Consider the following 57,671-nt stretch of genomic DNA (forward strand, 5'->3'; position numbering starts at 1 on the left):
AGTGGGCGCGGCTGGGGCCACGGGCGTGGTGGCGGAGTCCGGCGGCGATGTTGTCGTGGCCCGCGTGCCGGAGTGCGCGGATGGCAAGGTTGCGCGCACATCCCGGGCAAGGGCGTCTTTCTCAGCCCCGTGCACACCCCCGCGACGTTCGAGATCCGACCGGACTGCCGGCACTTCGCCGGCGGGATGCCCTGCCGCCACTGGCGGCCGTGCCTCGGCTGCCCGCACCACGATCCGGTCGACCACCGGGTCCTGATCGTGATGCTCGGCCTGCTGGGAGACATGCTCATCGCCTCTCCGCTGCCGAAGCGGATCCGCGACGACCACCCCAGCGCCCACGTCACCTGGCTGGTCGACGAGCCGAACGCGCCGATCCTGCGGATGAACCCCTTCGTCGACGAGGTCCTCGTCCACGACTGGCAGGCCGCCGCCCAGCTGCCGTCCCGCCGCTTCGACGCCGTCTACTCCTTCGAGCGAACCCCGTCGGCGGCGGCGCTGGTCGACCGGATCGACGCCAGGCACAAGGCGGGGCTCGCCTTCGGCGGCCCCCACCACGCCCTGTATCCGATGGGCGAGGCCGCAGTGCAGTTCTTCCGGCAGAACACCTGGAACGACTATCGCACCCTCACGAACACGCAGACGTGGACCGAGCTGTACTTCGCCGTCGCGGGATACGAGTACGCCGGTGAGCCCTACGTCCTTCAGGTGCCCGAGACAGCGCGGCGGCGGGCGGCCGGGCTGCTCGGGCATCGGACCGGGCCGCGGGTGTGCCTGAATCTCGGCGGTTCGCTGACCACGAAGCTGTGGCCGGCCCGGCACTGGGCCGAACTTACCGACGCCCTGCTCGACCACGGAGCGCAGCTGGCCGTCCTCGGCGGACAGACTGACCGGGAGGCGTGCGAGGCCTTGGTGCACCACCTGCGGATGCGCGACGCCGACGAATCCCGGGTCGCGTACGCGCCGCTCAGCCTGGAGGAGGCCGCCGCGCTGCCGGGCCTCGTCGACGCGGTGGTGACCGGCGACTCCTACGGATTCCACCTCGCCCTCGCGCACGCCAAGCCGACCGTGCTGCTACTCGGACCAAGCAACGGGGCCGAGGTCATCCCCAAGCACGTCACGAACGTGACCGCGCTGCGCTCAACCCTGGGGTGCTCGCCGTGTGCCCACCAGGTCGCCTGCGGCGGCGTCGGCGGCTGCATGGACACCATCGACCCGCCGACCGTCCTCAAGGCCACCCTCGACCACCTGGCCACTACCTGAACCAGCCCCGCACCACCCAGTGTGAGCGAGAGCGAAAGGAGCACCACGTTGGGAATCGTGTTGGGGCTGGGCGGCCCGTACTACCACGACGCCTCTGCCTGCCTGGTCGTCGACGGCCTGATCGTCGCCTTCGCCGAGGAGGAGCGGTTCTCCCGCCGCAAGCACCACAAGGACTCCCGATCCTGCGCGGTGGCCGCCGCCTTCTGCCTGTCCGAGGCTGGCATCACCCTCGATCAGGTAGATGAGATCGCCATCGCGTTCAACCCCACCTGGCCCGAGCCGACCGAGACCTGTACGGACGCCGAGTTGATCGCCGAGCTCTTGGCCCCGGCCTTGTTCGGCCGCTACCGGCCGCGTCGGGTCACCGTGATCGAGCACCATCTCGCGCACGCGGCCTCCGCGTTCCACCCATCGGGGTTCGAGGAGGCCGCGGTGCTGGTGGTCGATGGTTCCGGTGACGGTATCTCCGCAACGCTCGCTCACGGCACCGCCGGCGGGCTGAAGGTCCTGCGCCAGTTCCCCTTCTCCCAGTCGCTGGGTTGGTTCTACGAGACCGTGGCCGAGCACCTTGGGCTCGGCGACTGGACCAGCTCCGGCAAGCTCATGGGCCTGGCCGGCTACGGCCGTGCGGACCGCTACGCCCTGGACTTCCTCACCCCCAGGCCCGGGGGCTACCACCTGGATCTGTCCCGCTACGGGATCCGCCCCGACGAGTCGGTCGACGATCAGTACACCGACCTGCGGTACTACCGGCGTTTGAAGAAGGCGTACGCCGCCGCCTACACCGACCTCGGCATTCCGCCCCACCGCCGAGCCCGCACCTACATCGGCGGTCGCGTCGTGCCCGACACCGGCTACCGGCCCGAACACGCCGACCTCGCCGCCTCAGCTCAGGATCTGCTGGAGCGGTGCCTGACCGAGCTGGCCCGCGAAGCCCTCACTCTCACCGGCACGTCCCGGCTGTGCGTGGCGGGCGGGGTGGGGCTGAACTGCTCCGCCAACGGCCGCCTCGCCCAACTCCGCGGTGTGGAGGAGCTGTTTGTCCAGCCGGCCGCCGGGGACGCCGGCTGCGCCGTCGGCGCGGCGCTCGAGGTCGCGCTGCGCCGCGGCGATCTCACCCTGCCGGGGCCGGCGATGACCACTGCCGCCCTCGGCCCCGCCTTCGACCCGGGCACCATCCGCACTGTCCTGGACGGCTACGGGCTGGCCTACTGCGACCACGGCGACAACCTCCCAACTGTCGTCGCCGGGCACCTGGCGCTCGGGCGCAGCGTCGGCTGGTTCCAGGGCCGCATGGAGGCCGGGCCTCGCGCGCTGGGACGACGGAGCATCCTCGCTGACGCCCACAACCCCCTGGCCCGCGACCACATCAACGACCACGTCAAGCACCGGGAGCCCTGGCGGCCCCTCGCCCCGGTCCTCCTCCAGGAGGCCGCGCCCGACCTGATCGGCACCAGCACGCCGCATCCGTTCATGATCGTGGCCCGGCAGGCCACCGACGCCGCACGGGAGCTGATCCCTGCCGCCGTGCACACCGATGGCACGCTGCGCCCACAGACCGTAGCCCGCGACGACGCCGATCCGTACGCGCGGTTGCTGGCCTCGTTCGCTGAGCAGACCGGTCGGCCACCCGCGCTGCTGAACACCAGCTTCAATCACGAGGCCGAGCCGATCGTATGCACGCCCCGCGACGCGGTCGCCACCTTCGCCGCCGGCCCCCTGGACATGCTCGCGATCGGCCCCTTCTCGTCGACAAGGAGCGCAGCAACTAACTGTCCGACACTACCCGCTCACAGCCGGTACGTTGAAGCCCGGCCCCTGGCTCTCATCCGCAGCAAGCGAAGGATCGATTCGCGATGACCAGCACAACCTCACCCGACCTGACCGTCGCCGAACGGCTGCGCGCCGAGCACGGCCCAGCGCTCACGATCGGCGCCGACTGCGACCTGCCCGACGACCTCGTCATCGAGATTGACACCGGCGCGCAGCTGACGATCGGCGAGCGGGTCTCGATCCGCCGCGGCTCCACCATCCAGGTCCACCGTGGCGCCACCGTCGCCATCGGCGATGACGTTGCCATAGGAGAGCACACCTTCATCTCGGCCATGGCCGGTATCCGCCTCGGCGACGGCTGCGCCCTGTCGAACATGGTCGACCTGCACGACCACAACCACCGAGAGCGCTCCGCCACGAACGTGCCCACCGGGCAGCTCGTGCCGTGGGCGTCCGGCTTCGAGGCCGCGCCGATCATCATCGAGCCCGGCGTGATCCTCTCCAACAAGGTCACCGTCACCGCCGGGGTCCGCATCGGAGCCAACTCCCTGATCGGGGCGAACGCGGTTGTCTCCCACAGCACCGCCCCCGACACGGTCGCCGCGGGCGTCCCCGCCAGCGTTCGCCGACACTTCAGCGGCGCCCCTGTGCTGCGGGAGGACCGGCGCGTCCTGACCGTCAAGTTCTTCGGCACGTCGATCATGGAGCATCTGGAGGCCTTCAACGCGCAGATGACCGTGCAGGCGAACCTGCCCGAGGTCGGCGCCAAGGTCACCGTCGAGGGCTGGCACCAGCGCGGTTGGGTCCACCGTCTCGCGCTGTCGCTGCGCGCCGCCCATGGCCACGTCGGCTTCGACGTCCGCAACCTGGGCGAAGGCGGCGCCACCAGCCGCGACATCGCCGCCATTGTGGAAACCGACCGGGCCACCACTGGCACCGACTACGACCTGGCATTCCTCGGCTGCGGCATCAACGACGTCTGGCGCCGCTTCCAGGGCCGGCTGTCCGAGGCGGTTGACCTCGAGGAGTACACCCGGCACATCAACACGATGCTGGAACAGCTGACCGGATACTCCCGTCAGGTCGTCGTCGTCGGCGAGACCCCGTTCGGGCCCATCGAGGCCCCCGAGACCGTGACGGAGATGAACACCGATCTCGCCCGCTACAACGAGGCCGCCCGCACGGCGGCCGCCGCGCACGGCGCACTCTTCCTGGACGTGTGGACCCCGTTCACCGCGGTTGCCCGCCACCTGCCGACCGACGACGCCACGGGCGGGGTATGGAGCGACGGTGTCCACCTCACCGAACTCGGTGACACCGTGCTGCTCCAGCGGACCGAGCGGCTCCTCGCCGAGCACCGCGTCATCAACAAGCTCCTGGACTACCCGCTCTTGGAGCGCGATCAGGCCCTGACGGCGTACGGCCCGCTGTTCGCCCGCCACCGGCCGACCACCTCCTCCTGAACCGGCGGGGGGGGGGGGGGGGGGGCCCCCCCCCCCCCCCCCCCCCCCCCCCCGGCCACCATCCTGCCCTTCCCACCCCCTGTCCTTCGGAGGAGTTGACCGTTACCCCGCCGGGCCGCGCACACATACAGGCGCTCGCCGCCGCGTTACCCCTGCTCGATGTCGGCCGCCTCCAGGAATGGGGCCGAATCCTCGCCGACCGGCTACCCACAGGCCGGCGGCTGCTGGTCGCGGGCAACGGCGGCAGCGCGGCCGAGGCCCAGCACCTGACCTCCGAGCTGGTGGGCCGCTTCCGCGCCGAGCGGGCTCCGTTGTCCGCCATCGCGCTGCATGCTGACTCCTCATCGGTGACCGCCATCGCCAACGACTACGGCCAGAACGAGGTTTTCGCCCGGCAAGTTCGCGCACACGGCCGACCCGGCGACGTCCTACTCCTGCTCTCCACCTCTGGCACCAGCCCCAACCTCCTCGCCGCCGCGAAGGCGGCCCGGGAACTCGGGCTCACCGTCTGGGCGTTGACCGGCCCGGCACCGAACCCGCTCGCCGCCTCGGCTGACCGATCCGTGTGCGTAGACACCGTCGAGGTCGCCACTGTTCAGGAATGCCATCTGGTCGCCGTGCACACCCTGTGCGCCACCGTCGATGCCCACCTCACCGCACCAGCCGTCTCCGGGGACGAGGAGCAGGATGGCGTACGGCGCTTGGTGGTGGTCGGCGATGTCCTGTTGGACCGCGACATCACCGGCACGGCCGACCGGCTCTCCCCGGAAGCCCCGGTCCCGGTCGTCGCCGACAGCCGCTCAACCGACCGGCCGGGCGGCGCCGGGCTGGCCGCTGTCCTGGCGACCCGGGAGCCGGGCTGGCGCGTCACCCTCGTGTGCGGCCTCGGACAGGACGCGCCTGGCGCGCGGGTCCGCGCACTTCTGCACGTGGCGGGCGTCGAGGTCATCGACCTCGCCACCAGCGGCACCACCCCCGTCAAAACCCGCGTCCGGGCCGCTAACCGCACCCTGCTCCGCTTCGACACCCGGGCCGACCCGCTGCCGCTCGGCCAGCTCCCCGGCACTGTCCGCGACCGGCTGGCGGAGGCCGCGGCTGTGGTGGTCTGCGACTACGGGCGCGGCATCACCTCGCACGACGAACTCCGCCGGGCCCTCACCAACGCCGCCAGCGGCCGCCCCCTGGTGTGGGACCCGCACCCCAAAGGCGCCGCACCGGTGCCGGGGACGGCCCTGGCCGTCCCGAACACGGACGAAGCCCTCCTCCTGACAGGCGGCGACGGACCCCAGGGTCTCGGCGGCGACACCGCGCGGGCCGTACGGCTACTGGCCGCCTGGCCGGTCAAGCAGGTCGCCGTCACTCGGGGCCACGACGGCGCGGTTCTGGTCGCCGACCCCGATGCCCACCCCCTCGTCGTCCCGGCCCGCTGGGCCGCAGGGGACACCTGCGGGGCCGGCGACCAACTGGCGGTCACCGCAGCCGTGATGCTCGGTGCCGGACGGCTGCCCTCCCACGCCGTGACCGCAGCCGTCGACGCCGCAACGGCCTACGTCCGAGCCGGCGGACCCGCCGGACTGACCACCCCGCCGTCTTACAGCCAGCCCGATCCGCTGGAGTTGGCCACGCGCGCACGGGCACGAGGCGGGAAAGTCGTGGGCGCCGGCGGCTGCTTCGACCTCCTGCACGCCGGACACCTCTCCCTCCTGGCCCAGGCCCGCCGCCTGGGCGACGTCCTGATCGTGTGCATCAACAGCGACACCTCCGTCCGACAGCTCAAGGGCGAGGACCGGCCAGTCGTCGCCGAGCAGGAGCGCGCCGCGCTGCTGAGAGCCCTGGACTGCGTGGACGGCGTGCTCGTCTTCGACGAGAACACCCCCGAGAAGCTACTGACCGAACTCCGCCCCGACATCTGGGTCAAGGGCGGCGACTACTCGGGCCAGCGGATCGCCGAAGCCGACCTCGTTGAGAGCTGGGGCGGCGAAGTCGTCACCGTCCCCTACCTGGATGGCCACTCCACCACCACCCGGATCAACCAGCTCACCCAGCAGGCAGGCGCCCGGTGATCCAAGAGAACAACGTGCTGGTCACCGGGGCAGCCGGGTTCATCGGTCGGCACACCGTGGCCGCCTTCCACCGCGCCGGGCACCAAGTCACCGCCATCGACCTGCGCCCCGCCCCCGACCACCTCACCGGCGCGGCCCGATGGCAGCGCGGCGACTTCGCCGACCCGGCTCTCCTCTCCGAAATCGCCGCCGGCCGGTACGGCACAGTCGTGCACCAGGCCGGCATCAGCGACGCCCGGGCCCCGACCGGCCCTGTACTGGCGGAAACCAACATCGCGGGTCCCCTCCGGCTCGCCGACGCCTGCCGCGCCGGCGGCACCCGCCTGATCTACGCCTCCTCACACTCCGTCTACGGCACTCTCCACCACCGCACCCCGATCACCGAAGACACGGACACCGACACCGACCGCTGCTCCGGCCCGCTCAACCCGTACGCGGCATCCAAGCTCGCCCTCGACCAGCAGATGCGCACCCGGCACACCACCGGCCTGGACTGGGTGGGACTGCGCTACACCAACGTGGTGGGCCCCGACGAGGCCGACAAAGGTCCGATGGCCTCGATCCTGTCCCAACTCCTGTGCCAGGCCGCCCACACCGGGCAGATACGCATCTTCGACGACTCCCTGACCGCCGCCCGCGACTACATCCCCGTCGAGACCGTCACCGCCACCATCGTCCAGCTCGCCACCGCACGCCCGCCGGTGCCAGCAGCTGTCTACAACCTCGGCGCTGGCTTCGCCGTATCCTTCGCGGAGGTCGCGCAGTGGTGCGCCCGCCTGTACCGCGAGACGACCGGCCGACCGCTACTCGCCGAGCTGGTACCGAACCCTGTCACGGCCGCCTACCAGTACTTCACCTGCGCGGACATGACCACACTCGACAAGGCTCTGCCCAACCGGCCGGCGCTCTCCCCGCGGGACACCGAGGCGCGGGCGGCCGAGCTGTTCCGGCTCTTCCGGTAGAAAGGCACGCGCGTGAAACGAGAGACCGGCGGGCCGCCCAAGCGTCGCCGTGCAGTGTTCCTCGACCGGGACGGCACTCTCACCGAACCCCGCCAATACCCCTCCCACCCCGACGACCTCGTTCTCTTGTCCAGCATCGGACCACCGCTGCGCGCTCTTCAGGACGGAGGCGTTGCCCTGGTCGTCATTACCAACCAGAGCGGCCTCGCACGTGGGCTGTTCGACGAGGGCGACCTGGCCGCGATGCACGAACACCTCAGTGAACTCTTGGCCCGTGAGGGCGTCCGACTGGACGGGGTCTACGTGTGCCCGCACTACCCGGAGGGCTCAGTCGCCCGTTTCCGTACGATCTGCGCATGCCGGAAGCCCTCCCCGGGGATGATCTATCAAGCCGCCCACGACCTTGGCATCGAGCTGGCCCAGTCCTGGATGGTCGGCGACTCTGTCTGTGACATCGAGGCTGGCCGCCGAGCCGGAACCCGCACTGCGCTCGTAGCCGAGGTGCCGCAAGCCGGTATCACAGCACACGTGCACGGGGCGACGACAGCAGTCGTGCTTGAGCAGGTCTGGCGCGCGATCAACCGCTGACGCCCTCCAAAGGAAAGGTCGTGATCGTGAGCATGCTGTCGCTCGGCTGGGTGAAAGGGATCGCGGAGAAGGAACTGGCAGCGAGCTTGCCGCGGCGGTGGGCGCACTCCCAGGGGGTAGCCCAGCAGGCCGAGCGGCTCGCCCCGGTTCTCGGACCGGACGCCGCGCTGCTGGCGGCCGCCGCGGTGCTCCACGATGTCGGCTATGCGCCTCGGCTCGTCGTCACCGGTTTCCATCCGCTGGACGGCGCGCGGTTCCTGCGCGACTCCCACCACGCGGACGAACGCCTGACCCGCCTGGTCGCCAACCACTCCTTCGCCTTGCTGGAGGCCGAGGAGCGCGGACTGCGGCCTCTCCTGGAACTGGAGTTCCCGCTGCTCGAGAACCAGGCGTTGGTTGACGCGCTGGTCTACTGCGACATGACCACGACGCCCGACGGCGCGCCGACCAGCTCGAAGCAGCGGGTCGCGGAGATCGTCGGCCGCTACGGCGGCGACAGCGTCGTGGGGCGATTCATCCAGCGAGCCGAGCCACTGATTCACGCCGCCGTGGCCCACACCGAGGAGCGCATGGCCGCCTTGGGGATTCAGCCGAGGTAGGGGTATTTGCCGCTCAGGTAGTGCCCGATCTGCTGGCGCATGCTCGGGTGGATGTCGTAGTCGTCAAGGTCGCCCGGCCGTACCCAGAGCACGCCGTCGGCCTCGTCGTTGATGGTCGGTGTGCCACCGACCGGACGGCCGATGTAGACGACTTCGAACTGCTGACGGGCTTCTCCGTTGCTGCTGTAGACGACGATGTGCGCCGGGTTGGAGTAGACACCGAGGAAGCCGGTGATCTCCGCCTTGATGCCGGTCTCCTCCTCGCACTCCCGCACGGCGCAGTCGGCGGCGGACTCGCCGATGTCCTGCTTGCCACCGGGCAACGCCCACTGCCCGGTGTCACGCCGGCGCTGCAGCAGGATCGCGCCGTCCTCGTTCTGTACGAGTAGGTTGCTCGCGGGCACCAGCGAATTGGCCGCCGGTGCCACCGGATCGCCGTAGTACTCAGTCCTGCCGGCCATGCGACTTGGCCCCCTGTGCGTCGTCGGTCCACGGCCGGGCGGAGTCCCAGACCGCGTCGAAGCTTCGAGCGTAGCCGTCGAACCAGCCCAGTTCGCCATCCTTCTGAAGGTGCAGCAGGGGGTTGGCGGATGCCGGCTGACCCCAGACATGCGGGTTGACCAGCAGGTCGTCGTCGTAGCGGAACAGCGAGTTGTACAGGGTGGTGTCGTGCAGGCGGATCTCGCAGCCGGGCGTGCCCAGAAGCGGCCGGTAGTAGGTGAGCGAGGCACGCACCTTAGCGGCCAAGGTGTCTCCGATGCCCTCCTCCCGCCCGCGGATCGCCACGGCGCGCCCCTGCGGGTCGCCGAAGCACAACCGGACTTTCACCCCGGTCGCCGCGCGCTGGGCCAGCATCGTGGCGATCCGCGGGTTCGACTGGGCGAAGAACGTCCCCGAGAACACCAGCACGTCGATCTGCGTCACGCTCTCCAGCAGCAGGGAGAGCCACATCTCCCGCGGGACGCTGGCACGGTCGGGGTAGGTGGCCACGAGGCCGACTCCGGGCCCGGATGCCTGTCCGGTTGTGGGCCGGGTCTGCGGCCAGAGGAAGGACTCGTCCATCTTCAGGTGGTGCGCGACGTTCCACCGGTGCCGCGCCTGCGGTACGCGACCGCCTAACCAGCGGGTTACAGTCTTCGGGTCCACCTCGCAGACCGCCGCGAGTGCCTCAGGTGGGACACCGCGCTGGGCGAGTGCGGAGCGCAATCGCTCATTCACAGTGGATATCCAATCGAACTCCTTCGGGACCCGCAAGGACGTCCTGGGACGTACGGCGGCCGACGCGCGCTCGATGTGCCGCTTACGCTGGCCGGATGGCGCTCATCGTCCTGTGGGACATCGACCACACACTCATCGACAACGCGGGAGTGAGCAAGGAGATCTACGGCGAGGCCTTCGAGGCCGTGGCCCGGCGCCGGCCGTCGGGCCCTGCTGTGACTGAAGGCCGGACCGATCTCCTGATCATGCGGGAGATGTTCGAGCGACAGGGGCTAGCGCTGCCTGAATGGGACGCTGTGCAGGCAGCTCTCGAAGCAGCGGGGCGCGAGCGGTTCGAGGAACTGCGACGGCGTGGCCGGGCGCTGCCTGGTGTCCGGGATGCCCTGACCGCGGTCACCCAGGAGCCCGGGATCATCTCGTCCGTGCTGACCGGCAATATCGCGGCGAATGCCCGACTGAAGCTCGCCGCCTTCGCGCTCGATGAATTGGTGGACCTGGAGGTTGGCGCGTACGGTGCCGACCACCTTGAGCGAGCGGCACTCGTCGCTATAGCCCGAGACCGCATCCATGCCGCTTATGCCGTCCCCGCCGGGACACCCGTAGTGCTGGCCGGCGACACCCCCCGCGACGTCGAGGCCGCGCTGACGAACGGGGTTCAGATCGTCGCCGTCGCCACAGGGGTCAACTCCGCCGCAGAACTTCGCGGAGCCGGTGCCGACGTAGTGCTGCCAGATCTTACCGACACCACCGCTCTGATGATGCACTTCAAGCGCTTGGCGGCGGATCGGGACTGACACGCAGTCCGCTTACTCCGAGCCGACGCGGCGTAACGCCTCATCTCAGGACCGCGGAGCCGTCGAGCGGGGCACTTGGTTCTCGGGGTGGGTATCTCCTACCCCCAGCCGAGTTCCTGGCAGGGAAGATCAACTTCTCCGCGCTCCATGCCCCGTCTTCAGCCACCAGAGTAGTTCACGCTGCGTCACCGGCCAAGTCCCCACCGGAGCCAGCCCCGGCCGACGCGCCTGTCGCTACCTGAGCCGCCGTTCACCCAGGAGCGCAACGCTAACCTCCCTACTCAGTTGCCTGTGTGGCCGACGGACCACGCTGAGCGCGCCGCCCTCGCCCGAATCAGCATCGTGACTGAATGCTCGCCACACCGCCACACTGCCACACCACCGTTGATCACCGGCGATCTTCAGCTTGCTTCGCGCCGGGCGGTGAGATTCGCTCGGGCAAGACTCCCTCCGTCTCGTGCAGCTCCCACTCAACGGTCTCCGTGAGGTTCGGGACGCCGCACTCGCCGTTGCCGGTCTCCACGCTCCAGAAGGCACTCTCGCTGCTCACCTCCCGCTTGGCTGTAGGTAACATACAAATCCGCCATACGGCACCAGCCGCTCTCATTCGCTTGCCGTCCGCAGCCTTCAGGCTCGGTGGCAGCAGTCTCACCGAGCACTTGTTAGTCGTCACCCGCCGCGATCGAGACGACGCTGCGGCGAGCGCGTGGTTCAAGCCCAGATCTGACAAATCATCAGGAAAGTCAGCATTGAGTCAGCATTGGTCTGACTAAACCTGACTACAGATGCCCACGCCTGAGCCTCGCGGCTGACCGCCAGAGCCATCGTCCGGCGGCACGAACGTCCTTCCAGGGCGGTGGATCGCAGATCACTCCGACCGCGACCCGCCGCGAGCCAGTGCACCGCCTCGTAGGCATATAGGTCCAGGTCAGCGCGCCCTTCCCCGTGGCTTCAGGGGCAGTTGGGGCAGCTGGGGAGCAGGAAGCCGGTCGCCGTCGTAGCCGTGCACCTCGCCGAAACGGGTGCCGGTCATCCAGTCCTCGCGCGCGTGCCTGATATCCTCATCAGTCCGGGCGATGAAGTTCCACCACAACTTGCTCAAGCTGTGCGCCTCGAAACTGACCGACCGAACGCATGATCGGGCTGGCCGGTCTTTTTCTCAGGTACGCAAGACTCCGCGGGGCGGCTGGGGCGACGTCTACGCGACCTGCACTCGGCCGGCCTCAATCCAATGGCCGACTGTGTACGGTGGCCGGCGCGCTCACCCTGATGGACACCGCGGTCCGACTCGCCTGACCGAACCCATAACCCGCCGGCCCCTTGCTCGCCGCTGCTGTCGCCCCAGGCCCACCCGGCGCCCTACAGGGCGCCGTATTCGTTCTTGATGACGAAGAACGACCCACGGATCGTCCCGGCGAGCTTCGACTTCTGCCGGGCGAACTTGAACCGCTCGGCGAGCTCCTCCGGGACCTCCATCCCGTCCGAGAGCTTGAACCCGACCGCCCGCTTTCCGTCGTCGAGGGTGTACATCACGTTGATCGACAGCCCGCTCTCGTAGAAGACGTAGGCCATCTTGATGTTCTCGACCTGGAAGGCGGTGGCTTCGAGGGGCCGGGATGCGATGACGATCTCGCGCTCCTCCCGGAGGATCCGGTGCACCCAGTCGACGACCTCGCTGGCCTCCTCCGCGGGCTCCACCGTGAAGGTGTGGTCGTACTTGGTTTTAAAATAGCGGGCCTCATTGGCCCGCAGCCCGGCGAGCGCGTCCGCCACGGGCGACGACTCCAGACCGATGGTCGAGACGGTTTTGAAATCCACGATGTACGACACGATCAATTCCTCCTAGTGAACCTGGACGGGCCAGCGGTTGGCACCGACACGCCGGGCACCCAGCCCGGCCGAAAGCGCTGGGCCGTGGCCTCGTCCCCCACAACGACGAGTACCAATGCGGAACCGCTGCCAAGTGTGCAGCGATGCTGTGCCGCGACCACTTGCGACACGGCCACCAGCGCTGTGAGCCTGAACGGGAGAGCAAACGTCGACGCCCGGAAATGCGCCGACCGTCTGGGGTCGCCGCAGCCCGGGACCGGTCAGCACTCCGCCGCGGACCAGGCTCCCGGCAAAGGAGACCAAGCCCGCCTGGGACAAACCCTGCCGCTCCTGCGACGCACGCTCGGACCTGGAACCTCGCCCACACCTGGAGCCAGTCGCTCGTTCAGTAGTCCGTGGACAGCGTCTGCCTCGCCCTCATCATGGCGGCAAGGGACGACCGCTCCCGGCGACTGCGGAGCAGGCGGACAGCGTTGGTGGCCGAGCCCTGCTGCCACCAACACCCTCACAACCGACTCCTCGTCAGATCGGGTCAGCAAAAGTCAGCATCAGTCCGAGGCCACCCGCACACACATGCAGGTACCTGACGAATCAACCCCTGGCGCCCTGCACCCACTCTGACCTCTCAAGGAGGTCCAGTCGCTGTCGCCAACACGCGACATCGCCCTCTTTACTCGTGCGTTTCGTCCCTATAACATCCGATTACCGGATTGGTGGCATCACGCTCTGCACTGGACATGGGCCACAGGGTGACCGACCTGACGTGACAGCAGACCTTCATGGCGCCCGCCGCCTCGTGGCCTGCTACAAGCAGGTGTACTTGTTCTTGTAGTAGCGGGCCTCGTTGGCGCGCAATCCTGCGAGCTTCGCCGCGACCGGGGACGATTCCAGGCCGACGGTGGACACGTTCTCGAAGTCGACGGTGTACGGCATGAGTCCTCCTGATGACGGTGGCCGGTGGTGGACCACCGGTGCCGGATTTCCCGGCGCCGTGTTCACGCTACGTCCCGCGCCGCCGCCCGGCTTCTCGATTCCTGCTCGATCGGGGCGAAAGCGTTCCGCGGCCTGTCCAGATCGTGAGCACTCGAACGAACGGCACGGTGCCGGAGTGCGGCGGCCCGCCGGCCTGCTGACCTCGACCGAGTGGTGCCGTTGGCTGCGGCGAGCCTTCGCGGGGAGGCTCGGCCCGCCGCAGCCGCGCGTGGTCAGGCGCTGGTGGCCTCGGTGAAGCGGGCCGAGACGTCCTGCCAGTTGACGACGTCCCACAGGCGGGTGACGTAGTCGGGGCGGACGTTCTTGTACTGCAGGTAGTAGGCGTGCTCCCAGGCGTCGAAGGCGAGCAGCGGGGTGGTGCCCTGGCCGACGTTGCCGTGGTGGTCGTAGACCTGCTCGACGATCAGGCGCTTGCCGAGCGGTTCCCAGGAGAGGATGCCCCAGCCGGAACCCTGGACGCCGACGGTGGCGGTGGTGAGCTGCTTCTTGAAGGCGTCGAAGGAGCCGAAGTGCTCGGTGACGGCGTCGCCGAGGGCGCCGTCGGGGCGGTCGCCGCCCTCCGGCGAGAGGTTCTGCCAGAAGAGCGAGTGCAGGACGTGGCCGGAGAGGTTGAAGGCCAGCGTCTTCTGCAGGCCGACCAGGCCGCCGAGCTGGTCCTTGTCCCGGGCCTCGGCCAGCTGCTCCAGGGTCAGGTTGGCGCCGTTGACGTAGGCCTGGTGGTGCTTGGAGTGGTGCAGCTCCAGGATCTCCGCAGACATCGCCCGCTCGAGCGCGGAGTAGTCGTACGGCAGGTCGGGAAGCGTGTAGGTGCCCATCAGGACACGGCCCCTTTCAGACGTGGATGATCGTGCCGGCAAACACACTATTGCGCACAGCTTGCAATAGCCACAGTAGTGCTACAGCATGTCTGACGCGGGGTCGGCCCGTCAGCCGATCGGAAGCACCCCGAGCGGGCGCTCCTTCCTGACTGACGATCGTCTTCCCAACCGGCGCCCGCCGGGACGCAGGCCGACCCCGCACCGTCCTCACCCCCGTGATCGGCGCATCGATGGTCAGGCCGTAGCCGGCTTCCCCGCCCCGGCCGGGCACCGCGTGCACGATGCCGAGCCCCGTCAGCTTCTCCACCGTCCGGTAGACGGTGGAGATGTTCAGCTTGCCGCCGGCCTCGACCAGCAGCCGGTGGATCTCCCCCACAGTCAGATGGCCCACGTGGTCGGCCAGCACACCCATCACCTGGGTCCTGGGAGCAGTGCAGTGCGCCCCGTGCTCCCGCAGCCTCTCCCGGCACCGCTCCACCGCGAAGGCCGCATCCGCCCCGGCAAGCCGCTCGCCCCCCACCCCCACGCCGTCCACCGCGCCTCCCGCGCTCCCGGCGCACCCCCGGCGACGCGCACTCGTTATTGCCAGTACGTTGCAACTGCTACTCCAAGGCGCCTAGGTTGTGCGGTCGTCACCGTGAGCAGAGGAAGAAGGACGCCCATGACCACCGCGCCCATAGCCCCCGCCCCGGAGCCCGACAGAGGCGGCTGGCGCCGCGCCGCGGCCTCCATGACCCGCCGGGAGTGGACCAACCTGGCCGGGATGGCCGGGTTCGTCATCGCCCTGCACGTCGTCGGCTGGTTCACCCTGGTGGCGATCGTCGCCCCGCAGCACCTGAGCCTGGGTGCCAAGAGCTTCGGCATCGGCATCGGTGTCACCGCCTACACCCTGGGCATGCGGCACGCCTTCGACGCCGACCACATCGCCGCGATCGACAACACCACCCGCAAGCTGATGCACGAGGGCAAGCGGCCGCTGTCGGTCGGCTTCTGGTTCTCCCTGGGCCACTCCACCATCGTCTTCGGGCTGGCGTTCCTGCTCGCGCTCGGCGTGAAGTCCCTGGCCGGCCCGGTGCGGGACGACAACTCCCAGCTGCACAACGTCACCGGGCTGATCGGCACCACCGTCTCCGGCACGTTCCTCTACATCATCGCCGCCATCAACATCGTCATCCTGGTGGGCATCTGGAAGGTCTTCCGCAAGATGCGCACCGGCCACTTCGACGAGGCCGCCCTGGAGGAGCAGCTCAACAACCGCGGTTTCATGAACCGGCTGCTCGGCCGGGTCATGAAGTCCATCACCAGGCCGTGGCAGATGTACCCGGTCGGCGTCCTGTTCGGCCTCGGCTTCGACACGGCCACCGAGGTCGCCCTGCTCGTCCTGGCCGGCACCGGCGCCGCCTCCGGCCTGCCCTGGTACGCCATCCTCTGCCTGCCCGTGCTGTTCGCCGCCGGCATGAGCCTGCTGGACACCATCGACGGGTCGTTCATGAACTTCGCCTACGGGTGGGCGTTCTCCAAGCCGGTCCGCAAGGTCTACTACAACCTCACCATCACCGGCCTGTCGGTGGCGGTCGCCTTCATCATCGGCACCGTCGAGTTGCTCGGCCTGCTCGCCCAGCAGCTCGACTGGCAGGGCGCGTTCTGGGACTGGGTGCAGGGCATCGACATCAACATGCTCGGCTTCGTCATCGTCGGCCTCTTCTTCGCGACCTGGATCATCGCCCTCGCGGTCTGGAAGTTCGGCCGGATCGAGGAGAAGTGGTCCGCCGGACTGCGCTCCACCGAGGACACCCCCGGCTGAGCTGAGACGGCAGCGCCCCGGACCAGTCGGGCGCCACATGCACCCCGCTTGTTGCAGAATATGTGCAACTGCAATAGCTGCGCAGAAGTGAGGTGGGTCGGTGGCGGGGTCGCCGGTGGTGCTGGGGATCGAGTCGTCGTGTGACGAGACCGAGGCCGGGCTGGTACGTGACGGCGTGCTGCTCGGTCAGGCGGTGGCGTCGAGCATGGACGAGCACGCCCGGTTCGGCGGGGTGGTGCCGGAGATCGCCGCCCGGGCGCACGTCCACGCGATGGCACCGGTGGTCCGCGAGGCCCTGGACCAGGCCGGGCTCACCCTGGCCGACGTCGGCGCCGTCGCGGTGACCACCGGTCCGGGACTCTCCGGGGCGCTGCAGGTCGGGGTGGCCGCCGCCAAGGGCTACGTGTTCTCCCTCGGCGTCCCGCGGTACGGCGTGCACCACCTGGCCGGGCACGTGGCCACCGCGACGCTGACGGGCGGGCCGCTGCCCAACCCGTGCATCGTGCTGATCGTCTCCGGCGGCCACACCTCGCTGCCGCTGGTGCGTGACCTGGCCCGCGACGTGATCGTGCACCTCGGCGACACTCTGGACGACGCGGCCGGCGAGTGCTTCGACAAGGTCGCCCGGATCCTCCACCTGCCCTACCCGGGCGGACCGACCATCGACCGCGCCGCTCGCGACGGCAACCCGCGGGCCGTGCGGCTCCCCCGTCCGCTGAGCGGACCCGGCGATCCCCCGTACGCCTTCTCCTTCTCCGGCCTGAAGACCGCCGCCCGCTGGGTCGAGGCCCAACGCGCCGCCGGCCGCGAGCCGCACGCCCGCGCCTGCTCCCTCGCCGGCGCCGGCGCCGACAACACCCACCACGGGCGCCGCTCGCGGTCCTACCTGATGCTGCAGAGCTCGGAAGCGGGCTGCTCGTCGGCGAGGAAGATGGTCTGAGCCATCATCCTGAGACCGCTCATCCGCTCACGGAACGTCTCGATCGACTCCTCCGGGTGCACCGAGTCGATGACCGCGTGGGGACCGTGGGCGTTGAACTGATGACTGACAGCGCGCGGGATCTGCATGTCGGCCCAGGAGTTCTCCGGGATGACCAGGTTGTACCGTGTGCGCCGGTGGCCGGCTGGAACATCGGGAGCATCGTCCTCGAACGTCTCGGGCCGGAAAGGCGTGACGCCGGCTATGTGCGTCACGTCGATCGGAGAGAGGCTGGAAACGAGGATTCGCGTGCCCGGACCGGTCATCATCCGGACGAATCGCAGACCGGTGTGCAGGTGCATCCGGGCGCAGATGTCACGCTCCCCGACATCATAGAAGTCCATGAGATAACGGTCCGCAAAGAACCCGTCGAAAGGAGTACTGAGCAGGTAGACGTCACCTTCCTCGAAGGTCTGCGACCGTACGATCCCATCGGCTCCGGGGGTGGTGGCAGCAGGTGCCCGACGAGCCTGCTGAACGACACCGCAGAGCGCCGAAGTCACCGCGAGGGCACTCTCGGGCGGCAGTTGGAGGACGGGAGTGACACGGCAGCGACCCGGGTCAGTGAAGTTCAGGACGTCGTGAACTTCGTTCTCGTCGTCCGGTACGTGCTTCATGGACTCGGTCATGACGATCCCTCCGATTGAAACAGTCCGCCCTGGAAAATACGTGCCGACTCATCATGCGTACCAATACTGACAACATTGTGACTGGTGTGAACAGCAGAGTCAAGAAGGTCAGTCAATACGCGCCCCCGCCAGGAGCGGGACGGCCGGGCTGTGAGGCTCGGAAAGTCATCGCCATTGGTCAAGCCAGGTACCGGCACTCGTTGATGACGCCGCCGAGGACGCGGCTGCGCGGGAGTCTGCGGCCTTCGAAGCCGTGAAGGGTGGTGGGCTGCCGGTCGGCGCCGGGTGGTGGCTGGTTCCGGGCCCGGTGGGAAGGGCGCTCGTCGCAGTGCCGCTGGTAGGCGTCCAGGACCAGCCGAGCATGAGCCTCGTCCGTGATCAGGACGTGGTCGAGCACCTCGCGCCGGATACTGCCGATCACCCGCCCACAGCGGGCACTCGTCCGGGGAGCCCGTGGCACGGTGCCGAGGGAGCTGCCCGGAGTGCGGAAGAAGGGGGGAACCCTCAGGCGCCCCCTCCGCTGTCGTCCTGACGGGCCCCCAAGGCGGCGTAGTCGTACATGCCGTAGGCGCCGCTGACGTGGACGTGGGTGGCGCGAGGTCCGCGGTAGAGCAGGGAACGGGCGTGGAGGTAGGGGCAGATCGTGGCGGTTTCCATCACGACGCGGTCGACCTCGGCCCAGGCGTGCTCGCGTGCCCGGGGGTCGGTGGTGCGCGCGCCGGAGTCCAGGAGGGCGTTGATCTCGGGCAGGTCCAGTTCGGGGAAGTTGTGGTTGCCGGACTGCTTGATCGAGTGGCCGTGGACGATCTGGTCGAAGAAGCCGAAGCCGTCGGGGAAGTCGGCCGCCCAGCCGAACATGATGATCCCGAGTCCTTGGTCGTGCACGTAGTCGGGGACTCCCGCGTACTTGTCGAAGTAGTCGCCGGACTGGAAGGGCACGACCTCTGCCTGGATGCCCACCTGGGCCAGGGAAGCGCTGAGCGCCTGGGCGGCGGCGTACTCCTTGAGCCGGTCGATCCGGGCGGCGATGCGGGTACGGAAGCCGTCCGGCAGCCCGGCGGACACGAGTTCGGCCTGGGCGCGAGTGAAGTCGCCGCGATGGTCCGGGCCGCAGGGGTAGCGGTCGGCGGGATCGTGGCCGGCGATGGTCGGAGGCAGGACGGTGCCGGCGATGTCGCCGGCGAGCGGGCCGCCGTAGGCCAGCCGCATGGCTGCCTTGTCCGTGGCGTACTGAACGGCACGGCGACAGTGGATGTCGTTGAACGGTGGGACTTTGGGGTTGATGGCATACAGCCAGGTGAAGCCGATCAGCGGGTTGTCGGCCCGGGCGCGCAGCACCGGGTCGGCCAGGATCTTCTCCAGCGTGGCGGGCTGCACCCCCACCCCGGCCAGGTCGATGTCCGTCTCCCCGGAGAGCAACAGGTCGTCGACGGCCTGCCCGGCCACGCCGAGCGTGACCTCGACGCGCGAGGCGCGACGGGTGCGGACGGGGTCGGTGGCCGGGTCCCAGCACGGGTTCGGCAGGAGCAGCAGGCGCTCTCCGGGCCGGTACTCGGCGACCCGGTAGGGGCCGGTGGCCACCGGCCGCAGGTGGTAGTCGGCGCCGGTGTCGCGGTCGCGCGGGACGGGGACGGTGCTGGGGAGGGTGGCCAGGTGGTCGAACGCGGCGAAGGGCTCGGTGAGCCGGAAGACCATGGTGTACGGATCCGGGGTGGTGACGGCGTCGATGCTGCCCAGGTGGTGGCGGAAGTAGGTCGGGCCCTTGCCCAGGATGTCCGGACGGAAGTTGCTGCGCTCGATGGCGTGGCGTACGTCGTGCGCGGTGACGGGGGTGCCGTCCTCGAAGCGCACGTCGCGGCGGAGCCGGTAGGTCCAGGTGCGTCCGCCGTCGTCGGTCTGTCCCAGGGCCTCGGCGAGGTCGGGTACCAGGCGCTGGCCCTCGTGGCCGGGCGCGGGGGCGAAGGTGACCAGGCTGCGCCCGAAGAGCCGCAGGAAGTTCCAGGCGAAGGCGTAGTAGGTGTTGCCGGCGTCGAGGGAGTCGAAGCCGGACGTGCGGGCGAAACGGAGCGTGCCACCGGGCTGGGAGGAGGAGCTGACGGTGTGGGTCAGGGCGGCGTTGAAGCCCTCGCCGGAAGGGTCGGACGCGGACCGGTTCACGGGGTCACTCCCATCGCCTGGATGTCGTAGAGGCCGAACGCCGGGTGGACGAAGACGTTGGTCACGCGGGGATTGCGGATGTGCAGGGTGCGGTCGTAGACCATGGGCAGGATCACCGCGTGTTCCATGACCGCGTCGTCGATCCGCCCCCAGAGTTCGGCCACGGTGTCGGGGTCGGAGGTCGCCTGGGCGGCGTCGACGAGGGCGTTGACCCGCGGGTCGTCGAGTTCCGCGAAGTTGTGGTTGCTCCCGTCGCGCTTGATCATGCGTCCGTCCACCAGCGGCGCCAGGAAGCCGTACGGGGTGGGGTAGTCCGGCCCCCAGTCGGTGACGGCCAGTCCCAGTCCCTGGGCCCGGACGGTGGCCGGCAGGCCCAGCCCGCTGCGGTAGTAGCTGGCGACCTCGAGCTCGGCCACCTCGGCGCGGATACCGACGCGGGCCAGTGAGGCGGCCAGCGTGTCGGCGACGACGCGGAACTTGCCGCGCTGGGTGGCGATGACGGTGGCGAAGCCGTCGGGCAGTCCCGCGGCGGCCAGCTCCTTGCGGGCCGACTCGAGGTCGCCGTGCCCGTCGGCCCCCCAGGAGTAACGGGCACGGGGCCGGTGGCCGGGCATCCCAGGTGTGAGCAGGCCGGTGGCCAGTTCACCGCCGAGGGCACCGCCGCGGGCCTCCAGCAGCGCCTTGCGGTCGGCCGCGTAGTGGACCGCGCGGCGGCAGTGGATGTTGTCGAAGGGCGGGACCTGCGGCTGGATCGCGATGTACTGGAGGAAGTTGGTGACCGGGTTGTCGCAGCGGTCGAGCAGGGCCGGGTCGGCTGCGATGCGCTGCTGGGCGGCGCGCTGCACGCCGCGGCCTTCGAGGTTGATGTCGAACTCGCCGGCCAGCACGCGGTCGTCGACCTCGTCGGGCGTCAGGCCGATCGTCACGTCGATGGTCTCGGGGAGGGCTGCGCGGATCGGGTCCGACGCCCGGTCCCAGGCGGGATTGCGGCTCAGCAGCAGGCGGCGCCCCACTTGGTGGTCCGCCACGCGGTAGGGACCGGTGGCCAGCGGGTGGCGACCGTAGTCGGGCCCCGTGTCGGCCTCGGGCGGCACGGGTGCGGTGCCCGGCTGGGCCATGAGGTAGTCGAAGTCCGCGAAGGGGCGCTGGAGGTGGAAGACGAGGGTGTGGGGGTCCGGCGTCCCGACGGCGCGCAGCCCGAGCCGTTCGGGGTGGGTGTCGCGGTAGGGGCCCGGGTACGGGTGATCGGGGTCGTCCAGCAGTCCGACGAGGTAGGTGGGCCCGCCCGGGAGAACGTCCTGGGCGAAGGCACGCTGAACGGCGTACTTGACCTCGCGGGCGGTGACCGGGGAGCCGTCCTCGAAGCGCACCCCCCGGCGCAGTCGGTAGGTCCAGGTGCGCCCCCCGTCGCGGGATTCTCCCGGTGCGAGGGCGAGGTCCGGGACGACTCGGCGCCCGTCGACTCCCGGGGCGGGGGCGAAGGCCATGACGGTGCGTTGCAGGGTCCGCTGCAGCAGCCAGCACCACACGTAGTACGTGCGGGCGGGGTCGAGGGAGTCGGGGCCGGCCGAGGTCACCAGGCGCAGCACACCGCCCTGGCGGCCGGAGGGCTGGACGATTCGGTCGCAGGCGGCATTGGCGTGCGCGTCGTTCACTGTGCTGCCTTCCGGTCACTGAGGGTCTGGGTGAGTGCCGCGCCGCTGCGGTGGCTGAACGCGAGCATGTCGGCGACGACGAGGGCGGTCGTCGTGGTGAGCACCCACCACAGGGCCTGGGCGGCGTGGGCGAGGAACAGCGCGATGAGGGCCGGCACGAGGGCGAGGGAGACTCCCACGAGTACCTGGTTGAAGGCCTGGTAGGCGCCGCGTTCCGCCTGTGGCGACAGTGCGACGATGACGACCGCGAGGGACTGCGTCGCCAGCAGCTCACCAAAGGTGTAGATCGCCATGCCGCCTATGAGAAGGGCGAGTTGGGGCCCCCGGGGCAGGTGGCCCGCCAGGCCGAGGGCGATCAGCAGAGCGGCGTGCAGCGCGACGCCCACGATGATGACCGGCAGCGGGGCGCGGTCCTGGATCCGGGCGGCGACGGGCAGTTGCAGTAGCACGATCACCGTGGTGTTGACCGCGAAGAGCAGTCCTATCAGCCAGGACGGGTCGTGCAGGACGGTGATCAGGTAGACCGGGAGGGCGGCCTCGACGGCGACGATGACGGTCAGCAGGACGAAGTTCGCCACCGCCGCGCGCAGGAAGAGATGGTTGTGCCAGGGGCGTGCGCGCCGGGGCGCCTGCGGTTGCCCGGGTGTCCGACGCGCCGTGGGAAGCGGCAGGTAGAGCAGGGCGGTGATGGCGAAGCTGGCGGCGTTGACCAGTCCCACCACGACGAATCCGGTGCGGCTGTGCACGGTGGCCAGCACGGTCCCCGCGATCAGGCCGCCCAGGCCGATACCGGCGTTGAAGGTCACCTTGGTGAGCGCGAGCCAGCGGGCGACCTGTCCCTCGGGGGCGGCCTTGGCCGCGAGGACCGGCATCGATGTCTGCTCCGCGCGCTGGCACAGGGCGACGAGCATCGCCAGCACGGTGAAGCTCACCACGTCGCGCACCTCGAGGTAGCCGACGAACGCGGCGGCCCGCAGCAGCGCGGCGGCGAGCAGGACGGGCCGGGTTCCGATCCGGTCGACCACGCGGCCGGTCTGGAAGACCAGCGGCAGCACCACGAGAGCGGCCACCGTGAGGCAGGTGCCGACCGTGGTGAGCCGCAAGCCGGTGACCGCCGGGAAGAACAGCAACTGGTAGGGATAGAAGAAGCCGGTGCCGACGGCGTTGACCAGCCCGGCCGCGGCGAACCAGCCGATGCCGCGCCCCCGGGGCAGCCAGGTCGTCCGGCCGGGCGCCGCGGACCGTACGGCGGTGGCCGAGGGCTTGGCCGAGCGCCCGTCCGTCCGATTCATCGCTTCTCCTCCAGGGGCAGGACGAACGCGTGCTGGTCCACCGCCACGCAGCCGCGTGACCGCTTGGCCGCCACGCTGCCGGTCCCGTAGTGCACGGCCGTGACGCCGTACTCCGCGGCGACCTCGACGAGGCGGTAGAAGAGCGTCTCGAAGTAGACGGGCAGGCCGCTCTGCGCCTCGTAGTCGAACCCGGCCCGGTGCGCGAACCACTGGTCACGGTGGTGCAGCAGCAGAGCGAAGCCCAGCAGGTCCGCTCCACGGCGCGCGACCGACACCTGGGCGGCCTCGCCGACGTACCGCAGGACCTGCTCGAAGATCTCCTCGGACTGCCTGGGCTGCCAGTTCATGCCGTACTTGGACAGCAGTTGTGCCTCCAGCGCCGCCAGCCGCGGGATCGCCCCGGCCGTGAGCGGCTCGATCTCCACACCGACGCCGGCGGCGGCGAGCTGCCGGCGCTCGGCGAGCACGCGGCGACGGCGGTGACCGGAGAACATCGCCAGGTAGCCGTCGAGCCCGCCCGGCGGCAGCGGTAGCCAGCTGTAGCGGCCGGTCTGGAAGGACCGGTAGCCACGGCCCGTCAACAGCTCACGCAGTGCCGCGTCACGTTCGTCGACGTAGAGGAAGGCGACGCTGCGGGCGCCGAGTGCCCGGCCGCGTTCCTCCGCCGCGGCGACCAGGAGGGCCGTGTCGCCGAGAGGGCCCCCGCCGGTGCCGTCGGGGCCGACCGCGGCGAGGGGGCGGTTGCGGCCGAGGTGACGTCCCCCGCACACCAGGGCCGGCATGAGCGCCTCGGCGGGTTCGGCGGACAGGGCCGCCGCGAACTCCGTCGCGCCCGGCTGCCCCTCCTTGACGCAGCGCCGGAGGAGCGTGTCCGGGCGTCCGGACAGCCAGGGCGCGGTGGTCTCGGCGCAGGCGGTCGCCAGCGCGGCGCGGGGCCGGTGGGCCGGCCCCGCGGTCAGGTAACCCATGGCGGCCCCGGAGGTCAGCTCGACGACCCGCAACCACGGAGAGGTCAGGTAGAAGTCGTCCGGGCCCACCAGGTCGTCCCACGCCGCCGCGGGGAGTTCCGCCGCCCGCGGCGTCAGCAGCACCTCCGGTGGGACCCGCTCGGCTGCCCCGGCCTCGGGTACCGGGGCGGTCACCCGCGGCCCACGAAGGGGACGACATCCGCCGCCTCGGCGCGCGCGGACAGCCGCTGCGGGACCCGCACGTACATCCGGTGCAGCCAACGGTCGTGGCCGTCCCAGCGGGGGGTGAACGGCGTCCGGGCGTGCGTGGTGCGCTGGTTGTCGACGATGAGCAGGTCACCGGGGACCAGGTGCACGCCCTGCGTGACCTTGTCCAGTGCCTCGGACAGTGCGGCCACACCGCGCCGGCCCGCGGGGTCCTCGGGGGCGAGGAGCTCCCGGTCGTATCCGAGCCAGGGGTCCTCGCGGTCGTGGTGGAGCACCTGGACGGAGGTGACCGGGCTGGTGCCGTCCGGGTGGCGGAAGGCGACGTCGACCAGGCAGGGCACCGGCTGCTCCAGCAGCCGCGACCGGTCCTCCGCGGACAGCAGCGGCAGCGCCCGGCGCACCGAGCCGACCAGGGTGGCGGCCGTGCGCTCGTGGTCCGCGCGGGAGCAGGCGAGCAGCACGTAGTCCGGCTGGTGGCGGTGGTAGGCCATCTCGGTGTGGAACTCGAGCAGCGTCTCGGAGGTCTCCGAGGAGAGGTGGTGCGCCCCGGGTGAGGGGTAGATGTCCTGGAACACGGTGCCCTCGCGCAGTTCGCGGTAGCCGGTGGGCAGGCCGAGCCAGCGGCTGACCAGGGCGAGCCATGCCTCCATCGCCAGCAGCGGGCGCTCCACGGGGGCGGGCGTGGCGGTGGGGGTGTCCGGCAGCTCGTCGGCGTCGACGGGCAGCCCGCGCAGCAACAGGTACCCGTCCTCGTTCCCACGGGCGCGGAAGTCGGCGAGCACGGCGACCAGTTCCTCGGGCAGCGCCTCGGCAGCGGTTCGCACGGCCGCGAAGAAACCGGGGAGGTCCTGACGCGGCGTGCTGGGCAGGGCGGCGCGCAGGTTCAGCAGGGTGTCGTGCCAGTCGTCGCAGCGGACGGTGGTGCCGAGGTCGGTGCTCATCGCGGGTCTCCGTTCCCTGGTGCGGGCGGTGGTGCGGGCAGCGGTGGTGGGGGCGGCCGGAACGCCCGGGCTCGCCGGGGTACGGCCGGTCGCACGGGCGTACTGGTAGAGCAGTTCGGCGCCGATCTCCGTGGCCAACAGGGCGGTGGTGCCGGAGCTGTCCCAGGGCGGGCACACCTCGACGATGTCGAAACCGACCGGGTTCAGGTCACCGACCACGGTCAGCAGGTCGAGCAGTTCGCGTGAGGTGAGTCCGCCGGGGGCGGGTGTCCCCGTGCCGGGGGCGAAGGCGGGATCGACCACGTCGATGTCGCAGGAGACGTAGAGCGGCCGGTCGCCCACGATGCTCCGGATCTCGCCGGCGAGGTCCGCGGGGTCGCGACGGGAGAACTCCGCGGTGGTCACGATCCGGACGCCGTGTCCGAGCGCGTAGTCGTGCGCGTCGGGGCTGGGGATGTGGCCGCGCATCCCGAGCTGGACCATGGCCGTGGGCTCGACCAGACCCTCCTCGATCGCCCAGCGGAACGGGGTGCCGTGGTGGTAGGCGCCGCCGTAGACCGGCGGGAAGGTGTCGCTGTGCGCGTCCAGGTGCAGGACGGCGACCGGGCCGTGGAGGCTGTGGACCGCGCGGAGCGCGGCCAGGCTGAGCGAGTGGTCGCCGCCGAGCATCAGGAAGGCGCGGTTGCTCCGGAGCAGGGCGGTGAGGCCCGCGGTGGCCGTGGCCATGGCCAGGTCCATGGAGAACGGGCTGAGGTCCAGGTCACCGGCGTCGACCACGTCGATGAGCTCGAAGACGTTGGGACCGCGCCCGATCCCGGTGCCGTGGATCAGCCCGGACTCGTGGCGGATGGCGCGGGGGGCGAACCGGGCACCGGGGCGGTAGCTGGTGCCCCCGTCGTAGGGTGCGCCGACGACCACGACATCGCGTCCGGTGGGCTCCGGCACGTGGCGCAGCCGCATGAAGGTGGCCGGTTGGGCGTAGCGCGGGGACTTGACGGTCGCCACCTGGGGATCGCTGTCGGTCATCGCTGCTGCCTCGATATGTCGGTGTGGAGGTCGTCGGGCCCGGCGTCCGCCGGGGCAACCGTGATGCGCACCCGGCCGGCCGCCCGGGTGGCGGTGTCCAGGGCGTCCTGGGGTGTGGCGGCGGTGGCGTACACGAGTCCGACGCGTCCGGAGTTGTCGATGCGGTGCCACAGGTGCTCGCCGGGGTGCGCGAAGAGGCTGACGCTCACCCCGGGAAGCTCTTCGGCTTCCGTGACGCCGTCCACGGCCTCCAGGACCGCGGGGCCGGGCGGCGGGTAGAGCATCACCACGGCCGCGCCGCCGCTCTGCCGGCCGCTGGGCAGCGGCGGCCGGGCGCCGACGGCGAGCAACTTCGCGTCCAGGTGCGGGTTGCTGCCGCACACGTCGCGCACCATGGTCGTCAGGCAGCCCGCGGGCAGGCGGGGGTTGACCTCGACGATCTTCGGGCCGTCGGCGGTGCACTTGACCTCGGTGTGGCAGGGGCCCTGGCGGTACCCGATGACGCGCAGGACCTCCGTCACGGCCGTCTCGACCTCGGCCCGGCTGACCGGGTCGAGCGTGGCGGGGAAGGTGTGGGCCGCCTCCAGGAAGGTGGGAGGCGGGCACAGGTACTTGGCGGTGACGCCGTAGACGTGGGTGACGCCGTCGACGGTCAGCGACTCGACGCTGACCTCGGGGGCGTCGATGTAGCGTTCCATCAGGACGTGGCCGGGGCGCGGCTGTCCGCGCAGGCTCTGCCGGATCGCGGCGACGCGGTCGTACGCGGCGGTCAGTTCGGCGGGGTGGTCGACGAGGACGACGCCGTAGCTGATGGCCTCGGCCGGCGGCTTCAGCACCAACGGGTAGCCGATCCGCGCGGCGGCCTCGGCCAACTCGCCGGGGTGGGTCACCAGGGCGTAGGGGACGTTGTAGGGAGAGTCGCCCAGCGCGGCACGCAGCGAGGGTTTGTGGTTGGCGGTGGCGATCGCGTTCGCACCGGGGCTGGGCAGGCCGAGCTTCTCGGCGACCTGGGCGGCGATCTCGGTGTGGTAGTCGGAGAAGGTGGTGATGCCGTCGACCAGGGGACGGCCGTGCTCGTCGGTGATCGCTTCGAGCACGGCGTCGGCGCTGTGGGTGTCCACGAAGGTCAGCTGGTCCACCTCGGTGAGCGGGTGATCCCGCCAGGCGGCCTCGTCAGCGGCGTACCACTCGCGGTCCCTGATCAGCAGGTGGACCCGGAGTCCGTGGCGGCGGGCCGCGGCGATCTCGTCGTAGAAGACGGCGTGGAGCATGCTCTCCACCAGGGCGAGGCGCTTGCCTCGGAAGCCCTCGTAGGCGGAGGGCTCTTGAACGGATGTCACCGGTGCTCCCCTGTTCCCGTGTCCTGATCCGTGTCGTCGGGGTGGGCGCCTTCCACGACCAGGCGCCGGTACAGTGCGGCCGCCTCGGCGGCTTTGGCCTGGTGGATCCGGTCCTCGGGGACTCCGGCGTCCCGCAGGGCACGGGACCAGGCACTGGTGGTGCCGGAGCCCTCGTGGATACCGAGCTTGCGGCGGCCGAGCGTCCGCTCGGGCAGGGTGCCGGCCATGGCCCGGCGCAGCACCCACTTGTCCGTGCCGTCGCGGCGCTTGACTCCGGGCTCGAGCGACACCAGCAGGTCCAGGACCTCGCGGTCCCAGTAGGGGTGCGTGGTCCAGTGGCCGGCGACGCCGGACAGGGCCGGAGCCAGTTCGTTCAGGCCGTCGAAGGTGGCCATGTCCGCCGCCAGGACCTGGTCCAGGGTCTCCAGTGCCGCGGTGTCCCGGTGCATGCCACCGAGCGGGATGTCGGCGCCGTAGCCGGTCAGGATGCGTCGGGGCGCACCGGGAAGCCTGCGGTAGAGGCTCACCAGCGGCAACAGGTACTCGAGGACGTCCGGATCGGTGATCTCCGCCGCCCACACGGTCCAGGCGAGGTCCCGCAACAGGGAGGCCGAGTCGACGGTGATCTCCTCGTGCTCGGTGCCCAGGTGGTCCACGACCAGGCGGGCGGCCTCGAACTCGTCGCGCAGGTCGGTGCCCAGAGTGATCGTGCGGGCGGTGCCGCAGTGGGCGACCGCCAGGGCGGTGACGGCGGAGGAGTCGATGCCGCCCGACAGCACCACGGTGGGCGGCGTGCCGTCGCCCAGCCGAGCGCGGACGGCGCGGTCGAGCTGCTCGCGGACGGCGGCGACCGCCGCGTGCGGCGGCAGGATCCGCCGGGACACCGGTGGCGTCCAGGTCGCCAGCGGGACCGGTCGCGGGTCGGGGTCGGCCAGGTCGACGATCAGGGCGCTGCCGGCGGGGACCCTGCGGGCCGGGGTGTCGGTCCCCGCCAGCGCCTTGGCCTCGGTGGCGGCCCGGACGAACGGGCGTCCGCCCGGGTGACGGACCACGGCGAGATGCAGGGGCAGGCTCGCCGCGTGGTCGGTGGCGGCCACCAGGCGGTCGCCGTCGGTCAGCAGCAGCGCGTAGCGCCCGTTGAGCAGCCGCAGCGCGGCGCCGCCGTAGCGTTCCCACAGTCGGAGCAGCAGGTGGGAGTCCGGCACGGTGACCAGGGCGGGGTCGCCCAGGGCCAGTGCCAGCTCCTCGCGGTTGTACAGCTCTCCGGCCAGGAGCAGCCGCCGGCCGTCCTGGCCGGACAGGGCCGGATCCCGCGGCGTACCGGTGACGGCGGTGCCGGTCCATGACAGGCCGTGGCCGGCGTGGTCGACGGTGGCGCTGCCGCCCCGGACGGCGAGGCGGCGGGCAGGCTCGGCCGACAGGCGGTGGTCGTCCGCTCCCACCGAGACGGCGAACCCGAGTACGGCTGGCAGTGGAGTCACGGCGGGACCGCTCATACGTTCAGCGCGCCGAACGACCCGGCGTGCAGGTCGTAGGAGATGGGCACCTCGATCAGGTAGGGGCGATCGAGTTCGACGCCCTTGCGCAGCTCGGCCTGGAGACCGGCGCGGTCCTGGACGCGCACGCCGGCGGCGCCGTTGGCCTGGGCGAGCTGCACGAAGTCGACGCTCTCGAAGGCGACGGCCGGCTTGTGGCCGCGTCGGTGGCCGATGTGCTGGTACAGCTCGATCAACCCGTTGCGGTTGTTGTTCACCACGACGATGACGATGCCCAGTCCCAGCCGGACGGCGGTCTCCAGGTCGGCGCTGCTGGAGTGGAAGCCGCCGTCACCGGCGATCAGCAGCACGGGCTCGTCGGGACGGGCGATCTTGGCGGCCATGGCCGCCGGCAGCCCGTAGCCGAAGCTGGAACAACCGGCGGAGGTCAGGAAGCCGTAGGGGCGCTCGGAGTCCGCGAACAGGGCGCCGTAGTGGCGGAAGAAGCCGATGTCGCTGACGAAGGTGCCGACGCCGTTGAGGGCGCTGTTCATGCAGTCCACCACCTGGTGGGCCCGCATCCCGTCGGGGTGGTCGGTCGGGTCGTCCAGCAGGCGGCGCACGACCTGCCGCAGGGCGCTGATGTCGTGCGGCAGGGAGGGCCGCTGCTCGCGGGTCAGCGCGTCGAACTCCTTGACGAAGGCGGCGACGTCCGCGACGACATCGAGATCGGGTGAGAAGACGCGCGGAACCGGGTTGGGCACGGCGGCCACCCGCACCACGCGCTTGTCGGCGCCCCTGCTCCACATCGACGGGCGCAGGTCCTCGGCGTAGTCGTAGCCGAGGGCCACGATCAGGTCCACGGGTGCGAACAGGTCGTCCAGGGCGCGGTGCTGGAGGATGCCGTCCATGTACCCGGTCACCGCGCCGTAGTTGAGCGGGTGCCGGCTGGGCAGCACGCCCTTGGCCGTGTAGGTGGTGATGACCGGGATCCGCAGGCGCTCGACGAGGTCGCGGATGCCCTCGACGGCGCCCGCGCGTATCGCCGCGGTGCCCACGACGAGCACCGGGTGCTCGGCCCGGGCGAGCAGCTCGGCCGCTGCCGCGGCCTGTTCCCGCCAGCCGGGGTGCACGCCCATGACGCGTCCGGCCGGCAGCAGGGGCGCGGGCTCCCGCTCGACGGCGGCGCCGAGCAGGTCGACGGGGAGGCTGATGAAGCTGGGGCCGGCCGGTTCGACCAGGCCGGCCGTGACGGCTCTGTCGACGAGGTCGGCGATGTCGCCGGGGCGCTCCAGCTGGGCCGCGAACTTGGTGAGCGGCCGCATCAACGCGACGCTGTCCAGGCACTGATGGGTCTCGTTGGGGAAGCAGTCGTAGGACTCGGACTGCGCGCACAGGGCGATGACCGGGCTCCGGTCCAGGGCGGAGGTGGCCACACCGGTGGACAGGTTCGTCATGCCCGGACCGAGCGTGGCGAAGCACGCCTGCGGTCTCCCGGTCAGGCGGGCCAGCACGTCCGCCATGACGCCGGCGGTGAACTCGTGGCGGGTGAGCACGAACTCGATGCCGTCGACCTCGTCGAACAGGATAGCCGAGGCCTCGCGGCCGACCACCCCGAAGACGTGACGCACGCCGTGGCCGTGGAGGCGTTCGAGGAGCACGGATGCGGCGGTTCGGGTCAGGTCTGAGGCCATCGTTCCATCTCCTTGAGCAGGACGGTGGGCACGCCGAGGGCGTGCCGATCGCGGAGGGATGTGGAACAGCCCCGGCGGGCCGCGCGGAGAACGTGGTGCCGGGGCTGGGCGGAGTGCTGTGCGGAAAGAGACTCGCGGTGCGGAGCGTTGCGTCGACCGCCGAGGACGGCCCGCGAAGAGCTCCGGCTCTCCGGGAGCGGTACTCGAAACCCGCTCGCCACTGCGGAACACGGCGAGCCAGGACGATCGAAGGATCGGTCAACTCCCTTGACTTAAAGGAGTGTTGATTCCGTGTCCAGTCGGTTCAGGCCAGAAGCTATGTCACGTCGCGCCACCGCACAAGACTTCTCTCGCTGAGATCCGGCCGGGTGGGGGCCGCCAGGGACGCGCCACCCTCGAACACATGGCCGGAAACCGGTATTCGGAATGCCCGAATATTTGACGCGCGCATGACCCATCGGGGACGCATCCCTCTCACCGAATACTCAGGATTCCCGCTCATGCGAGCGCGCCGACGGCATGGACCCGCCGGCGCGCCTCGCACACCCACCTCGACGCCGGGCCGCACCAACGGCCGTGGTGATATTTCGGCCAAGATGCCGCACGGATTCAGGCAATTACGTGGTGTAGTCAGCGTTCAGCCGAACGTAGCCCTCGCTGAGGTCACAGCCGTAGACGGTGAAACTTCCCTCGGCGATGCCGAGTCCGATACTGATCACGACCTCGTCCCCGCCCAGATGCCGCCTGAGCGCGTCGAGCGCCCGGTCGTCGACGTCGCCGGGGTAGACCTGGACGTCCCCGAAGGAGATCCGCACCCGTTCCGGCACGATGTCCAGGTCGTCCCGGCACTTGCCGATCGCCATCGCCACCCGACCCCAGTTGGGGTCCGCGCCGTGAACGGCGGTCTTCACCAGGGGGGAGTTGACCACCGTCTTGCCCACGCGCTTGGCCTGGGCCGCGTCCCGCGCCTCCGACACGCGCACCTCGATGAGCTTGGCCGCCCCCTCGCCGTCCCGGGCGATCTCCCGCACCAGATGCAGCGCGGCACGCTCCAGCGCCTGCTCGAACTCGTGGACGTCGACGGGGCCGGCCAGTCCGTTGGCGAAGACCGCGGCAGTGTCGCTCGTGGAGGTGTCGGTGTCAATGCTCAGGGCGTTGAACGTCCGGTCCATCACCGAACGGAAGACCCCCTCGAGCCGGTCGGCCGGCAGATCGGCATCGGTGCAGAAGAACGTCAACAGCGTGGCCATGTCGGGCTCGAGCATGCCCACCCCCTTGGCGATGCCCGTGATCGTCGCGGCGCCACACGGCACGGTGATCGTCTTGGGACGGGTGTCCGTCGTCATGATCGCCCGAGCGGCGGCGTCGAAGTTCGCCTGCCCGAAAGGCCACTCCAACGTCCGTAGCCCTGCTCGCAGTTGTTCCATCGGGTAGCGGCGGCCGATCACTCCGGTCGACGCGATGAGCAGCTCGTCCTCGTCCACGCCCATCGTCCGGGCCACCGACCGGCGCACCTCGAGGGCGTCGGCCTCGCCCTGCTTGCCGGTGGCGACGTTGGCGTTCTTCGCCACGACGACGACGCCGCGGGCCCGGCCGTCCGCCGCGGCGGCCCGGCTGATCAGCACACTCGGCCCGGCGAAGCGGGACTGGGTGAACACCGCGGCGCACCGGGCGGGGGACTCGGAGACCAGGACGGTGAAGTCGTCGCCGTCCTCCCGCAGTCCGAAGTGTGCGGTCGTGGAACGGAATCCCTGAGGGAGGCGGTGGTCTGACATGCGGGGACCGACCTTTCCGGCAGCCGCGGCTGCGCAGGTGATGTGGTGTTCGGGAGTCTACAAAGCCAACCCTCCCCCACCGGACTCGACAGACCGTCAGTTCTCATTCACCGCAAGTGATTCCGAACAGGAGTTGACACCTCCTGAGGCCCGCCCCGGGCGGGTCGGACCACCGGCAGGGAGCAACTCCGAAGCCGGGGTCGCTCCCTGCGTTGCGGCGGTGTCCGTTCGCCGGCCGGGCTCAGTACGGGACGGGGCGGTTCTCCCGTGCCCACCGCTGTTCGGCTTCGCTCCGCGCCGGCGGCGGGGCGATGCCGTCCATCATCCAGAGGTCCTGGGCTGTCTCGTCGATGTGGAACTCGCAGTACAGGCCGCGCTCCGTCGTGTGGGGGGCGACCAGGGCGGCGAGGGCCTCGCGGGTCCGCCTGCGCGCGGCCGGGTCCGTGGCGTGCCGGGCGATGTGTTCGATCACGATCCGCACGGCGTTCTGCGCGGGCTCGCCGCCCACGTAGAACGAGGAGGCCTCGACCTCGTGGAAGAGGGCCATGACGTAGAACCTCGGCAGCCCGATGCGTGCGTAGAACTCCGTGATGTCGTCGGCGAGTTGCTTCTTCTGCACGGGAGAGTAGGCACCGGGAGGGTGATAGACGTGCCACAGGGGCATGGGGTCTCCTCGATGGGATTCGATGGGGCGTCAGGGACTGCGGTTCAACGGCCGATGGCGATGGTGAGGCCTTCCACCGGACCGGAGAGTGCGGACTTGATGGCGCGCGTGACGTCGTCGACGAGCACCTCGCTGTCTCCGCGTTCGATACCGTCCAGGACCGTGCGGGCGACGTCGGCGGCCGAGATCTTCGGCACGGGCATGGCCGCCACCATGTCGGTGTCCGCGAAGCCCAGGTGCACGCCGACGACCTGGGTCCGCTGCGCCGCGAGCTCGATGCGCAGTGAGTTCGTGAGGGACCACAGGGCGGCCTTCGAGGCACCGTAGGCGGCGCCTCCGGCTCCCCAGGACAGCAGTGAGTGCATGTCGACCAGGACGCCTCCGCCGCGGGCCGCCAGCACGGGTGCGAACGCCTGGGCGATCCGCAGCGGGCCGAAGACGTTGGTGTCGAACATGGCCCGGACCTGCTGGAGGTCCGCGCTGAGCAGCGGTGCCGGGTGGAGCACGCCCGCGTTGTTGAAGACGAGGTCGACGTCCCGGGCGTGCTCCGCCAGGGCGGCCACCGAGGTGTCGTCGGTGACGTCCAGCGCGAGCACCTCCACCCGCGCGTCCGTGCTCGGGTCGGGCCTGCGCGCCGTGGCGTAGACCTTCTTCGCACCTCGTTGCAGCAGTTCCTCGACGAATGCCCTGCCTATGCCGCGCCGGCCTCCGGTGACCAGTGCGACGGAGCCCTCGATCACGCTCATGCGCCTTCTCCTCGCTCGTGGGGCGATGGTCTCGAACGTTTAGATTACTATCATCATCTAAAAGGGATGCGAAAGTGGGAGCACCATGAGGACCGCACCGGCGCCGGGTGATGCCCGCCGGCCGGAGAAGGGAACGCCGACATGCCCCGAGTGTCACGAGCCGAGGCCCAACAGCACCGGCAGCAGGTGATCGACCACACGTCGCGGCTGATCCGCGAGAAGGGTGCGGAGCAGGTCAGCGTCCCCCTGGCCATGGCCGCCGCCGGGCTGACGCACGGCGGCTTCTACCGCCACTTCTCCTCCAAGGACGACCTGATCGCCCGGGCGCTCCTGGCCGCGTTCGCCGAACGCCGCCAGGCCCTGGACCGCCTCGTCGACGAACACCCGCCCACCGGCACGGACCCGGCCGACCGGTCCGCTCGCGCCGAGTTCCTGGCGCTCTACCTCTCGACGCTCCATCGCGACCATCCCGCCGACGGATGCGCCGCGGCAGGCCTGGTCGCCGACGCGGCCCGCGCCGAGCCCGGCGCCCCGATCCGCACCGCCTTCACCACCGGCCTGCGCGACCTCGTCGACGGCTTCCAGCAGCTCACCGCCTCCACGGACGACGACGCCGGAACCGACCGCCGCACCGCGCTCGCCGAACTGTCCACCCTCGTCGGCGCCGTCCTCCTCGCCCGCGCGAGCGACGACCCCGCCCTCTCCCACGAGATACTCGACGCCGCACGCCAACACCTCGACGAGGCGTAGCGCGCGCTCCTCACGCGGCCTCCCACCGCCCCCTCCCCCGGTTACGCCCGCTCCGGGCGGGACCGGCGGTGCGGCTCGGCGTGGTGCAACGCGTAGCCGGCGAGTGCACCGCCGTAGATCGTGAAGCCGACCCCGATCAGCCAGGACTGGACCACCAGGACCGTCCCCACCGTCCCGTAGGAGACCGCGTTGGAGACGAGCAGGGGCCCGAACACCCACCGGGAGAAGAACCGCAGCCCGGCCAACGCCGCCATGGTGGCGACCGCTCCCGGCAGCAGCTTGCGCCAGGCGATCCGCGCGGAGAGCAGCAGCCACTGCAGCCACCAGAAGAACAGCACGCCACCGATCAGGGTGGCGGCGATCCGCAGGGTGGGCTGGGCGACACTGTGCTGCCACGGCACCTTGCTCCAGGCGGCGCCGACGAGGTAGCCGGTCAGTACGGCGAGTCCGAGGGTCTGGCGCCAGACGGTGTGCCATGAGCCCGGTTCCAGGTGCCAGATCCGTTCGTAGGCGCCTTGCATCGCCGAGATCAGGGATGCGCCGAAGACGGCCAGCGCGGCCAGGCTGAACGCGGTGGTGGTGCTGAGGATCTGGCCGCGGGAGGCGAAGAGCTGGTTGATCGGCCGGCCGGCCCGACCGGCGATGCCCAGCCCGTCGCTGATCCAGGCCGTGATGCCACTGCCCTGGGTCGGCCAGGCGGCCGCGATCACGATGAGCAGCGGGACCAGGGTCACGAAGAAGAGCGCGGCGAAGGCCATCGAGCGCTGCATGAGCTCGAAGTCGCGCGCCTCCCGCCAGAGCGTCGCGGCCACGGCCCGCAGCCGCCGCCACCCCGCCGCCGGAGCGGCGACCAGCGTCGCGGCACCGCGCTCCACGCCCTGCCACGGTGGATGGCTCCGTCCGGCCATCATGTTCCCCATCACGTTCCCCTGGGGTCTGCGCGCCGCCCGGTCATGCCAGGCGGCGCCTTGGGCGCCTTGGCGGCGCCCCGGGTGCCGGGGGCGGCCCCGGCCTGGTCAGGTGGGGCCACCGCGCCGGGGCTCACCGTCGGTGAGCAGGTCGTCGAAGAGGGCGCGGTAGTGGACCATGGCCCCGCGCAGTTCCTCGGTGGTCGCCGTCCCGCCACCGGCCCTGGCCTTGACCGAGTGCGCCGCCCGGTAGTGCTCCAACGTGCGGCCGTGCTCGACCGAAAGGTCCCGCACCCGCTGCTCGTAACCCGCGGTCGGGTACCCGCGCTCTCCCATCAACCTGGTCACCAGCTCGTCGGCCTCGCGGACCGCCTGGGCCGGCCGGTCCACGAAGTGCTCCTGCACGCTGTTCCAGTCCCGCGCGTACCGCTGACGGGCGCTGGAGGGCAGCTCCCTGATGTCGAGGTCGTCGTGACGCCGCTCGCGGGCACGCAGATCACGTTCGGCCGCCCCGCGGCCGTCATCCTCCGCGACCGCGCGCTCGTACTCGGGGCCGAAACGCCGCTTCAAACGGCGACGACCGTTCATGACGGCCAGGCCGACCCCGATCAGGACCAGCACTACTACCACCGCCACGACGATGGCGATGATCACTCCTGTGGACATCGGGCCCTCCAAGGTTCGGTGGCCTGCGCTGTGTCGCAGATCTGCGCTTTTCCGATGTCCCGAGATGGAAACCCCCGTGTCACGGCCGCCGTCATCGGCAGGTCCTCGGGTTCGCGGCTGGAGATCAGGACCTTGGGGCCGCTCCGGCGGACCTGGCCGAACAACCGGTCCACCGGTGTGACGAGGGGCTTGCGGGCCGTAGTCGTTCGGATCGGGGCAGCACCGCCGGAGGCTCGCCGCCGACCTGCTGTCGTCGCGGCACGGCGCTGTGATCCGCGCTCCGCAAACTGTTCAGCTGATCGGCATCTTCGCCGAGTAGCCTCGGCCTGACGGCGAAGCCAGCCACGGCTGACCGGCCGCCGTCACACTGACGTTCCGTCGGTCTGCCGGGACCGGGCGCGAAGGCCCCCTCGAACTCGGCGACTGCCCTGCCCGCTCGGGTCCCCAGGTACGGAGGAGACAAGCACCATGATCACCGCTGCCACGCACGCCGCCGGCGACCTGCTGCGCGACGGCTACGCTCGGATCTCGCTCCGCGACGGCGGAGAGGACCTGTTGCACCGGGTCCTCGGCGAGAGCCGGCTGTTCTTCGCCCGGCCGGTCGACGAGAAGGAACGCTACGCCGCCGCCGACTTCAACTTCGGCTACCGGCCGCTCGGACGGGAGTTCTCGGTCAGCGCGGAGCGTCCCGACCTCAACGACTGCTTCACGCTCTGGCACGACCGCCTCGACCTGGTCCCGAACTCCGCCGAGATACCGGAGCTGACCGGAGCTCTGCTGGCCTGGCGGGAGTACCTGTCCACGATCGTCGCGGAGACCGTCGGCGAGGTGGCCGCACAGCTCGGCGGCCACAAGGCACCGCCCTTCGAGGCGGCTTCCTACCTGCAACTGAACAACTACGCGACGGCGGACTCCGATCGCGACCTGCTGCAGGACAAGCACGAGGACGGCCACCTGATCACCGTGATCCACGCCACCGAGCCCGGCCTGGAACTGTGGCTGGACGGCGAAGCCCGCCCGGTGCGAACCGCGGCCGACGAGGTGATCCTGATGCCGGGTTCGGTCCTCACCGACCTGAGCGGCGGAAGGATTCCGGCGCTCTACCACCAGGTGCGCAACCTGCGCCTGGCGAACCGCACCGCGCTGATGTACTTCGTCAACCCGGAACTCACCGAGCCGGTCCACTCCTGGGCCACCGAACCGGGCACGACTCCGGTGGACCTGCGCGAGAGGATCCGCAGCTATCCCGCCATGTTCGGACTCCCGAACGTCCCCGCGCTCTGACCGCCCGGCCTGTGTGGTCAGCCGACCGGACTGTCGGAATCGGTCGTCCGGTGGCGGTCCGCGGCTTCGGCCGCGTAGTCGGACAAGGCGGTCCGGTGTGGCTGGCCGGTCTTGGCGAGGATGCTGGCGACGTGCTTCTCCACGGTGCGTGGGGAGATGTGCAGGCGCCTGGCGATGTCCTGGTTGCCGTAGCGGTGTGCGACCAGTTGGAAGACCTCGTACTCGCGACCGGTCAAGCCCTGTCGGCGCAGTTCGGCGGGCACGGCCGCGGAGCCGGCCCGACGTTGGGGCACGCTGGCGCCGGCCCGGCGGATCAGCTTGCGGCAGGCGCCGGCAACGGCGGGCACCTCCGCGGCGTGGAAGTGGTTCTCCGCCGTACGCAGCCAGCTGACCGGGTCGCCCCAGCCGTCCTCCAGCGCGGCCCCGGCCACCAGGCGCAGGCCGAGGTGGCGGGCCATCAGGAACGGCCGGGCGGCCTCCTGTGCCTGCTCGAAAGCCCGCAGCGCCGCGTCCGGTCGTCCGGCGCGGCCCTCATGGACGGCATGCGCGAGCCGCTCGAACTGCCGGTTCCAGCGCAGGCCGGCGGCGTGCTCGGCGGTGATCGACGCGAGCTCCTCCGGGCCGGAGAGGCCCGCCAGGGCACGCAGCAGCGGGCGCAGCCCGTACCGGCCGTTGAGGTAGAAGACGGTGGGGTTCTGCTCCTCCCACCGCCATGCGTTGTCCAGCTCGACGAGTGCCCGGTCGTGGTTCTCCTCCAGCAGGGCGCAGATGGCCTGACAGTTCCCGTGGACCAGCGGCGGGTGCAACGACTCGTCGCCGTCCCACCGGCGGAACTCGGCCAGTTCCTGCTCCATCTCGCGGCGCCGGCCCTGGTGTGCGGCCAGCGCGGCCCGGGTGACCAGCACGAACTGGTGGGTCTCCACACTGCCCAGGCGGGCGGTCGCCTCCCGGCAGCGCTCGGTGAGGTCGTGGGCCTGCTGGTACTCGCCGCGCTGGACGGCCTGGGCCGCCATGGCCGCCTCGGTGGCGTGCATCAGCCCGAGCGAGCCCAGGTCGAGGGCAGCGCGGTGGGCGCGCTCGATCCCGGCGGAGGATCCGCTGCGTATGAACTCGTTGCCGCCGAGCCGTATCAGTGCGTCGACCCGCCAGGTCGGCAGCCTGTGCCGGGAGGCCAGTGCCCGGATCCGCTCCAGACAGGCGTCGGCCCGGTCGAACCCGTGACGGCGCTCCAGCAGAGCGAGCAGTTGCCAAGCCTGGCAGGCGACTTCGGGCAGCCCGGCCTGTTCGGCTCGCTCGGCGGCGTACCGAGCCAGTCGCTCGGCCTCCGCACGGCGGTCCCCCTGGACGGCGCCGTGACCACCGAGGATGAGGTGCGCCTCGACGATGTCGACGGCCGGGGTGTGCGCGGAACCGTCGAAGCGGCCGAGCAGCCCACGGACCAGCGCGGCCTGGGCCGCCGCCTCGGCCAGCCGGCCGGCGAACACGGCGGCCCACGCGAGCCGGGTGTGCAGCGCGGCTGATCGCGCGTCGTCCAGCGCGCCGGGACTGCTGATCGGGAGGCTGCCGCCGAGCGCGAGCGCCCGGTCGAGTCGGCCGCTCTCCGCCAGGGCGTGGACCAGGCTCTCCAGGACGGCCGTGCGTTCCGCCGCGTGGGACGGATCGGCCGGGTCGCACACGGCGGTCAGCTCGTGGGCGCGTTCGAGCAGCGCGACAGCCGAGCCGAGCGCGCCGCTGCCCAGTGCGGTCCGGCCGGCCTCGGCGAACAGCAGGGCCGCGGCCATCGGTTGCCCGGCGGCGAGGCGGAGCAACGCGACCTGCTGGCGCCAGTCACCGGGCAGTCCGGGATACGCCTGCTCCACCGCGTCCGCCGCCCTCCGGGCCAAGTCGGCCCGCTCGACCGGGAGCAGCCCGGCGAGCAGCGCCTCGATGGTCAGGGCGTGCCGGAACTCGTACTGGTCGGCCATCGGGCCGCTCGGGGAGACGAGTTGCGCTTCGACGCCCGCCCGCAGGTGGACCAGCAGGCTCCGGTCGTCCAGGCCGGTGACCAGCTTGACCACGGGCAGGGCGAACCGGCGCCCCTGCACCGCGGCGGCGTACAGGAGTTCGCGACCGCCCGGGCCGAGCCGGTCGACCCGCTGGGCGACGCTGTGCACGACCGTGAGCGGGATGTCGATGTCGAGGTCGTCGCTCACCTGCCACTCTCCGTCGGCCCGGTGGCACAACGCCCCCGAGTCGGCCATCCCGCTGAGCAGTTCCTCGATGACGAACGGATTGCCGTCGGAGTCCCGGGCCAGCTTCTCGATCAACGGTTCCGGGAGTCGCCCGCTCTCGGCCGCCAGGCAGCGCTCGGTCAGTTCGCGGACCGCGGAGCGGTCCAGCGGCCGCAGTTCGGCCAGGGTCGCCGAGCGGCGCCGGCCCACCGAGCGGACCAGCTCGGCGGCCGGGCCGGCCTCCGGGCGCAGGGTGGCCAGCAGCAGGACCGGTAACCCCCCGACGTTGTCGACCAGGTACTCGATGACCGAGAGCGTCTCGGCGTCCGCGTCGTGCAGGTCCTCGACGACCAGGAGACACCCGGCCGCCCGATGGTCCGCCGGATCGTGGGCCACCGAGGCGAGCAGCCGGATGAACGCCTCGGCGATCTCGAGGATCGACGGCGAGGCGCCGGGCGGCGCGGCGTCCCGCCACTCGGGCACCAGACCGGCCAGCGCCGACCGGTAGGGGGCGAGTGAGGGTTCCTTCGGCGGCCCACCGGCCCGGAAGAGCGAGAACAGCGACTCGGCGATCGGCCGGAACGGCACGGGCGCCCCGGTGGCACTGCTGCGACCGCGGAGCACCGCCATGCCGGCGGCACCGGCCCGGTGGGCGCACTCCTCGGCAAGTCGGGACTTGCCGAGTCCGGCCTCCCCGAGCAGGAAGACCGCACGGCCCTCGCCGCGCCGTGCGCAAGCGAGGGCCGCGTCGAGCAGGCTCTGCTCGTGGTCGCGTCCGACCACCACTGGTGAGGAGAGAATCACGCCCGGAGGCTACCGGAGCAGAGTGACAACGTCCGTCCCCGGGCGGGGATCAGCCGATGGTGACACCGGTCGGAGTGGTACCGAGGAGGTCGCCGACGACGACCGCTCCCACCGCCAGCCCGCCGAGGGCGACGATCAGTGCGGCATGGCGGTCGACCCGCCGGCCGGAGCCGGCCCTGACCTCGCCGGCCGGATGTGGTACCGGCGAGTCCGCGCGGGCATCCGGGTCCTTCCACAGTCTGACGAGTTCTTCGCCGTCCATCTTCCTTCTCCTGTCGGGGTGTTGGTGAGGAACTGGTCGATGTGGCAACTGTGCCGTCACATCAACCGGTCAGTGGTCGCAGCAGCAGGACCGAGGGGGTGCGGGCCGGGAAGGCCACCCGCAGCAACTGGTAGCCGATGCCGGCGAGTCCGGTGAGCAGGCCTGGGGTGCTGACGCCGCCCGGGGTGCCGCAACGCGGCCCGTGACGGTCGAGCTCGGCCAGCAAGTGGCCGGCCCGCCCGGCCCGGTGGTCCGTTCCTGCTGCTGTCAGCGACAGTTCGACCGCCGCCGCCTCGCCGTGCCGCAGGCTGTGGTCGGGGAGCGCCCCGCCTCCGGCGAGCAGGTGGAGTGCGTGTGCCGGGAACCCGTCGCAGCTCGGGCCGGCCGGGCTTCCGCCGTCGGCCAGGGCCAGTGCGGTGCCCAGCAGTCCGCCGTGCCGGCCGACCGCCGTGGCGGACCCGTCGACCAGACACGCCTGGAGCTGGCGCATGCCGAGCTCTTCGTAGTGCGGGTCGCCGCCGGCCGCGGCGAACCGCCGCAGCGCCCAGCCGTACCCGGCCGGCCCGGTGACGAGTCCGCCGGGTACGGCCGCGCCGACCGGCCGTGCGGCCAGCCGCTCGGCGCAGCCGGCGGCGGTCGTCCATGCCTGCGCGAGCCCGGTGGCCCGGTGCACGGCGAGCATCGCCACCAGGCAGTCCACGTCCCCGGTGAGCAGGTCCCCATCGGCCTGGTCGGCCGCGGTCGCGGTGAGGCGCACCGCGTGCTCGGCCCAGCCGGCCAGTTCCGCGTCGTCCAGCAGCCGGGCCAGGTGCGTCAGCGCGTACGCGACGCCACCGAGTCCGTCGAAGCCGCCGTGGCCGACGGTGACCAGGTGCTCCGGCCGGTCGGTGAGAAGCGACAGCAGGCCGGGCAGCGGTCGGACCGCCCGGTGCGCCACCTCGGCGTAGCGTTCGGTCCCGGTCAGCTCGGCGAGCCGGGCGAGGAACAGGGCGATGCCGCAGTAGCCGTCACCGAGGCCGGGCCCCAGCGACGTGATCGCCCAGTGCCCGTTCTCGTTCTCGTTCTCGACCAGGCCGAGCCAGTTGACGCGGCGGCCGTCGTCGTGGGCGGCCGCCAGGATCCGGTCGGCCAGCCCGGTCGCCGCGGCCAGCAGCCGTTGCGGGTCCGGTGGGACCGCGGTCACCGGGGAGCAGCCGGCCTCGCGGCCGGCACCCGTCCCGCGCCGGAGGGCGAGGGAGGCCCTGACGATCCATTCCTGGTGCTGCCGGTCGGGTCCGCCCATCGCGGCCAGCCTGCGTCGGGCCCGGTCGAGACCACTCTCCCGCAGCGGCGGGGCCAGGGTCTCGCCGAGCGACCGCGCCGCCGCCGTGCTCTCGAACAGCGGGACGTCGCCGGACCAGAGCTGCGCCACCTCGCGGACGACCAGTGGCCACCGGACCGGGTCGTGCGCGGACTCCCGCCACAGCACGTCGAACAGCCGGTCGCGGTCGAGCGCGTCGCGCAGCAGGTCGGGGTGGGTCGACTCGTCCAGCAGCGCGACGTACCGAGCGGTGGGCCGCACCACCACCCGGGTCCCGTCGCCGGCGAGCCGGGCCAGCAGGCCGTCCGGGCCGGCGAGTTCGCGGCGGTGCGCGACGATCGCGTCGTAGCCGGCGCGGAACCCGGCCAGCAGGGCCTCCGCGTGATCGTCCGGCTCGGCGTCGGTGCCGTCGAGCCGGGGACGGTTGGTGGCCCCCGTGAACACCTGTGTGCCACGGACCAGCCGCATCCGGTCGGTCGCGGGAGCCGCCCACTGCGCCACCTCGGAGGGCAACACGGCGTCCTTGTCCCCCCCGAGGCCCGAGAGGTCCACCGCGCCGTGCTCACCGACCGTCAGGAACGGCAGCAGGGCCACCCGGTGCACGGAGGAGTCGAGCGCGCGCAGCGCGGGGTCGCTGTCGAGCAGGACGGACGGCGCGAGGGACGGGTGACACAGCGTCTCCAGGTCGACCAGCACGGGCTGATCGGCGACGGCTATCAGGTTCTCGCAGTGGATGTCGGTACCGCCCAGCAGGTGCAGCAGGGCGAGCAGCGCGCCCAGCCGCTGGTAGAAGCGCTCCACCTGCGCCGCGTCGGCACACGGCGTCCACTTGGCGAACTCCACCCAGCCGTACCCGGGCCGCGCCAGCACCTTCGGCGTCGCCAGGTCCAGGCCCGGCAGCCGGGAGTTCAGCCAGTGGACCACCTCGTTGAAGTGTCGGTGGACGGCCAGTGGCCTCGGCTTGTAGGCGAGCCGGGCGCCCGACTCGAAGCGCAGCAGGGCGACCGCGCGCCCGCCCTGATGGCGGTCACCGGCGTCCTGGCGGATCTCGACCAGGCCGCCGGGGTCCGAGCCGCCCAGCAGCTCGCCGACGATCGTGCTCCGGTCGGCGTGGAACCGGGTGAGCAACTCGGCCCACGCCTCGACCGCGTGCTCGCACGCCTGCGCCAGCAGCCGGGCCAGCACGGCGTACTCGGTCAGCAGCGCGGTGAGCGCCGGTCGGCCGGCGGCGTGCCGGACGTAGTCGGCGAACCGCTGCCCGGGGGTCTCGCCGTGCAGCCGCCCGGTGACTCGCCGGACGTTGAGTTCGAGCACCAGCGTGCGCTGGGCCAGCCGGACCAGGGTGGCGCCGAGCTGCTCGGTGAAGCACGTCCGCAGCGCGCCGAGGCCGCCGACCGACTCGGCCAGCCGCGCGGCGGCGAGCTCGGTGAACGGCTCGAGGATCACGGCGAAGCCCTCGTCCCAACTCGTCGTCCGCGCAGTGCCCGTGACGGGTGCGGCGGCGAGTGCTCCGCGGACGGTGGCGACCCACGCGGGCTCGGGTACCCGTGCCGCCAGCGCGGCGGGACCCTCGCCGAGCAGGGCCCGCAGCCCGTCCTCGTCCAGGCCCACCTCGGCCAGGCGCGCCGCGAACAGGCCCTCGGCCTCGTCGGCGAAGTCCGCGCGCCAGTGCCGCAGTCGACGTACCGTCAACTCGCCCGCCGCGTCGCGGGTCGGGGCGGGGTGCAGCCGATCCGCCAGGGTCAGGCCCCTGACCCACCAGAGTCCTGGTGGGTCATCGTGGTCGGTGCGCTCCCCGGGGTTCATGGCGAAGATGATGCCATCGCCACGCCGGGTGGAATATGGGGGCGGATCCCCCATATTCCGCGAGCGCGGGTTCGCCCGCCCGGACGCGGGCGCTCCCGTACGGTGGTTCGGTGCCGGCCGGCGCACGGTTCGAAAGGGGTTGATCCCCCCGGATCAACCGGCCCCTCGCACACGCCCGGCACCGCGGGACGGCCACCACCGGAACCGGCGGCACCCACCGTCACCCCACGTGGCACGGGCCGGCGTCACCGGCGTCGGGGCCAATCGGGGCTAGCGGCGCCCGGCGGCCCACTCCAGGACGGCACGCGCGCTGTGGTACTTGTTCTCCGCCTGCTCGAAGGCGATGCTGGCGGGCCCGTCGAGCACCTCGGCGGTGACCTCCTCCCCGCGGTGGGCGGGCAGGTCGTGCATGAACAGCGCCCCCGGGCAGCGCGCCATGAGGGCCGCATCCACCTGGAAGGGGGCGAACACCTCGCGCCAGTCGGCGGTCGGCTTCACGGTGCCGGTGGTCTGCCAGCGCGTGGTATAGACCACGTCCACGGGCGGCAGGTCCACCAGGTCGTGCCGCTCCTCGATCCGGGCTCCGGTGCGCCCGGCGCTGAGCCGGGCCCGCTGCAGGATGTCGGGGGCGAGGCCGTAGCCGGGCGGGGTGCGCAGGCTGAGCACGGTGCCGGCGAAGCGGGCGAGCGCGAGGGCGAGCGCGGCAGCGGTGTTGTTGCCCTCACCGACGTAGAGCACCCGCAGTCCCTCGATCCGGCCGAACCGCCGGGCCAGTGTGGTCAGATCGGCCAGCGCCTGGGTCGGGTGCTCGGCCGCGCTCATCGCGTTGACCACGGCCATCCGCGGATGGCGGGCGAGGGCGCGCAGTTCGGCCTCGCTCCCCGCGGTGCGGGCCACCAGGACGTCCAGCATCCCGGAGAGCACCGCGGCGGTGTCCTCGACCGTCTCGCCGGTGTTCTCCTGGAGGTCGCCGGGCCCGTAGGTGATCAGCCGGGCGCCGAGCCGCAGCGCTCCCGCCGAGAAGGCGGTACGGGTACGGGTGGAGGTCTTGCGGAACAGTACACCGATCACCTCCTCCTCCAGCGGGAGCTCTCCGTCGAGGCGGCCCGCGGCGTACTCCTCGCCGCGGCGCACGATCCGCCGCAGCTCCTCGTCGTCGAGGTCGTCGATCGAGATCAGGTCACGGCGGGTCGGGTCGGCCACCGTCTCCTCCTGAAGTCCGTCGGTGGTTCCGGTCGTCGTGGCCACGCCTCAGCCCGCCAGGAGCGCGTCGTGCAGGATGCCGAGCCCGCGCTCCAGCACCTCGGCGTCGATCGTCAGCGGCGGCAGGACCTTGACGACCTCGTCGTCACGCCCGCACAGCTCGATCACCAGCCCGTGTTCGAAGGCGTACTTCTGGACCCGCTCGGCCCGCCCGGGGCCGCCCGCCCGGCCGAGGTCGACGCCCAGGGCCATGCCGCGACCGCGTACCACGATGTCCGGGTCGACCGCCTGAGCCGTGGCGCGGAAGCCGGCCAGCTGCTGGGCGGCGGCGGCACGCGCGGCGTGGAAGCCGTCCTGCCGCCACAGCCCCAGCGCGGCGGTGGCGGCGACGAAGGCGAGCTGGTTGCCGCGGAAGGTGCCGGTGTGCTCGCCGGGCTCCCAGACGTCGAGGTCGCGGCGGATCAGGGCCAGCGAGAGCGGAAACCCGTAGCCGCTGATGGACTTGGAGACGGTCACCAGGTCCGGGACGACGCCCGAGGGTTCGAAGCCGAAGAACGTGCCGGTGCGGCCGCAGCCGGTCTGGATCTCGTCCATGATCAGCAGGATGCCGTGCCGTTCGGTCATGGCCCGCAGTTCGCGCAGCCAGCCGAAGGAGGCGGGGTAGACGCCGCCCTCCATCTGGACCGGTTCGAGGATCACCGCGGCCGGCAGGGACACCCCGGAGGAGCGGTCCACCAGTAGACGCTCGATCAGTCCCAGTGAGTCGAACGGGCCGAGCGGGCCGTCCTCGTACGGGACGAAGGTGACGTCGGCGCCGCCGACCTGGCCGGCCCGCCGGGCCCGCCGGCTGCCGGTCACCTCCAGCGAGCCCTTGGACATGCCGTGGTAGCCGCCGGTGAAGGCGATCACACCGCTGCGCCCGGTCGCCCGGCGGGCGATCTTCAGGGCCGCCTCCACCGCGTCGGTGCCGGTCGGCCCGCAGAACTGCACCTTGTGGTCCAGCCCGCACGGGCGCAGCACGACCTCGTCGAGCGCGGACAGGAAGTCGCGCTTGGCCACGGTGTGCATGTCCAGGCCGTGCATGAGGCCGTCGGCCGCGAGGTACTCGGTGATCCGTCGCTTGACGGGCTCGGGGTTGTGCCCGTAGTTGAGGGTGCCGGCGCCGCAGAAGAAGTCGATGAACCGGCGCCCGTCCCCGGTGTACAGCTCGGCCCCCTTGGCCCGTTCGAACAGGACGGGGAACTTGCGGCAGTACAGCCGGACTTCGGACTCCAGCCGGTGGAAGACCGACAGGTCCTCCGTCGGGTGGGGAGGGCTGGTCATGGGGCACTCCAATCAGGTTGCTCGCGGGTGGGCCGGCGCCGGGCCGGCCACCGGGCGGCGCGTCTCGACGAAGCGTGCCGGCCGGCGGGTCGGGGCCGCCAGGGACGCGGCAGCAGTCGTGGGCTGCGGGTCCTGCTGCGTGTTCCTCCCTGGTCCCGGACCGCCGGCGCGGGCGATGCTGGAGCGATCGGACCGTTCGTGACGCAGGATCAGGCCGGGCGCCCCGCCCGTGCGTACGGACCACCCGGTGGCACGCCGAAGCGGGAGGGCGGGGGCGTTCAGATCAGGCCGGCTGTTACGGCGCGGGCGACCGCGTGCGCGCGGTTGCGGACCTGGAGGCGGGCCATCATGTCGTGGACCAGGTTCTTGACGGTGTGCTCGGAGCAGGACAGGCTCTGGGCGATCGCGCGGTTGCCGTGTCCCTCGGCCATCAGCGCGAGCACCACGAGCTGGCGGGCGGTCAGCGGCCACCGGCCGGGTCGGGGCTCGGCCCGCCGGCTGTCGGCCTGGCCGTTGAGGAGACGGACCAGCACCTCGTACGGCACGCGGCCGTCCCCGTGACCGGCGCACCGCACGGCGGCGGCCAGCTGCGACGCGCTCGCCCGGTTGGAGGACAGCATCACCCGCACGCCCAGCCCCACCGCGTGCCGCACCTCGCCGGGAGTGAAGGCGTCCGCTACCACCACCATCCGCCGTCCGTCCGCGGGGGCCTCGGGCAGGGCGGTGGCGACCGCCTCGCCGACCGTGCCCGCCGCGGCCAGCACGACCGTGCCCGCCCCGGGCACGTGCTCGCCCACCAGCGTGATCCCGGCGCGGGCCAGGCGGGCCGCCAGGCTCTCGCGCACCGCCGCGTCACGCGCGCTGACGCGCACCCGCAACCGCTCATCCCCCAACACCGGCCGCTCCGCGTCCGCCACCAGCGGCTCCAGCACTGCCGCGGTGCTCACAGCAGCCCGGCCCGCAGCGCGTACGCCACCGCGTGCGCGCGGTTGCGCAGGCGGAAGCGGTGGGTCACATCGTGCAGGACGCTGGTGACCGTCCGGGTGGAGTAGCACAGCTCACGGGCGATCTCGTGGGTGTCACACCCGTCGGCGACCAACCGCAGCACCGCCCGCTCCCGCTCGTTGAGCACGGCCCCCGCCAGCCCGGGCCGGTTCGGCGCCGCACCCGACTCGCCGATGCCCTGCTCCAGCAGGTCCGCCAGCAGGTCCGGCGGCACCGTGCAGTCGCCCCCCGCCGCCGCCAGCACCGTGTGCGCCAGGCTGGTCGCGCTCGCCTCGTGACGCCGGAGCAGCCCCCGCGCCCCGGCCGCGATCGCGTGCAACACCTCGCTCGCGGCCAGATCGGTCGCCACCAGCACCACGTCAGGACGGTGCACCGCGGCACGGGTGCGCCGGATCGCGTCCAGCACCTCGTCGGTCACCCGGTCCACGATCAGGACCGTCACGTCCGCCTGCTCCCCGGGCACCACGACCGCCACCTCCGGGCAGCAGCGCAGCGCACTGGTCGCACCCGCCTCCAGCAGTGGATCGAGGGCGACCACGCTGACCCGCCTGGGCACGCCGAGCGGATCCGCCAGGAACGGGCCCGGACGCTCCAGGGTGCATATCTCCATCAGAGTCTCCTTGTTGTCGACATGTCCTCACGCCATCCGGCGACTTCGCGCGCGGAGCGGTCGCGGGAGCCCACCGGGAGTTCCCCGAGCCGTGCCGGCCTGGTACCGAGCGCCGCTGACGGCACGTGCTCGGGCCCCGCCGCTCCAGCGGCTCGCACCGCCCGACCGACCGGGGGAAGACGGCCGGTCAGGAAGCCGGCGCGCCCGGCGGCGGAAGCGGGACGGTCTCGGCCAGGTACCCGGATCCTCCCGGAACAGCGGTGCCCGACGGACGGGTGCGGGGCCGGTCAGCCCCACGGGAAGCCGGACGGCTACCGGCCCTGGGACGACCGGTCGCCGCCGCGTTCGGGGTTGCCCCGGCACCAGGAGGTGTCCTCCGTGAGCACCGTCCGGTCCTGGACGCCCCGGGGGCGCGGCGCCGCTCGGACGATGTCCGGCAGGAACCCGGCGTCCTGGTCGATGAGCTGGGTGGCCGCCGTGCCCGCACCGTCCGTCATCCGCGTGCCTTTCGTGATGGCTCCGGCGGTCGGCCCGGTGATCCGACCGCGGAGCCATTCTGGCGGCGGGCGAAGAGCGGGACATGGGGGTGCGGCACCCATCTTTCTGGGCGGGGGCGTGGCGCCGCGCCTTCCTCACCACGCCCCGCACCCCGCCGTCGCACACCGACGGGTGGGCGGGGCCCGGCACACCTCACGTCCCGTCCGCGCCGGAGATCACCCCCTCCACCACCGCGGCCAGCGTGGCCACGTGCGGCGGCTTCATCACGCCGAAGTGGTCCCCGGGCACCCGGTGCACCGTGACACCCCCGGTGGCCAGTTCGCGCCAGCGGTCCAGGTACTCCTCGAAGGCCTGACCGTACGCCACCTCGTGCTCGCCCTGCGCCAGTTCGTCGCTGACCACCAGGTGCAGCCGGCCCGGGTAGGCGCGGTGGCGGTAGGCCAGGTCCATCTCCATCACCTCGCGCCACACCCGCGCCGCGCGCGGCCACTCGCTGCCCACGCCCCGCTCGGGCAGCGTGATCCCGGTCTCCTCGTCCACGTCGTCCACCAGGTGGTCCAGCAGTTCCAGGATCTCCCGCCGCCGGTCCGGGGTGTCCGCCGCGGCGCCCTGCTCGGCGATCTCGGCCACCAGCTGCTCCAGTCGGCGGATCTTGCCCAGCTCGCGCCAGGACTCGGCCCGCTGGTGCATGTCCACCCCGGGGTCGAGCAGCAGGAAGGTCACCTGCTCGCCCGCGGCCGTCAACCGGTTCGCCAGCTCGGTGGCGATGCCGCTGCCGCCGCACCAGCTGAACAGCAGGTACGGACCGCTGGGCTGGGCCTCGCGCAGTTCGGCGAGGTAGCGCTCGGCCATCTCCTCCGCGCTGGGCGCGGTCGGCGCGGTGTGCGGGCCCGGCCACTCGAACGCGGCGACCGGTCGGTCCACCGCCAGGTGCGGGGCCAGCCGCAGGTACCAGTGCGCGCTGCCGCCGCCCGGGTGCACGCAGAACAGCGGGGTGCGGCTGCCCTCCCGGCGCAGCCAGAGCAGCGTGGACCGGTGCTCCGGACCCACCGCCGTCAGGCTCGCCGCCAGCGCGGCCACCGTGCGGTGCTCGAGGAACGAGCCGAACCGCAGCTCGATGCCGTGCCGGGCGCGCAGCGTGGCGACGATCCGCATCATGGCCAGCGAGTGTCCGCCCAGCTCGAAGAAGTCGTCCTGGGCCCCGACCCGGGTCACCTCCAGTGCCTCGGCCCAGGCCTCGGCCAGGGCGCGTTCCAGCTCCCCGCTGGGCGCGGTGTAGGCCGAGGCCAACTGCGGCCGGTCGCCGTCCGGGACCGGCAGCGCGGCCCGGTCCACCTTGCCCGCCGGGGTGAGCGGGAACTGATCGACGGTCAGGAAGTGGCCGGGGATCAGCGCCTGCGGGATCCGGCCGCGCAGGTGCGCCCGCAGCTCGGCCGCGCCGACCTGCTGCCCCGGCACCGCCTTGACGTACGCCACCAGGGTGGCGGCCGCCGTGCCGGCCCGGTGCGCGGTCACCGCGGCGGCGGCCACGGCCGGGTGGCCGAGCAGCAGGTGCTCGATCTCCCCCGGCTCGACCCGCAGCCCGCGCACCTTCACCTGGTGGTCGAGCCGGCCCAGGTAGCGCAACGCGCCGTCGGCCTCGCGGCGGACCAGGTCGCCGGTCCGGTACAGCCGGGCGCCCGGGATCCGGCCGTAGGGGTCGGGGACGAACCGCTCGGCGGTCAGCGCCGGGCGGCCCAGGTAGCCCCGGGCCACCCCGGCCCCGCCGACGTACAGCTCGCCGTCGACGCCATCGGGCAGCGGCCGCTGGTCCCTGCCCAGGACGTAGCAGCGCACGCCCGCGATCGGCCGGCCGATCGACGGTGCGCGGGTCCCGTCGCCCGCCGCCACCGGGGCGACGGTGGCGCAGACCGAGGTCTCGGTCGGCCCGTAGGCGTTGATGAACGCGGTGTGCCGGGCCCAGCGCGCGGCCTGCTCGGCGGGGCATGCCTCACCGGCCGAGACGAGCACCCTCAGCTGCGGGAAGTCGGCCGGGTCCAACCGCTCCAGCAGCGAGGGCGGCAGGGTCATGTGGGTGACCAGTGGAGCCTGCCGGCGCAGGTCGCCCGGATCGGTGTCCGGGGGCGGCAGCACCAGCTCGGCCCCGTTGCCGAGCGCCATCAGCACCTCCCACACCGAGGCGTCGAAGCTGGGCGAGGCGAACTGGAGCACCCGGTCGCCGGGCGCCACCCGCAGCGGGGCCAGCTGTGCCTGACGCAGGTTCAGCGCGCCGCGGTGCGGGACGCCGACGCCCTTGGGCAGACCGGTGGAGCCGGAGGTGTAGATCACGTAGGCCAGCTGGTCCGGATGGATCGGGACCGTCGGCGCCCGTTCGGGCAGCGCGCGGTAGGCCGGCTCGTCCAGCACCTCGACGTGCCCGGCGAGGTGCGCCGGGAGCCGGTCGGCGAGCTCGGGCGTGCTGAGCACCACCGCGGCCCGCGCGTCCTCGAGCATGTGGCGCAGCCGGTCGGCCGGGTAGGCCGGGTCCAGCGGCAGGAAGGCCCCGCCGGCCCGCAGCACGGCCAGCAGCGCCACGAACAGCTCCGGGGTGCGCGGCAGGTGCAGACCGACCACCCGGTCCGCCCCGACGCCCAGCGAGCGCAGCCGGTGGGCGAGCCGGTTGGCGCGCGCGTCCAGCTCGGCGTAGCCGACCGTCCGCTCGCCGCAGCGCAGCGCCACCGCACCGGGCGTGGCCCGGGCCGCGGCGGCCACCAGGTCCGGCACCGGGAGGTCCGCGGGCGGCGGCGGCGCGGAGTCGTTGCCGGCCCGCACCGCGGCGGCCAGGTCGGCCGGCGGCAGGGTCAGCCCCGCCGCGTCGCCGTCCGGGTCGGCCGCCATCGCCTCCAACACGTGCCGGTAGCAGCGGGCCAGCAGTTCCAGCTGCCGGCGTCCGACCCGCTCGGGCCGGGCACCCAGGCGCAGCACCCCGGGGAAGGTCCACACCTCCAGGGCCAGTTCGCTCGGGCTGAAGTCGTCCACCATGCCGACCTCGCCGGACTCCCAGTCCAGCACGTGGAAGTCCAGGTACCCGAAGGCCACCTCGATCAGCGGCTCGGCACCGCCCCACTCGCGCTGCATGGCCGGCATCGGGTAGCGGCGGTGCGGCCACAGCTCGGCCTCGCCGGCGAAGACCTCGGCGACCAGGGCACGCCAGGTCGGTGCGGACAGGTCGGCCGGGAACGGCACGGTGTTCAGGTACAGCCCCAGCACCTCGTCGCCGCGGGCCAGTTCCGGCCGGCCGTTGCAGACCAACCCGTCGAAGAACCGCCGGCGGCCGGTGACCACGCCCAGCGCCTTGAGGTGGGCGGCGTGCAGCACGCTCTTGAGCGAACCGCCGGCCGCCGCGGCGAGCCGGCGCAGGCCCGGCAGCAGGTCCTGGTACGGCACGTCGAGGATGACGGCCTTCTCGTCCGCGGCCTCGCCGGCCCACCCGACGGGCAGTTCGAACCGCTCCCGCCCGGTGATCGTTCCGGCCCAGAACGCGCGGTCCGCGGGCGAGTCGAGCGCCCTGCGCTCCAGCGCGACGAAGTCCGCGAAGCGCGCCGGGGGCGGCGGCGGGAGCTGCGGGGTGTGGCCCCGCCGGAGCGTGCGGTACAGCGCGAGCAGCTCGGCCACGGCCGAGGTGTGGCTCCAGCCGTCCAGGATCGCGTGGCACTCGGTGTGGGTCAGCAGCCACTCCTGATCGCTGATCAGATGGACGTGGTAGCGCAGCAGCGGGGGGCGCGCCAGGTCGAACCGCCGACGCCGTTCGGCCAGCAGGAACCCGTCCAGCACGGCCTCCCGGTCGGCCTCGGGCAGGGCGCGCAGGTCGTCCAGACCGACCGGGAGCTCGGCCTCGGCGTGCACCAGCTGCAGCGTCTCGGTGAACCCGGACAGGTCGAAGGAGGTGCGCAGGATCTCGTGGCGGCGGGTCAGCAGCCGGGCCGCGGCACGCAACGTGGCGAGCTCGAACGGGAGCTCGTCGCGGACCCGGTAGCAGGACACGTTGTGGTAGACCGCCTTGTCGGCGGCGGCCAGCAGCTCGTAGACCATCCCGGCCTGGGTCTGCGCCATCGGGTAGGCGTCCACCAGGCCGGCCGGCAGCCGCCGCCGGTCCTCCTCGGTGAGCTGCGCGAACGGGGCCACCGGTGTGCCCTCCGCCGAGCGGGCGCCGGGTGCGGTACGCACCAGGGCGGCCAGCTCGGCGACCCGCTGCCGGGTGAAGAGGTCGTGCACGGCCAGCTCGATACCCTGCTCGCGCAGCGCGCCGACCGCCCGGATGGCACGCATCGAGTCGCCGCCGAGCTGGAAGAAGCTGTCCCGGACGCCCACCTTGTCCAGGCCGAGCGCCTCGGCGAAGGCCTCCGCCAGGGTCTGCTCCAGCGCGTCGCGGGGAGCGAGGTACTCCCCGCCCAGCTCCGCCCGGCTGGTCCCCGGCTCCGGCAGGGCCCGGCGGTCCACCTTGCCGCTGGGCGTCAGCGGCAGCGCGTCCAGCAGCGTCCAGTGCACCGGGACCAGGTGGGCGGGCAGCCGGCGGCGCAGCTGCTCCCCGGCCCGCTCGGGGTCGGCGGTGGCGGGGGCCAGGTGGGCGACCAACTGCTGTCGGTGCACGGTGACCGCGGCCGCCGCGACGCCGGGCACCTCGATCAACGCCGCCTCGATCTCGCCCAGTTCGACCCGCTGGCCGCGGATCTTCACCTGGTGGTCGAGCCGGCCCAGGTACTCGATGGTGCCGTCCGGCCGCCAGCGGGCCAGGTCGCCGGTGCGGTAGAGCCGGTCACCACCGGGTCCGGCGGCGAACGGGGACGGGACGAACCGGTCCGCGGTCAGGCCCGGCCGGTTCAGGTAGCCGCGGGCCAGCTGGACGCCGCCCAGCAGCAGTTCGCCGGGCACCCCGACCGGGACCGGGCGCAGCTCGCGGTCCACCAGGTAGGTGCGGGTGTTGGCGATCGGACGGCCGATGGTGACCGGTCGGCCCGGCTCGCAGCGGATCGCGGTGACGTCCACCGCGGCCTCGGTGGGCCCGTACAGGTTGTGCAGGTCGCAGTCGAGCCGCGCGTGCACCTGTTCCACCAGGTCCGCCGTCAGCGCCTCGCCGCTGCAGAGCATCCGGCGCAGCGACGGCAGCACGGGCAGCGGGTGGGCCAGGAAGGCGCGCAGCATCGACGGCACGAAGTGCACCGTGCTGACCCGTTCGGCGGCGATCACCCGGGCGATCTCGGCCGGGTCGCGGTGCCCGCCGGGACGCAGCAGGACCAGCGCGGCGCCGGTGGTCAGCGGCCAGAAGAACTCCCAGGCCGAGACGTCGAAGCTGTACGGCGTCTTCTGCAGCACCCGGTCCTCGGCCGTCAGACCGTAGGCCTGCTGCATCCAGTGCAGCCGGTTGACGATCGCCCGGTGCTCGACCAGCACCCCCTTGGGGGTGCCGGTGGAGCCCGAGGTGTAGATCAGGTACGCCGGGTGGTCCGGGCCGGCCGCCGGTGCGGTGGCCCGCGGCGGCGGGTCCTCCGTCCCGCCGAGCAGCACCGGCTCGGCGGCCTGGCCGGCCAGCGGCGGCGCGAGCTCGGCGTCGGTGATGACGAGGCGGGCGCCGGAGTCCGCCAGCATCAACGCCAGCCGCCGCGCCGGGTACTCCGGGTCCAGTGGCAGGTAGGCGCCGCCCGCCTTGACCACGCCGAGCAGGGCGACCACCAGGTCCGGGCCGCGGTGCAGGCAGACCCCGACCACCGACTCGGGCCCGACGCCGCGGGCGCGCAGCCGCCGGGCGAGGTGCTCGGCCCGGGCGTCCAGTTCGGCGTAGCTCAGCACGGCGCCCTCGAAGACCGCGGCGACCGCGTCCGGGGTGCGGGCCGCCTGGGCCTCGAACAGACTCGCCAGGGTGCCGGTGGGGTACGGCCGAGCGGTGTCGTTCCACTCGCTCAGCACCAGGTCCAGCTCACGCTCGGGGAGGATCTCGAGCTCGTCGATCGGCAGCTCGGGGGCTTCGACGGCACTCTCCAGCAGCCGCACCAGCTGGGCGGCGAACCGCTCGGCGGTGCTCCGGTCGAAGAGCGCCGAGGCATAGGTCACCCCGCCGGCCAGCGAGCCGTCGGGCTGCTCGGCCACCCCCACGGTCAGCTCGACCTTGGCCGAGCCCTCGCCCACCGGCAGCGGTTCGACCAGCAGGCCACCGGCGGCTCGCGGAGCGTCGCCGGCCGAGCCGTCCTCCCAGAGCACCATGGTGGCGAAGAGCGGGTTGCGGGAGGGATCGCGTTCCGGCACCAGGGCGTCCACCAGCTGTTCGAACGGCAGGTCCTGGTGGGCGTAGGCCTCCAGCGCGCCCTCCCGCACCCGGCGGATCACCTCGGCGAAGGACGGCGCCCCGGACAGGTCGGTGCGCAGCACCAGCGTGTTGAGGAAGAGGCCGACCAGCTCCTGCGCCTCGGGTCGGTCCCGACCGGCCACCGGGGTGCCGACCGCGATGTCGCGCTGCCCGCTCCACCGCCCGAGCAGCACCGTGTGTGCGGCGAGCAGCGCCATGAACGAGGTGGCGCCCTGGGCGCGGGCCAGCTCGGCCAGCCGCCGGGCCACGGCGGCCGGCACGGTCAGCGGCACCTGGTCGCCGGCCGTGTCGCGCACGGTCGGCCGTGGCCGGTCGGTGGGCAGCTCCAGCGGGGCCAGGCCCGCCAGGCGCTGCTGCCAGTACCCCAGCTGGTTCTCCAGCAGCTCACCGGCGAGCCGCTCGCGCTGCCAGAGCGCGTAGTCCGCGTACTGCGGTCCGGTCTCGGGCACCGCCGCCGGGCGGCCGGCCACCGCGTCCTCGTAACTGCGCGTCAGCTGACGCAGCAGGAGCTGCTCGGACCAGCCGTCGGAGGCGATGTGGTGCACCGTCAGCAGCAGCGCGTGCTCCCGGTCGGCCAGCCTGACCAGGGTGGCCGAACAGACCGGGCCCCGGGCCAGGTCGACCGGCGTGCGGTCCCAGGTGGCCAGCGCGGCCAGCCGGGCCTCGGCACCCGCCCGGTCCGGTCCGCTCAGGTCGAGCTCGACCAGCGGCACCGGAGCGGGCTCCTCGATCAGCTGCACCGGCTCGCCGGCCACCACCGGGTAGCGGGTGCGCAGTACCTCGTGCCGGGCCACCAGGGCGTCCAGCGCGGTGCGCAGCGCCGCGCGGTCCAGCTCGCCGGTCAGTCGCAGCGCGGCGGTCATCAGGTACTCGGTGCCGCCGGGCTGCAGTTGGTCGAGGATCCACAGCCGGCGCTGGGCGAAGGAGAGCGGCAGCGGGCCGCCGCGCGGCGCCCGGCGGACGCCGTCCTCGCGCGGGGCGGCGGGCACCGCCCCGCTCAGCCGCCGGCGCAGCAGCTCCTGGCGCAGGGCGGCGCGGTCAACGGTCTCGGTCATCACCGGACCCCCTTCTGGGCGAGGAGGGCCTCGACCTCGTCATCGGTCAGCCGGGCCACCTCGGCCGCGACCTCGGTGGACACCGCGTCGGCGAGCTCCGCCACGGTGGTCGCCTCGAACAGCAGGCGCAGCGGGAGGTCGATCCCGAAGGCCCCCCGGATTCGGGCCAGCACCCGGGTGGCCAGCAGCGAGTGGCCGCCCAGGGCGAAGAAGTCGTCCAGCACGCCGACCCGGTCGACCCCGAGCACCTCGCACCAGAAGCCGGCCACCGCCTCCTCGACCGGGTCGCGCGGCGCCAGGTGCTGCCGCCGCTCGGCCGGCTGGGCCAGGGCCGGTAGTGCCCTGCGGTCCACCTTGCCGCTCGGGGTCAGCGGGAGGGTGTCCAGCACCGCCCACTGCGCGGGGATCATGTACTCCGGCAGCAGATCGCGCAGGTGCGCCCGCAGCTGCGCGAGCCCCGGTGCCGGGTGGTGCGGCCGGGCCACCAGGTAGCCGGCCAGCAGGCTCTCGCCGGGGGCCGTGCGGTGCGCCAGCACGGCCGCCTCCTGCACGTCGGGGTGGCGCAGCAGCGCGGCCTCGATCTCGCCCAGCTCGATCCGCAGCCCGCGCAGCTTGACCTGCTGGTCCAGCCGCCCGAGGAACTCCAGCACGCCGTCGGCCCGCCGGCGCACCAGGTCGCCGGTCAGGTAGAGCCGGCCGCCCGGCTCCGCGCCGAAGGGGTCGGGCACGAAGCGCTCGGCGGTCAGCCCGGGCCTGCGGTGGTAGCCGCGGGCCAGCCGGGTGCCGCCCAGGCAGAGCTGGCCCGGCACCCCGGCCGGGACCGGCCGCAGGTCGGCGTCCAGCACGTACGCCCGGGTGCCCGCCACCGGTCGACCCAGCGGCATGGTGGCCGTCGGCGCCTGGTCGGTGGACGCGCCGTCCACCGGGTGCAGCAGGCAGGTCACGGTGGCCTCGGTGGGCCCGTAGTTGCACAGGAAGCGACCGGGCAGGCCGAGCGCCGACCAGCGCCGGGCGTCGGCCGCGGTGACCACGTCGCTGCCGACGTTCACCAGCTTGAGCGAGGTCAGCTCGCCCACGGCCGGCGCCTCCAGCATCGCCCGGTAGTAGGACGGGGTGATCTCCATGATCGTCACCCGGTGCTCGGACAGCCGGGCCGGCAGCTCGGCCGGCGTCCAAAAGACCGGGTCGCCGACCACCACGGTGGCGCCGGCCGTCAGGGTGGCCGCGATCTGGTCCATCGCCACGTCGAAGGTGAGCGCGGAGAGCAGCACCACCCGCTCGCCCGGGGCGATCCCGTAGGCGTCGGCGATCACCCGGCAGTGGTGGGCGTAGGAGCGGTGACTGATCATCACGCCTTTGGGCCGACCGGTGGAGCCGGAGGTGTAGATGACGTAGGCGAGGTTGTCCGGCAGGGCCGCCGCCGGCCGCGGCACGGCCGACACCGGCGCGGTGTCGGTGTCGGTGTCGGTGTCCGCGACCAGCACTCGTCGGTCACCGAACCGGTCACCGAACCGGTCGGCGAACTCGGAGCTGGTGACCACCAGTTCGGCCCGCGCGTCGTCGATCATGAAGGCCAGCCGCTCGGCCGGGTGCCGCGGGTCGAACGGGACGTACACCCCGCCGGCCTTGAGCACGGCCAGCAGCACCACCACGGCCGCCGTGCCGCGCTCCAGGCAGCTCGCGACCACCGTCTCGGGACCCACGCCCAGGGCGCGCAACCGGTGCGCGAACCGGTCGACCCTGGACCCCAGTTCGGCGTAGTCGAGCTGCTCCGCACCGCAGACCAGCGCCACCGCCCGGGGTGTCCGGGCGGCCTGCCGCTCGAACAGCCGTGGGACGGTCACGTGGTGCTCGGCCGCCGGATCGAGCCGGTCGGCCGCGTGGTCGGGCCCGGGAGCCAGCAGCACCCGGCGCTCCGGCTCGGTCAGCATGGC

At 72.1% G+C, this 57,671-nt stretch carries 42 protein-coding genes and 3 pseudogenes (1 of these 45 running past the window's edge); 12 read left to right on the top strand and 33 right to left on the bottom strand.

From position 1 onward, the window contains the following. Positions 1-129 precede the first annotated feature (129 nt). From ACIGXM_RS33320 to ACIGXM_RS33350, 7 genes are all read left to right on the top strand, one after another. Positions 130-1,260 carry a glycosyltransferase family 9 protein gene (locus tag ACIGXM_RS33320; protein WP_396567588.1) on the top strand — a complete coding sequence of 377 codons (1,131 nt, stop codon included), beginning with the start codon at positions 130-132 and terminating at the stop codon, positions 1,258-1,260. 57 nt (positions 1,261-1,317) lie between these two features. After that, positions 1,318-3,120, top strand: coding sequence for a carbamoyltransferase (locus tag ACIGXM_RS33325; RefSeq protein WP_396567685.1), 1,803 nt, complete (start codon positions 1,318-1,320; stop codon positions 3,118-3,120). Further along, entirely contained in the window at positions 3,117-4,496 is a 1,380-nt protein-coding gene (locus ACIGXM_RS33330; RefSeq protein WP_396567590.1) for a GDSL-type esterase/lipase family protein, read from the top strand. Before ACIGXM_RS33325 ends, ACIGXM_RS33330 begins: the two co-directional genes overlap by 4 nt. 95 nt (positions 4,497-4,591) lie before the next feature. Further along, positions 4,592-6,559 (top strand): D-glycero-beta-D-manno-heptose 1-phosphate adenylyltransferase, encoded by a 1,968-nt coding sequence (gene rfaE2, locus ACIGXM_RS33335; RefSeq protein WP_396567592.1) that lies wholly within the window; start codon positions 4,592-4,594, stop codon positions 6,557-6,559. Beyond that, positions 6,556-7,521 (top strand): NAD-dependent epimerase/dehydratase family protein, encoded by a 966-nt coding sequence (locus ACIGXM_RS33340; RefSeq protein ID WP_396567594.1) that lies wholly within the window; start codon positions 6,556-6,558, stop codon positions 7,519-7,521. Before rfaE2 ends, ACIGXM_RS33340 begins: the two co-directional genes overlap by 4 nt. A gap of 12 nt (positions 7,522-7,533) precedes the next feature. Next, positions 7,534-8,109 (top strand): D-glycero-alpha-D-manno-heptose-1,7-bisphosphate 7-phosphatase, encoded by a 576-nt coding sequence (locus ACIGXM_RS33345; protein ID WP_396567596.1) that lies wholly within the window; start codon positions 7,534-7,536, stop codon positions 8,107-8,109. Between the two features lie 32 nt (positions 8,110-8,141). Then, on the top strand, positions 8,142-8,708 hold the full coding sequence (locus ACIGXM_RS33350; protein WP_396567686.1) for an HD domain-containing protein: 567 nt from the start codon (positions 8,142-8,144) through the stop codon (positions 8,706-8,708). Here ACIGXM_RS33350 and ACIGXM_RS33355 read toward each other — a convergent pair. Together ACIGXM_RS33355 and ACIGXM_RS33360 are read right to left on the bottom strand one after the other, a co-directional pair. Further along, positions 8,696-9,169, bottom strand: coding sequence for an NUDIX hydrolase (locus tag ACIGXM_RS33355; protein WP_396567598.1), 474 nt, complete (start codon positions 9,167-9,169; stop codon positions 8,696-8,698). The two genes, ACIGXM_RS33350 and ACIGXM_RS33355, sit on opposite strands and share 13 nt — an antisense overlap. After that, complete coding sequence (locus ACIGXM_RS33360) at positions 9,153-9,926, bottom strand: XRE family transcriptional regulator (RefSeq protein WP_396567600.1); 774 nt, start codon at positions 9,924-9,926, stop codon at positions 9,153-9,155. The genes ACIGXM_RS33355 and ACIGXM_RS33360 overlap by 17 nt, the downstream gene beginning before the upstream one ends. A gap of 95 nt (positions 9,927-10,021) precedes the next feature. On the opposite strand from ACIGXM_RS33360, the gene ACIGXM_RS33365 reads away from it, so the two are divergent. Then, complete coding sequence (locus ACIGXM_RS33365; RefSeq protein ID WP_396567602.1) at positions 10,022-10,720, top strand: HAD family hydrolase; 699 nt, start codon at positions 10,022-10,024, stop codon at positions 10,718-10,720. A 928-nt stretch (positions 10,721-11,648) separates the two neighbouring features. Here ACIGXM_RS33365 and ACIGXM_RS33370 read toward each other — a convergent pair. From ACIGXM_RS33370 to ACIGXM_RS33390, 5 genes and pseudogenes are all read right to left on the bottom strand, one after another. Beyond that, positions 11,649-11,813, bottom strand: a pseudogene (locus tag ACIGXM_RS33370) (pirin family protein); the annotation flags it as partial. A 266-nt stretch (positions 11,814-12,079) separates the two neighbouring features. Beyond that, on the bottom strand, positions 12,080-12,550 hold the full coding sequence (locus ACIGXM_RS33375) for a phage tail protein (RefSeq protein WP_396567604.1): 471 nt from the start codon (positions 12,548-12,550) through the stop codon (positions 12,080-12,082). 804 nt (positions 12,551-13,354) lie between these two features. Further along, positions 13,355-13,483, bottom strand: a complete 129-nt coding sequence (locus ACIGXM_RS33380; protein WP_396567606.1) for a hypothetical protein — start codon at positions 13,481-13,483, stop codon at positions 13,355-13,357. 272 nt (positions 13,484-13,755) lie between these two features. After that, entirely contained in the window at positions 13,756-14,358 is a 603-nt protein-coding gene (locus tag ACIGXM_RS33385) for a superoxide dismutase (RefSeq protein WP_396567608.1), read from the bottom strand. Positions 14,359-14,374: 16 nt separating this feature from the next. Next, complete coding sequence (locus ACIGXM_RS33390; RefSeq protein ID WP_396567610.1) at positions 14,375-14,896, bottom strand: Fur family transcriptional regulator; 522 nt, start codon at positions 14,894-14,896, stop codon at positions 14,375-14,377. Positions 14,897-15,022: 126 nt separating this feature from the next. On the opposite strand from ACIGXM_RS33390, the gene ACIGXM_RS33395 reads away from it, so the two are divergent. Next, a complete protein-coding gene (locus ACIGXM_RS33395) occupies positions 15,023-16,165 on the top strand; it encodes a HoxN/HupN/NixA family nickel/cobalt transporter (RefSeq protein ID WP_396567612.1) in 1,143 nt (380 codons plus the stop codon). Between the two features lie 100 nt (positions 16,166-16,265). After that, positions 16,266-17,018: pseudogene (locus ACIGXM_RS33400) on the top strand (tRNA (adenosine(37)-N6)-threonylcarbamoyltransferase complex transferase subunit TsaD); the annotation flags it as partial. Positions 17,019-17,047: 29 nt separating this feature from the next. Here the strand turns inward: ACIGXM_RS33400 and ACIGXM_RS33405 are convergent. The 14 genes and pseudogenes from ACIGXM_RS33405 to ACIGXM_RS33470 form a co-directional block, all read right to left on the bottom strand. After that, positions 17,048-17,773 (bottom strand): hypothetical protein, encoded by a 726-nt coding sequence (locus ACIGXM_RS33405; RefSeq protein ID WP_396567614.1) that lies wholly within the window; start codon positions 17,771-17,773, stop codon positions 17,048-17,050. A gap of 178 nt (positions 17,774-17,951) precedes the next feature. Next, on the bottom strand, positions 17,952-18,194 hold the full coding sequence (locus ACIGXM_RS33410; protein ID WP_396567616.1) for a hypothetical protein: 243 nt from the start codon (positions 18,192-18,194) through the stop codon (positions 17,952-17,954). Between the two features lie 83 nt (positions 18,195-18,277). Further along, on the bottom strand, positions 18,278-19,930 hold the full coding sequence (locus ACIGXM_RS33415) for an ABC transporter substrate-binding protein (protein ID WP_396567618.1): 1,653 nt from the start codon (positions 19,928-19,930) through the stop codon (positions 18,278-18,280). Then, positions 19,927-21,585, bottom strand: coding sequence for an ABC transporter substrate-binding protein (locus tag ACIGXM_RS33420; RefSeq protein ID WP_396567620.1), 1,659 nt, complete (start codon positions 21,583-21,585; stop codon positions 19,927-19,929). The genes ACIGXM_RS33415 and ACIGXM_RS33420 overlap by 4 nt, the downstream gene beginning before the upstream one ends. Next, a complete protein-coding gene (locus ACIGXM_RS33425; RefSeq protein WP_396567622.1) occupies positions 21,582-22,877 on the bottom strand; it encodes an MFS transporter in 1,296 nt (431 codons plus the stop codon). Before ACIGXM_RS33425 ends, ACIGXM_RS33420 begins: the two co-directional genes overlap by 4 nt. After that, positions 22,874-24,019: a GNAT family N-acetyltransferase gene (locus tag ACIGXM_RS33430; RefSeq protein ID WP_396567624.1), complete on the bottom strand. Its 1,146-nt coding sequence runs from the start codon at positions 24,017-24,019 to the stop codon at positions 22,874-22,876. Before ACIGXM_RS33430 ends, ACIGXM_RS33425 begins: the two co-directional genes overlap by 4 nt. After that, positions 24,016-24,993 carry a clavaminate synthase Cs1 gene (cs1, locus tag ACIGXM_RS33435; RefSeq protein ID WP_396567688.1) on the bottom strand — a complete coding sequence of 326 codons (978 nt, stop codon included), beginning with the start codon at positions 24,991-24,993 and terminating at the stop codon, positions 24,016-24,018. Before cs1 ends, ACIGXM_RS33430 begins: the two co-directional genes overlap by 4 nt. A 90-nt stretch (positions 24,994-25,083) precedes the next feature. Then, positions 25,084-26,019: pseudogene (speB, locus tag ACIGXM_RS33440) on the bottom strand (agmatinase); the annotation flags it as partial. After that, positions 26,016-27,359 (bottom strand): ATP-grasp domain-containing protein, encoded by a 1,344-nt coding sequence (locus tag ACIGXM_RS33445; protein ID WP_396567626.1) that lies wholly within the window; start codon positions 27,357-27,359, stop codon positions 26,016-26,018. The pseudogene speB and the gene ACIGXM_RS33445, both read right to left, overlap by 4 nt. Continuing rightward, entirely contained in the window at positions 27,356-28,840 is a 1,485-nt protein-coding gene (locus tag ACIGXM_RS33450; protein WP_396567628.1) for an asparagine synthase-related protein, read from the bottom strand. Before ACIGXM_RS33450 ends, ACIGXM_RS33445 begins: the two co-directional genes overlap by 4 nt. Positions 28,841-28,851: 11 nt before the next feature. After that, a complete protein-coding gene (locus tag ACIGXM_RS33455; protein WP_396567630.1) occupies positions 28,852-30,528 on the bottom strand; it encodes a thiamine pyrophosphate-binding protein in 1,677 nt (558 codons plus the stop codon). Between the two features lie 617 nt (positions 30,529-31,145). Continuing rightward, on the bottom strand, positions 31,146-32,303 hold the full coding sequence (argJ, locus tag ACIGXM_RS33460; protein ID WP_396567632.1) for a bifunctional glutamate N-acetyltransferase/amino-acid acetyltransferase ArgJ: 1,158 nt from the start codon (positions 32,301-32,303) through the stop codon (positions 31,146-31,148). Positions 32,304-32,544: 241 nt separating this feature from the next. Further along, on the bottom strand, positions 32,545-32,967 hold the full coding sequence (locus ACIGXM_RS33465; protein WP_396567634.1) for a tautomerase family protein: 423 nt from the start codon (positions 32,965-32,967) through the stop codon (positions 32,545-32,547). Positions 32,968-33,011: 44 nt separating this feature from the next. Next, complete coding sequence (locus ACIGXM_RS33470; protein WP_396567636.1) at positions 33,012-33,713, bottom strand: SDR family oxidoreductase; 702 nt, start codon at positions 33,711-33,713, stop codon at positions 33,012-33,014. 141 nt (positions 33,714-33,854) lie between these two features. Between ACIGXM_RS33470 and ACIGXM_RS33475 the strand changes: the two genes are divergently transcribed. Beyond that, on the top strand, positions 33,855-34,463 hold the full coding sequence (locus ACIGXM_RS33475; protein WP_396567638.1) for a TetR/AcrR family transcriptional regulator: 609 nt from the start codon (positions 33,855-33,857) through the stop codon (positions 34,461-34,463). Positions 34,464-34,504: 41 nt separating this feature from the next. Here ACIGXM_RS33475 and ACIGXM_RS33480 read toward each other — a convergent pair whose 3' ends face one another. Together ACIGXM_RS33480 and ACIGXM_RS33485 are read right to left on the bottom strand one after the other, a co-directional pair. Next, complete coding sequence (locus tag ACIGXM_RS33480) at positions 34,505-35,383, bottom strand: ribonuclease BN (protein ID WP_396567640.1); 879 nt, start codon at positions 35,381-35,383, stop codon at positions 34,505-34,507. Between the two features lie 96 nt (positions 35,384-35,479). Further along, on the bottom strand, positions 35,480-36,037 hold the full coding sequence (locus ACIGXM_RS33485) for a hypothetical protein (protein ID WP_396567642.1): 558 nt from the start codon (positions 36,035-36,037) through the stop codon (positions 35,480-35,482). A gap of 468 nt (positions 36,038-36,505) precedes the next feature. On the opposite strand from ACIGXM_RS33485, the gene ACIGXM_RS33490 reads away from it, so the two are divergent. Continuing rightward, positions 36,506-37,321, top strand: coding sequence for a 2OG-Fe(II) oxygenase family protein (locus tag ACIGXM_RS33490; RefSeq protein ID WP_396567643.1), 816 nt, complete (start codon positions 36,506-36,508; stop codon positions 37,319-37,321). A gap of 17 nt (positions 37,322-37,338) precedes the next feature. Here the strand turns inward: ACIGXM_RS33490 and ACIGXM_RS33495 are convergent, their stop codons facing one another. The 10 genes from ACIGXM_RS33495 to ACIGXM_RS33540 all read right to left on the bottom strand — a co-directional run. After that, complete coding sequence (locus ACIGXM_RS33495) at positions 37,339-40,335, bottom strand: ATP-binding protein (protein ID WP_396567645.1); 2,997 nt, start codon at positions 40,333-40,335, stop codon at positions 37,339-37,341. 49 nt (positions 40,336-40,384) lie between these two features. Beyond that, positions 40,385-40,597 carry a hypothetical protein gene (locus ACIGXM_RS33500; protein ID WP_396567647.1) on the bottom strand — a complete coding sequence of 71 codons (213 nt, stop codon included), beginning with the start codon at positions 40,595-40,597 and terminating at the stop codon, positions 40,385-40,387. Positions 40,598-40,658: 61 nt separating this feature from the next. Beyond that, positions 40,659-43,703: a type 2 lanthipeptide synthetase LanM gene (lanM, locus tag ACIGXM_RS33505; protein ID WP_396567649.1), complete on the bottom strand. Its 3,045-nt coding sequence runs from the start codon at positions 43,701-43,703 to the stop codon at positions 40,659-40,661. A gap of 270 nt (positions 43,704-43,973) precedes the next feature. After that, on the bottom strand, positions 43,974-44,906 hold the full coding sequence (locus tag ACIGXM_RS33510) for an ornithine carbamoyltransferase (RefSeq protein ID WP_396567651.1): 933 nt from the start codon (positions 44,904-44,906) through the stop codon (positions 43,974-43,976). Positions 44,907-44,954: 48 nt separating this feature from the next. After that, complete coding sequence (locus ACIGXM_RS33515; RefSeq protein WP_396567653.1) at positions 44,955-46,229, bottom strand: diaminobutyrate--2-oxoglutarate transaminase; 1,275 nt, start codon at positions 46,227-46,229, stop codon at positions 44,955-44,957. 278 nt (positions 46,230-46,507) lie between these two features. After that, entirely contained in the window at positions 46,508-47,176 is a 669-nt protein-coding gene (locus tag ACIGXM_RS33520; protein WP_396567655.1) for a LuxR C-terminal-related transcriptional regulator, read from the bottom strand. Continuing rightward, the gene (locus tag ACIGXM_RS33525; RefSeq protein ID WP_396567657.1) at positions 47,173-47,844 is read right to left on the bottom strand and encodes a response regulator transcription factor; all 672 of its coding nucleotides are present in this window, start codon (positions 47,842-47,844) and stop codon (positions 47,173-47,175) included. The genes ACIGXM_RS33520 and ACIGXM_RS33525 overlap by 4 nt, the downstream gene beginning before the upstream one ends. A gap of 311 nt (positions 47,845-48,155) precedes the next feature. Next, on the bottom strand, positions 48,156-48,341 hold the full coding sequence (locus ACIGXM_RS33530) for a hypothetical protein (RefSeq protein WP_396567659.1): 186 nt from the start codon (positions 48,339-48,341) through the stop codon (positions 48,156-48,158). Positions 48,342-48,534: 193 nt separating this feature from the next. Next, complete coding sequence (locus tag ACIGXM_RS33535) at positions 48,535-55,737, bottom strand: amino acid adenylation domain-containing protein (protein WP_396567661.1); 7,203 nt, start codon at positions 55,735-55,737, stop codon at positions 48,535-48,537. Continuing rightward, positions 55,737-57,671, bottom strand: partial view of an amino acid adenylation domain-containing protein gene (locus ACIGXM_RS33540; protein WP_396567663.1) — the final stretch only. The gene runs 4,497 nt beyond the window's last position; the window shows 1,935 of its 6,432 coding nt (coding positions 4,498-6,432); its start codon lies beyond the right edge, outside the window; its stop codon occupies positions 55,737-55,739. The genes ACIGXM_RS33535 and ACIGXM_RS33540 overlap by 1 nt, the downstream gene beginning before the upstream one ends.

Origin of the sequence: Kitasatospora sp. NPDC052896 (genome assembly GCF_044547075.1) — a bacterium.
GTDB lineage: Bacteria > Actinomycetota > Actinomycetes > Streptomycetales > Streptomycetaceae > Kitasatospora.

What these genes read in the sequence shown, in the direction of transcription:
- ACIGXM_RS33355 (WP_396567598.1), bottom strand. Translation starts at nt 9,169, where the DNA reads ATGGCCGGCAGGACTGAGTACTACGGCGATCCGGTGGCACCGGCGGCC.
- lanM (WP_396567649.1), bottom strand. Translation starts at nt 43,703, where the DNA reads ATGAACCCCGGGGAGCGCACCGACCACGATGACCCACCAGGACTCTGG.
- ACIGXM_RS33515 (WP_396567653.1), bottom strand. Translation starts at nt 46,229, where the DNA reads ATGACCAGCCCTCCCCACCCGACGGAGGACCTGTCGGTCTTCCACCGG.
- ACIGXM_RS33380 (WP_396567606.1), bottom strand. Translation starts at nt 13,483, where the DNA reads ATGCCGTACACCGTCGACTTCGAGAACGTGTCCACCGTCGGCCTGGAA.
- ACIGXM_RS33525 (WP_396567657.1), bottom strand. Translation starts at nt 47,844, where the DNA reads ATGGAGATATGCACCCTGGAGCGTCCGGGCCCGTTCCTGGCGGATCCG.
- ACIGXM_RS33330 (WP_396567590.1), top strand. Translation starts at nt 3,117, where the DNA reads ATGACCAGCACAACCTCACCCGACCTGACCGTCGCCGAACGGCTGCGC.
- ACIGXM_RS33455 (WP_396567630.1), bottom strand. Translation starts at nt 30,528, where the DNA reads ATGGCCTCAGACCTGACCCGAACCGCCGCATCCGTGCTCCTCGAACGC.
- ACIGXM_RS33425 (WP_396567622.1), bottom strand. Translation starts at nt 22,877, where the DNA reads ATGAATCGGACGGACGGGCGCTCGGCCAAGCCCTCGGCCACCGCCGTA.
- argJ (WP_396567632.1), bottom strand. Translation starts at nt 32,303, where the DNA reads ATGTCAGACCACCGCCTCCCTCAGGGATTCCGTTCCACGACCGCACAC.
- ACIGXM_RS33350 (WP_396567686.1), top strand. Translation starts at nt 8,142, where the DNA reads ATGCTGTCGCTCGGCTGGGTGAAAGGGATCGCGGAGAAGGAACTGGCA.
- ACIGXM_RS33480 (WP_396567640.1), bottom strand. Translation starts at nt 35,383, where the DNA reads ATGGGGAACATGATGGCCGGACGGAGCCATCCACCGTGGCAGGGCGTG.
- ACIGXM_RS33485 (WP_396567642.1), bottom strand. Translation starts at nt 36,037, where the DNA reads ATGTCCACAGGAGTGATCATCGCCATCGTCGTGGCGGTGGTAGTAGTG.
- ACIGXM_RS33470 (WP_396567636.1), bottom strand. Translation starts at nt 33,713, where the DNA reads ATGAGCGTGATCGAGGGCTCCGTCGCACTGGTCACCGGAGGCCGGCGC.
- ACIGXM_RS33490 (WP_396567643.1), top strand. Translation starts at nt 36,506, where the DNA reads ATGATCACCGCTGCCACGCACGCCGCCGGCGACCTGCTGCGCGACGGC.
- ACIGXM_RS33500 (WP_396567647.1), bottom strand. Translation starts at nt 40,597, where the DNA reads ATGGACGGCGAAGAACTCGTCAGACTGTGGAAGGACCCGGATGCCCGC.
- cs1 (WP_396567688.1), bottom strand. Translation starts at nt 24,993, where the DNA reads ATGAGCACCGACCTCGGCACCACCGTCCGCTGCGACGACTGGCACGAC.
- ACIGXM_RS33405 (WP_396567614.1), bottom strand. Translation starts at nt 17,773, where the DNA reads ATGACCGAGTCCATGAAGCACGTACCGGACGACGAGAACGAAGTTCAC.
- ACIGXM_RS33385 (WP_396567608.1), bottom strand. Translation starts at nt 14,358, where the DNA reads ATGGGCACCTACACGCTTCCCGACCTGCCGTACGACTACTCCGCGCTC.
- ACIGXM_RS33465 (WP_396567634.1), bottom strand. Translation starts at nt 32,967, where the DNA reads ATGCCCCTGTGGCACGTCTATCACCCTCCCGGTGCCTACTCTCCCGTG.
- ACIGXM_RS33395 (WP_396567612.1), top strand. Translation starts at nt 15,023, where the DNA reads ATGACCACCGCGCCCATAGCCCCCGCCCCGGAGCCCGACAGAGGCGGC.
- ACIGXM_RS33530 (WP_396567659.1), bottom strand. Translation starts at nt 48,341, where the DNA reads ATGACGGACGGTGCGGGCACGGCGGCCACCCAGCTCATCGACCAGGAC.
- ACIGXM_RS33475 (WP_396567638.1), top strand. Translation starts at nt 33,855, where the DNA reads ATGCCCCGAGTGTCACGAGCCGAGGCCCAACAGCACCGGCAGCAGGTG.
- ACIGXM_RS33365 (WP_396567602.1), top strand. Translation starts at nt 10,022, where the DNA reads ATGGCGCTCATCGTCCTGTGGGACATCGACCACACACTCATCGACAAC.
- ACIGXM_RS33535 (WP_396567661.1), bottom strand. Translation starts at nt 55,737, where the DNA reads ATGACCGAGACCGTTGACCGCGCCGCCCTGCGCCAGGAGCTGCTGCGC.